Source organism: Deinococcus detaillensis (genome assembly GCF_007280555.1).
Classification (GTDB): Bacteria; Deinococcota; Deinococci; order Deinococcales; family Deinococcaceae; genus Deinococcus; species Deinococcus detaillensis.
Map to the genome: position 1 here is coordinate 1 of NZ_VKDB01000018.1, position 57671 is coordinate 57671.

Consider the following 57671-nt stretch of genomic DNA (forward strand, 5'->3'; position numbering starts at 1 on the left):
AGCCGGATGGGTTCGACTTGCCTCATCAATGTTCGCTGCATCGTCATCAATCGGTGCTTTGCCAAACCGTAAAAGTTGCCCTCCTGCCCCCTGGCAACGGCGTGATACGCCCGGGCTGCTAGGTTGGAGATGTCCACCGCCAAGAAGACCGGCGGGGTCATACGCTGTGGAGCGCCCGCCACGCTTTGAAGGTTACCGGGAACAGCGGCTCGGCCAGTTGGTCCATTGCCCGTGAAAAATGCGGACTCTCGTGCTGGGCAAAAAGACGTGGTACTGAGCTCAAAAGTAGATTGGGCTGTCCCGGCCGGGACAGCCCTCAAGCACGATCCGCCGCAGCCCAGTAGAGCCATGGATGTGCGGCCTGAAAATCAAGCTGCATGACGCTCTGGCAGCAGATCAAAGCATCTGAAGGACTGTGAGCTTCATGCTCAAGATTTGGTTGCACAGTATGTATTCCCGGCAATGCGCCATCCGCGCGTAAGAACGGAATACGTAGTTAAGATCCTGCGGGCACCGGTACCATCAGTAACTGACCCGCTTCATTGCCGCACAGCAGCAAGTCTTCGTCCATCCAACAGACGACCCGCAGCGGGGCTGAAGAGCGGTACAAGAGTCGGGGCTGAGGGTCTTGCAAGACCGTGAGGTACAGTCCCCCGGAGCGTCCGGCCGCCACAAGTGCAGTGCCGCCGGGTGAGAATGCCAGCGCGCTTACTTCCTCCCGAAATGCCAGCGTGAGGACGGCGCGGCCCTTATCGACCAGTGTGACACTCCCTCCAGTTGCCGCCGCGACGAGCCCGAATCCAGACGGCGCTGAGTCGACAGCGTTGATGGTTCGGCGCTCAGGGTGCTGCCAGAGAACAGTGGCGTGCAGGGCCGCCTCATTGAACAGCTGCAGTTGGCCGTCACCGGTGCCCAGAATCAAGGTGTCGTCGTGACTGACATGCAGTGTGACAAGGCGGCCGGGTTGTCCAGGAACCTGGCCGAGCTGCCGGGGACCGAGGACATTCCAGACGCCGAGCGCACCGTCGTCTTGAATCGTGACCGCTTGGTGCTTCCCCCGGACCACCAGATGCGTGATTCGGTGTAGGCCACGCTCAGAGCGCAAGGAGTTTCCAGACCATACGCTCAGGGTTCCGGAGTCGTCTCCCGCCACAAGGCCTTCATCCGTGATCCACACCCCTACCGGATTGCCTTGTAGACCATCAAGCTGTTGCAGCGGCTGGCCTTCTCGGTCAAACACCCGCAACCGGAGATCGGCACCAGCCGTCACAATACGCTGACCGTCACTGTGAAGATGGGTCAGCCAGCTACGGTGGGCCGGGATGATCCTGACCGCAGTAGCTGGCGCTGACCCTGGCTGGCTGAGAGACCCTGCACTTGGACCCACACTGAGCAGCCTGAGCAACGCCGCAGCGTCCGGCAAGCGCTCGGCACTGTTCAGAATGAGGCTCTGCTCGATGGCCTGACGCAGCAACGCCGGCACGCCCGTCGGCAACACCGGCAGTGGCTGCCCTAGGCCGCGTTGCCCGGCGGTGGGGGGCACCTCCCCGGTTAAGGCAAACAGCGTCAGGGCCGCCAGCGCATAAACATCACTGGCCGGCCCGGTACGCGGCGGAGAGAGCAGCTGTTCAGGTGCCCAGTAGGGCGCAGCAGCTTCTTCAGCCCAGCCCAGGTCAAGCCGAGCGCCAGACGGCAAGAGGCTGACGCGGTGTGGTCCCAGTTGGCCGTCAATTCGGCCGTGGCGCTGCAAGTCCTGCAGTCCCTGGGCGAGTGCGGTCAGGACGTTGAGCGCTTCCCCAGCGTCCAAGCGCTTGCCGCTTTGCACCCGTTCTTGCAGCGACTCGCCAAGCGGCAAGGCCGTAACTGCGTAGTGGGTGCCGTGCTGCTCGAAGACCTGGTGTGGCCGTTGCAGATGAGCGTCAGTCCGGTCAGTGCGCTGCTGCAGCAGCGCGGTCCAGGCTGTGCGCCGAACGTCCGATCCCTCAGGCAAGATGGCCAACGTCCCCAAGCGCCGGGAGCCCACAGGAAAGAACTCCAAGAGCAGCACCTGCCGCTGATGCGTTTCGTCCTCAGCGAGGTAGCTGAGGCCCCCCTCGGTTCTACGCAGCGCCCGGAGCGTGCGGTAACGGTGGTAGAGGCGCGTCTCAACAGGAAGGGCGAGCTGCACCTCACCGCAGATGGGGCAATGCAGCTCGCTCACCCCTGTGGGGCGGGCACAGTTCGGGCAAGGGTTCATGGCCCGACCTTGGATTTGAGATCCGCCGCACTCTTGGCGTATTCCAGAACGATTTCGATTCGGGCATGCGCTGGATTGTTGAGGGCCAGATTTTTGAGCGGATCCTGGCCGCCGCGCCCAGCGGTGGCGATGAAATACGGAGGAATACCGCCGCTGTTGACCAAAAAGCGCGCCACGGCGGCGGCGCGATTGGTGGCGTCTTCCCAGCGATCGGCTTTTGCCGCCAGGGTGGGCTGGGTATGACCCTCCACCCGGATGCGTCTCCAGGTGTTGGCATTTTTCCGCAGTGCCAGCGCGAAGCGGTCCAGGGTGGCTTGGCCAGCCGAACTGAGAGCTGCTGTTCCAGGCGTAAACAGTACGCTGTTGGCAAAGACCCAGCGCTGCGTTCCCGGCGGATCGTTTTTGCTGACGTTGGGTACTGGCCGCTGATCCACGGCGATCAGCTGCTTAACCGCCTTGGCAAATTCTTTTTGAGCGTCCTTGTAGCGGATATCGTCCCAGCTCACCCGCCCCACGGCGGTGAGGGCCGCCACGAAGAACACCATCACCAAAACGAGGTTTAAGGTGGTGTCCGTCAAGGCGACATAAGGATTGAGCTCCTCGCGTCCATGACGCAGCCGCCGCGTCATGCGGGTTGGCCTTCCTGAGGAAGGTGCGCCGGCAGATCATGAAGACTAGCCAGCAGACGGTCTAACGTGCTGGTCAGCTGACCCTGAACGTGAACCAAATCGGCCGTCTGCAGCTGTCCAGGCAGCGCCTCGAGCAGATGGATCACCCGCAACGCTGATTCACGGTGGTGCTCAAGGACGCCTTGGAGGGCCTCGCGTTCTGGATCTGTTTGAGTCCGGCGCTGCTCGGCAACCTCGCTTTGATATTGAAGCTGCTGACTGATGCCTCGCATGGCCTTATTGGTCTCGGTCAGTTGATCGAGCTGGCCCGTAGCCAACAGCACCAGTTCTTTAACCCGGGCCTGATCCTCGTGTTCTGTAGCCTGCTTCTGAGCTGCTTGCTCAACCCTCGTGCCAAGGGCACCAAGCAGATGCTCCAAGTGTTCGTGTGTCTCGAGGGTAGCCCTCAAAAGGAGGGCCTGGGCGTGCTCCTGCTGATTACGCCAGCTCTCGGCCAATTGTTCTTGTCGGGCGCTGAGGGCTTCTACCAGTTGGTTCGGGCTGTCTTGTAGCCTGGTCATCACGGGGCTGAGCTGTTCGAGTGTCGTGGTCAGGCGGGCGGTGGCCACCATCAGCGTCTGTTCGCTTTGCAACTGGTCTTTCATACGGGTGCGCTCCGCATCGTCTTTGGCCCGCAGAGTCCGTTCAAGTGACGTCGTGGACGTCTGGGACGCGCCGAGCGTTTCTTGCAGACCCTCTAATTTGGAGCTGACCACATTGACCTCTCTGGTATAGGTACTCAGTGTGTCCCCGATCTGGGTCCCGAGGTGATCGAACCCTGCCTTGATACTGGTGGTGACGCCCTGCGTTCCCAGAAGGTAGGCGGCCTCGCCCCTGGCCAGATCCTGGCTGACCTGGTTCATCTTCTCGGTTGACTTGAAGATCTCCTGCACGATTTGAGCGCCTGAATTGCCGAAGGCGGCCTGCAACTCACGGATTTCTTTGAGTTCTCCGTCCGAGTGCAGCTTGAGGGCCTGCATCGATTTGTCGAACATCTCGCTGAAGGCGCTGTAGATGTTGCGGAAATCCTGCTGATGGTCCTTGATGGCGTTCACGGCGTGGGTCAGGTGCTCACTGCTTTGCCGAACGTCACTGCTGGCCCGCTGCAGAGCTTCGGAGATCCCTTTTGATGTGACTTCCAGCGTCTCCAGACTCTTTTGAATGACGCCGCCAGCATCCTTGAGCACTTGAGCGAACTGTTCGCTGGTGGCCGCGATCTTCGATTGCGTGTCGGCCAGGAAGACTTCACTTCGCCGAACGAGGTCGCTCAGGCTGGCGACCTGCTTCTCGCTGCTGGCGGGGTAGATCATCGGCGCGAATTGTAAGGAGACCCGGTCCAAGTCACCGGCGAGCTGCTCGGCCTGAAGACCCGCAACAGCATTGATGGCCTGCAAGATAAAGGCGGTGGTGACGCCCCAGAGGGTCCCGGCGAACGCCCCGCCCATCTGCTTGAGGGTCACCCCCAGACTCTGGGCAACCGTTTTAGGATCGCCAGCATTGATCGCGTCTTGAATCTGCGGCCCAAGACTGCTGAGCGTATAGGCCAGCCCTACGACGGTGCCGATCAAGCCGAAAAGCAGCAGCAGGTTGGGAACGGTGCGGGCCGGAGCGATAAGGCGTGCGGCGGTGTCCAGCACAGGCTCAAGCACATCAGCTGGCCGGGCAAAGGCCAGTCCCTGTTGGTCAAGCATTGAGCGCAGCAACTGTCCGGCAAGTCGGTCCTGGTTTTTCCCGAGTTGAAGAACAAGGCTGCCAGGGTCAAGCATCAATCCTGGCAGTTTGACGATCTCCTGAGCGGCCTGTCGCTCGGCCTTTACGGTTCTCAGCGCCTGCAAAGACAGCCAGAGACCGTAGAGAAAAAGTGCGGCGATCAAAAGCAGCAACACGTCGATCAGTGGATTGCTGGGCCAGAAGATAGAAGCATTCACTGCGACTTACCGCCTGTAGACGTGAGTCGAGTCGATAAAGCAGCGCCATCCGTTCTGTGCAGCGTCTTCAGGAGTGGTACCGATCTTGCCGCCACATTTGGTGCAGTAAAGCCCATCCTCGGGAACTTCGCCGTTCCATGGGCCAGTCTGGCCTTGCCTGAAGGTCAGTGAATTGATGATTGCCGCTGGGGGCCAGTACACTTTGCTGGCAGCGCCTTGCAGCGGCGCGTGCTTGGCGGTGTATTTCAAGAGATGCTCGCCTGTCCAGAGTTCGTCACCCCAGCCCTGGATCTGACCAGCACGGCCCTGGCGATAGAACTCTTTGAGCTTCATTTCGAGGTGCCCGATAAACGCTTGGCTGCTCTCGTCCATCGGAATGTCGTAGCGTTTCCAGTGTTGCTCAATTTTGGCTTGAATGGTCGGTAGGGCTCCAATCATGCTGTAACCGTCTTTGTCCTGTTCACCCCTTGCCAGGATTCGCGCTGCTTCCGGCAAGTTGGTGGGAAGGAGGCGGAAGTCCCGGTCGCCGAAGCCGGTGATGGTCCAGGGAATGCGCAGACCGTCCTGAACTGTGATCTCACCGAGAATGACGCCGAGGATCAGCACCTCCTGCGCCTGGGCCAGCAACTGTCCTTCGCGCTTGGAGAGACCGTACCAGTTGACGTCGCGGCGGGTGTGGAACGTGGGGAAGTCGTTGCACTCCGCGCTTTGTAATCCCCCGTCGCCGAGGACCTGATCAAGTCCGCGCAGCGGGAAACGGAAGTACTCTTCCAGGAAAAGCGCCCGGGTCGGATCTGGCGACGTCAAATAGACCGTGTTTGAAGAGGAAAATACTCCGCCCACCAGCTGTGTGAATTCCGATTCCATGGTCGGATTGGTCCGGGTCGGCGTCAGTAGGGCTTGCCGATGCATCACTGGGCTGCGGTTGCCCTCCTCGGCCCGGCTACGGTTCAAGGTTAAGAACGGTTGGGCCTGTTCAGCGGCGGCGCGGATCTTGCTCTCCATCGCCGGGTTAGTTTGGCGGTCACGCATGACCCGTTCGATCACGTTCTCCTGCGCGAGAATCGTGACGAATGGCTGTATGGCGATTCGGAGTAGCTTCTGGTAATCGCTCTCGGGAATCAAGTGCTCGCCCCGAATGTCAAAGGTCGCGCTGATCCAGCTATTCCCGATCTGGTTCAGCGGTGGCACGACGGCATTGGGCAGGTCGGTCCAGCTCGAGATGATCTCGTGGTAGAAGCGGGCCTCGATATTGTCGAGATGCTCGACGCTGCTCTGCTTGTTGGCTTCCAGCGCCCGGCGGTATTCCTCCAACACGGTGGTGCGCGGTTCAAGCAAGACCAGGCCATTGATGGGAGGCAGATCGGAGGCCCGTGCCTGACTGTCGGCGTAGAGTTTGTTCTTCTGGGCGGTGATCCGGGCGTCGAGCCCCTTGAGGTTGGCGAGCACCCGTTGCAGGAGACGCTGCAGCTTTTCGGCGACTCCCAGATCAATGGTGCCGTAGGCTTGGTGGGTCTGGATGCTGGCGTGGACGCTGGACTCCACCTGAATTTTGGCAAACTCACGGATAGCACGGCGAAGCTCAGCTTGAGCCTTGTCGATACTGGCGCGGTTCGGGTTGAGCAAGCTTTTACGCTTCAGCGCGGCCTTGAGCTGGGCCACACCGTCGTCTACATCCTTCCAGGCGTCCCCGGCTTCTGCCTGAGCCACACCGGCATATTCCCGGGCAGCGTCATGGAGTTGCTGCAAGTAGGCCAGCAGGCCTTCGACTTCCGTGGTCAGCACCTGCGGCCCGTAAGTCCGGTCGAGCAAGGCCTGCTGGGCGTGCTGCTGGAATTTCAGATAGATGGTCTCGACCACCTGATCTCGGTGGGCCCGTAACCGGTCGGACAGGCCGCCACCCGGGCCCACCTGCTGACGGACCTCACCCAGGGCGCGGTCCAGTTTTGAAAAGTCGGGTTTGCCTTCCCCAATCTGATCCACGGCGTCTTTGACCACCTCGGACTGCCATTCTTCCGTGGGGCGCTGCAAGAGGCTACCGACCAGCGCCGTCCAGTCGAGCCCCAGGCCAGTGGTGAGGTCTTGGGCTCGACCTGATTTCATGGCTTGCCAGCTGTCCAACGCACCGTGGAGGAGCTTTTTGGAGGCCGCTTCCGTAATTTGCGGAGCAGGAAACTCCACTACTGAAAGGCCAAAGGTGTTAAAGACGTGTGCTTGATGATCTCGATCTGGAAGTGGCGCATCTGCCGCAATACTGATTGGGTCCGCATCTGGACTAACGATGTTCATAAAGATACGATCTGAGACCAGTTCGTTGAGTTCTTTCTCGCCAAGTTTGGTGGGGGATGAAGGTGAGACCAGATAAGGCAGATCATAAGGCTCGGTACGAAGATCAGCGGACTTATCATCAGGATATTTGATCGGCGGTAGTGTATCGGCGTCAGCCTGATGATAGTGGTTAAGTTCGAGCAGAGCATGGTAAGCATTGCGCTTGAGTCGGCTAGCATTTGAGGCCGTAACGGACGTCAGGTTTTCGTGCGGCAGGGTGAAAATACCGATGATCTTTTCATCTTTTCTAACCAGACCAGTGCGCAGAAAGTAGCCGAAGTCTGGTGCCAGACCGCTGCATGTGCCACCGCACAAAGTGCCTACCACGAAGACCCGAATTTGACCGCCTGAACCCCACTGGATCTGAGGATTAGAGCCATCGACTAGGGGCCCGCGCGTCTGAAAGGCCTCCGCTGCAGACAGATCGCGCAAAGTACCAAGTCGGTCGAGCAGGCCTCGTTTCACTTTGCTGAAATTCGGGTCTGTCAGGAAGGTCAGCCGACCTACCATACGGATATTTCCTGCTCCACCGATAGTATTTTTCAGTTTCCGCAAAGTAGGCATGTCTGCCCAACTGCCGAGGTTGATCTTGCTGTTTTGGGGATCTTCGAGAAGCTGTCCGTAGGCTTGGGTATCCAGGCCGATAGACAAGAAATCGCCACGTTGTCTCAAAGCTGTGGGCTCGTTGTTATTAGTCTCGATCGCCATGAACTGCACCCAGGGAGCATGATTGGCCGAACCGAATTCCCACTCCAGGCGGCGCAGGATGCCGTTGCAGACCTGAGTGCCGGTACTTCCCAGGCCGATAACAAGCGTTTTGGTTAGGTCGACAGGTTTGGTGTTGGACATGGTCATGGTCAGCTCTCCAGCGTGAGGACGATTTCAGATTGATATGGCTTAGGCGGAAGGTTTTGTCTTGACGCGCGGCCACTCAGGCGGGCACGGTACTCTGCGTTGCGCAGCGGCAGCACTGCCGGCAGGTCCCCACCGAGCGCCGCGTCACTCTCCGGCGTCAGCTTCAGGCCCTGCTTCTCCCGGGTCACGGTCAGCAGTTTCAAGGAGGGAAGTTCCGGCGCGTTCAAGACGACATACTGACCGGCCGACGATCCTACCGGGTAACCGGGACCGCACAGCACGCAGAGGACTTCGCCGGGTTTGACGTCGTTCACCTGAAAGCTGCGGTCACCAACCTTGAGTTTCCAGGCGCTGCCGCCCTTTGGCGTGCGAACGGGAGGTCCCATGGATTGACTGTCTGCACTGCCAGTGACAGCCGGGCGATTGTTGCGCATGCGGATCAGGAGCAGGGCCAGTGCCGTGAGCACGGCCGCAGCGACCACCCAGAGCCACCAGGGCAGCCCTGAGCGCACAGGTGCTTGTACCTGCTCGCTGAGCAGAGCCGTCCGGTTGCTGCCGAGCGCTGCGCCATTAAACGCTTTGGGCACCACGATCACTGCGTCGAAGGTGCGCTCTGGCCGGTCTGGCATCACCCCCAACTGCACGGAAGCGCCAGTGGTGTTGCTGGTCCGCACCCGGGTCCAGTTGGCGAGGGCGGCCCGGTATGGGGCGCTGTTCTCGCCCAATGTCCGCTGATCCCGAGTGCCAGCCACACTGGCGGCCGAGTTGGTCAGCAGCACGATGACTGCGTCCTGCTTCCCCTTGAGGCGGTCGGTGAGTTGGGAAATCACCGCTTCCGTGTCGTGGCCGCCGTTACTGCCGGCCTGAGGCGAGCGCGGCCACAGATCCTGAAACGAAGCGCGCATGGCGCTGCGGTCTACGCCAACCGTCAGCGGATTCAGGGCGCTGCCTTTGTGGGGCCACACGTTCATCTCCCAGGCATAGCCGCTGAGCTGGTCACCACTGACGAGGTGGGCGGCTGCGACATTCGAGGCGACTTCCCGCGCTGCTTCTGCCATCAGTGGATCTTTGGCAAAATGCCCAGTGCTAAACGCAAAGACCAGATGAAGGTGCTGTTGATTAAGGTCGCCGCCTGCGGACTTGACAGCTTGCTCGATAGCGCTATAGAGCTGATTGGACTGCTGCTGCAAGTACGCCTGATCGACAGGGGGAGCGGCGCTTTGAGCGCCGGCCAGGGAACCACTGAGCAAAAGCACCGCGCCGATTTCAAGGCCAATATTCCTACGTTTCAATGGAAGCCAGCCTTGTGGGTGAGAAGAATGTGGGCGAAAGGAGAGGTAGATACAGACATGAGCATAGCCAAAATCTCTTTCTCATATATTTCAAACCCTTTGATATGCCGATTTGTTGAGCAGCACCAGCCTTGTCTCCAACGGATGACTTGAAGCCGACTGAAGTCCAGTCTTCGGTTCAGTTCACCGCAAAAAAAGTTGAGACTGGAAGAGCGCTTCTCCCTTCAACCCAAGGCCATGCCAGTGATTCGCAGGCTTCCAGGCTGAACAGTTTCGCTGGCTTCTTGTGACAGACGGCGCTGAAGAGCAGCCACCAATGCTTCCATCGGCAGCGCCAGACTGGAGTGAGGGGCGTCCGCAGCCGGGTGAAGAAGAAAGTCGGCGAAAGCGGCAGGGTTGAGGGCCTCGGCCTGCACGGCCACGAAGCGCTGGTGAAGTCGCCGACCCAGATTGTCATTCCACGCCAACTCTGCGCAGAGCGTGGTCGGCAGATTCGCAGCGGCGACATGGCCTTTGAAAACGTAACTGTCAGAAACGTCGAACAGGTGCTGAAGCAGGGAAGACGAGCCGTCCAGCAACTGCACGCCGGGCAGCTTGCGGCTGAGGGCGCGGTCGAACGTCACGCGGAGGCTGGCCCGCTGATGGGCACTTTGCTGCACCTCCTCCGGTAACCGCAACGACCAGACCCGTCCTGCGTGTGTCTGCTCCCGCAGCTCAATATGCAGCTGTCGGCACATCCCTTCGACGAATGAGCGCAAGTGATGCGGGGTGAGCGGCAATTCCTGACCCATGCCCTGCGGATCAAAGCCGCTGGCGTAGCGGAGCAGGGCTTCTTGCTGCTTGGCTGCTTCACGCGCGCGGCTCAGGGCTTCCTCCAGCCGTTCCTGCGTGCGCTGCGCCGCATAAGTTCGGGCGTCTTCCAGAACCGCACTGACGTCGAGGGCGGCGGCCAATTGGCCGAGGATGTCCTCCTGAAGTCCCTCACGGTACTCACCGCTGACACTGGCGAGATCACGGGCCACCGCTTCGAGCCGGCGGTACATCTGCGTCAGGATGTCATCGTCGAGGCTGCCTTCCTGCGCCATGTTGAGGGTGACCACCGTCTGTGTCTGGCCGTAGCGGTAGAGCCGGCCGACGCGCTGCACCAGCCGCATCGGATTCCAGGGCAAGTCGTAATTCACCAGAATGTGGCAGCGGGCCTGCAAATTAAAGCCCTCACCGCCCGCTTCGGTAGAAACGAGAAACTGCCCAGCTGTTTCAAAATGTTCAATGGCGCTGCGGCGCTGCTCCATGGTCTGCCCGCCGTGGATCACGTCCACCGGGCCCAGAGCCGAGAGGGCAGCCACCAGATCATCCTGGGTGCTGCGGTACTCGGTGAAGATCAACACGCGCTCCTGGGGATTTTGAGCCAGAATTTGCGGAATGACGCTCTCCAGCAGGGCGCGGCGTTTGGCTTCTCCAGCCCGCAGGCCCGCGACTTGGTCAATCAGGTCTTGCAAGTCCTGGTGCTCACCTTGAAAGAATTCCGCGCCGCCAGTCACATTGGCGTCGTGTTCCGGAGTGTCCTCATGTTCGACTCCAGTTGTCGTCGGGGCCACCTCCTCAAGTCGGCCCTCGAGACGGGCTAGGCGGCGGCGTAGGGCCATTTCGATGGCCGCCAAACTCGATGCCGCGAGCTTGCGGTAGACGGTCATCACGAAGCCAATGGCCAGTGAGGTTTGACTGCCAGGCTGCCGGGCGTTTCGGCTGGCGGTATAGCCCCGCTGCAAGTACGCGCCAAGCGCCCGCTCAAACCTCCGTTCCGGCTCTCCCAGAACCGCGCTCACCGAACGCGTCACTTTGCCGCGAAACAGAAACTGACCGTCTGCGTCCGTGACATCCGCTTTTCGGTTGCGAATGATCATATCGGCCAGAATCTCCGGTTGGGCACGCAGATTTTGAATGCGTTCACGCCAGATCTTGCCAGGCCGCAACAGCTCGAGGAGCGCCTCGAAGCGGTCAAGCTTGCCCTGGTGGGGTGTACCAGTCAGAAGCAGCAGATCGTCGGCATGGCTCCGCAGCGTTTGAGCCAGGCGGTAGCGCTCCGAGGCGCTGAGTTTCAGACCGTACTGGGCGCGCGTCAGGCGGTGGGCCTCGTCAAAGACCACCAGATCCCAGCGTGGCGCTTGCTGCACCAACTCGAGGTGTCCCTCGGCCTTGAGGCGGTCCATGCTGGCGATCACGGTGTCGTAAAGCCGCCACTGGGCCGGATCACTGATGGTGAAATCTTCACCGTAGATCACCGCTTCGCGCATACCGAAGCGCTCACGCAGCTCCTGTTGCCATTGCCGCGTTAAGCCTGCCGGCACGCACAAAAGTACCCGCCGAACACCCCGGGCGCGCGCCGCAGCCAGCAGCAAACCGACTTCAATGGTTTTGCCCAGGCCGACGTCGTCAGCAATCATCCAGCTGAGGGTACCGGAGGTCAGAATGCGGTGGACCAGATGAATCTGGTGCGGCAACGGATCAATATCCACCTGGGCGAGTGTGCCCGTCAGTCCATGCCAATGTCTTAAGGCCCGGCCCAGCTGACGCAGTCGAAAGCGCTCCGCCGAACCGTTCGGGAGCGGCGCTGCAGCGGGACGCCGTTGTTTACGGGCCTGCTCTTCCGGGGCGGTCACTGCCTGCAGCGCTGTCCAGGGTAACCAGCGGCGTTCGGCACTGGTGTGGAACTCGACTAGGACCTGCTCGCGCTCGCCAAGGGTCCGGGTGGTGATGACCCGGCCCTCGCCCAGTCCGCTCAGGGCACCCTGCGGACCGTGCAGCACCAGTTGGCCCGGTTGCAGGCCGCACGACACTTCCCACAGCCATTTTTCCTGTACCCCTGAGGCGAAGCGTACCCGGAGCCGTTCTTCATTGATTCCCTTCCCTTGTACCTGTCCCGTTTGCTGGGTGGCGCGGCAGTACACCAGAGCGCCTGTGACGGGCAGATTTGAAAAAGCCACGGTTATTCCTCCTCCAGCACGGTCAGCCAGTAATCGCTGTCGACACCCTGAGGAAAACCTTCGAGCAGCAAGGTGATCCGTTCGGACCAACAGACGTACCGGTGCTCTGGGTAATTGCGACAAACCTCTACCACCCGGGTCAGCAGCAAGTCGACGTCATGACCAGGAAACCGCCGTGCCAGATCGAGGGCGGTGGCCCAACGTAGCAGGGGAGTGTCGTACACCGAGCGGTAGAGCTCCCGGCACGGCGTGACATTGAGTTCAGGATGGTCGCGAAACAGCGCGCGCAGCGTGAACGCCATCTCGAACTCCTCAGGGGTCATGCCACTTTGAATGAGACGCTCGATGGTGGTATGCAGCTGACCCCAGCGGGGCCGCGCTAGCACGTCGGTCAAGCACTCGACACCAGCAAACCAGTCGTAGCGGACAGCAATGGTGAGGGCGAAGGTACGGGCCCGGTCACGCCAGCTGAGCTGCTGCGGCGCGGTCCAGGGCTCCCGGAGATCCGTGCCGTCGTCCACGTCGTCGAGATCAAAGTCAGCACCGAACCCAGCTTCGGGGTGGTCCAGAACGTTCACAGGAAGTTCCTGGAGATCGCCAATCAGATCATCCTGGGGGTCGGCGTCCTCGTCATGGGCCAGCACCCGCGTCAGACAGATGTATGCTTCCTGCGCAGTTTGCGCGGCGTACTGGGCCGCACGGAGCGCTGCCGGCATGACCAGACGACGCGCGTCAGCCTGTAGTTGGGCTTGTAACTCTGCCCGCTCCGCTTGCTGCCACACTGCGGCGGCGTGGCCTTGTAGCGTGAACGGTGACGGCACCGGCAGGAAGGAGGGGGTCATGTCTGGAAGTATGGAGAACAGCTGCGTCACTGCCTGACCACTTGATGACCCGCTGGACGCGTCAATAGATGACGTCGAGGAGCGGCATACTGGGTGAAAAGTCGAGCCGTAGCCTCGGTAGTGGACTGGCATCAGACCCTAGATGACGGTCTCCCAGAGCAGCGTGTTTCGTGACTGGGTCACCAGAGTTGACTGAAGTCAAGCCAACACAACGCATGCGGCAGGTGTAACCTGCCGAGATGCTGGGAATCACTTTTGGAGAATCCCGGTCGCGCTGAGTGGCAAGACGCTCAGAACAAGGCCGGGGCCGTTTCTCGCAGAACGTCCGCCCGCTCCAGAGACTGCCGAACCTTGGGTGTCAACCGTTGACCTTCGTAAGCTGCCAGCACGGTTCGGAAGATCGGTTCGGGGGCCAGTGGCTCATCTGGCGCATGATCGCCCCGGTCCAGAAGGCTCTGGATCAGGGCCGCCAGTTCCATGGGTGGCACCTCGTCGAAGTCTCTCGGACCGCGTTCACGCAGCCGCACTGGCGGGGTATCCCTGACCCTAATAACCTTGTCGATCTGTCCTGCTCTGTTCCACTCGTCCACCTGCTGGAACGCCTGCTGCCGGAGGCCATACGCGACCACCTTGTTGAGGGCCGACTGGATGTCCTTGCCCACCCGACTGAGGCCCGCGGCCCGGGCATACAGCTTGTACGCCCGGTGACAGGGCATCGGCCCTTCGGCAGCCACGATCTCCTTGAGGCCGTGCAGCACCTCCTCGTGGGTCGCCAAACGCGGGTCCGGTAGGGTCCGCATGGGCCACTCCCGGTACGGGGCCAGCAGTCCCCGGTCCGCCCTGAGTGTGTAGGTGAGATACACGGGCGGCTGAGCAGTTCCTTCGGGTTCAGGCTCGACTGGAACGGACTCGAGGTCTGGTGTGGCGGACGTTGTCAGGACTTTGAGCGCAGAGACGGCACCCTGCTCATCCGGAAGCGGGGCTGGCTCGACCTCGGCCACAGCTTCCCGGTTGCGTTCGTCCCCGTCGGGAAACACCCGTTGGCGCTCCAGGGTCTGCCACAGGTCTTCGAGCGCCGAGTGCCGGTCCCGGAAATAGGTGCTGCCGCGCACCCGCCAGAAGGTCCACCCTGCCCGTTCCAGGGTCTGCTGGCGTTGCAGGTCGGCGTCATAGGCGTCCGGGCCGTGCCAGTAGTCACCGTCGCATTCGACCGCCAGTTTACCTTTCATGCCCTCGACCACCAGATCGATGTGGTATCCGTTGACCTCATACTGCGGCAGCACCCGGTAGCCGCGTCCGGCGATGTCGAGGTAAACGTCCAGCTCGAACCAGCTGTCGAAGGGTTTCGGCGGTTTGTAGCTTCCCCGGTTCGGACGCTTGGCCTCTTCGGTCAGCCTCTGAATATGCGCCGGATCAAGCGGCTTGCTCACGCCCAGATCAGGATTCTGACAGTGCGAGATAAGCTGAGCACGCAGGTCGTCCGGCTTGAGATCGGACAGCTCAACGGAGTGAAACAGCCACATTTGATCGCGTGCTCGGCTGGCTGCGACGTTCAGGCGGGCCTGGAACTTCGCGTCAGTCTTCAGAATCTCCAATTTGCCTTCCGTAGGGCTGGTGACCATACTCAGGAACATCACGTCGCGTTCGTCACCCTGGAAGCTGTACGCATCGCCACTGTCCAGGCGGCGGCGCTCGATCTCTGTCTCTGGCAATTCTGAGCGCAGCAGCGTGGCGATCCGATCGGCCTGTCTGCTGCCCAGCAGACTGATCACCCCGAAGGTCTTGTCCTTGTACCTGGGGTCGGCGATGCAGGCCTTGATCTGATCGACGATGGCGCGGGCTTCAGGTTCGTTGACCTTGTCGCCAGTCCGGCCGTCGGTGAAGCCGTCTGCCACATGCCGAGCCAGCACCGGAGACAGGCGGTCGGCCCCGAACTGACGCAGGGCGATCAACGGCTGGAACTGATAACTCAGGCGACTGGAGAAGGCGATGATCTCCGGCATGCAGCGGAAGTGCTCGCGCAGGGACAGCTTAGGCGGGTAAGCGATCTCCCCAATGCCAAAGAGGCTGGCGTCGGCGGCCCCGATCATGTTTTTGGTAGGGAAGTCGTGTAGAAAATGCTCCACAAGAGCATCCACTTTGCTCCGTTCAATCATCACGGCATCCGGCTCGATCTGCTTGTCGTCACCGACGATGATGATCTGCTTGCCGATGTACGCCAGGAACATTGCCTCAAGTCCAGCCTGACTGGCTTCGTCGACGATCACCACATCGAACATGCCGCGCGTCATTGTGAAGCTCTCGGCTACCAGATGCAGTGGCATGATCCAGGCCGGGATGGCACTGCGGGCCTGTTCCAGCGCGGCACGGGCGTCCCGGCGGTGCCGCTCGGCGTGCTTGCCCGTTCCCTTCCCGAGCTTCTTCATGGCGCTCTCCCAGAGGGTGAGGCCCATCTGCTCTCGCTGGGTCAACCGGTTCAGGGTGCTGCTCCAGGCGAGTGAGGAGGCCAGATTGCCCAGGGTGTCGCGGATCTCGCGCCGGCACTCGGCCAGCTGCTCTCTCATCTCGACTTCCGTATCGGGGTTGGCCAGTTCGGTGAGCCTGTCATCAGCCCGCAACCAGTGCCAGGCAGGGACCAGTTGGGCCAGCTGTCCGTCCCACGCCGGGCCCGCCGCCGTGCGGACGAGTTCTCCGGCCAGCTTCGGGGCCGTGGCGCTGAGCTGGGCCAGCAGGCGCTGCCGGTCCTGAAGGCGGGCCTGCCGCTGGTAGAAGTCCTGCACGCGGAGATACATCAGCCCATAGCTTTCCAGATCCCGTCCGGCAACGGCGGACTGAAGCAGCCGGACACTGTCGTGGGCCCTGGGCTGGGCTGCCAGGGCGTCGAGGACCGGGCGCATCATCTCGATGACCTGCGCGCTGGCCTCTCTGGTCAGTTCCGCGTCCACGGCGAGGGCGGCGGCGATTACGGCGGTGACCTCTTCCGGCCTCCACCACTGCGGCTCAGGTAAACCCACCACGCCACCCACGGCCCGCTGCGCTTCCTTCAATGCGTCCTTGAGTTTCAGAACCTGGGCCAGGGCGTCTTGCTGCTCCTGAAGCTGGGTCAGTCTGAGTGGCAGTGTTCCTACCGGCATGAACCCCACCGCCGCCCAGTTACTTTCGAGCTGTCTGGCGCGGGCCGTCAGGTCCAGAAAATCCAGCAGCTCTTGGAGAGCCTCGGGGGTATCTGCCGCCCGGCCACGCACCCTGGCGGTGTCTTTGAGGTACAGGCGCTGCCGAACAGCGGCAGGGCGCATCGGTCCCCAGCCCCAGCTGCCGCCGCCCCTCAAGTGTTCCAACAGCGCCTGGGCATCTGCCTTCAGTGTCGCCGGATCGTGGTCACCGACGCCGCCGAGGGTGGTCTCCTCCAGCCAGGTCGCCCGTGCAGTCAGGTCCGTGAGCTGCTGCTGGGAGAAGGTGAGCAGGCTATCCCAGACACCTGCCTGGCCTTTGAGGGTTGCCTCGACCGCCTGTTGCGCCCAGCTGACCGGACGACGCCGGGCCGTCTCCACGCCCCCTGTTAGGGCCCGCAGTGCCGCGACCAATCCAGCTCTGGTCTCAGGACTGACGTCCCGGACCGCGTTGTAATGCGGATACTGTCGGGCCTCCTGCATCTCGCCGAACTTCTGGGTCGCCCCCCGCTCGGCGTAGACCACGCGGGCGAACTCCTCTGGAAGCACCAGCGACTCCAGGGGGGGCACCGTCATCGAGAGTTCATCCATCTCCGTCTCGCTCATGCTGCGGAGCAGACCCAACAAGCGCCCAGCCTCTTCACCACTCAGCGGTGCGTCCCGTCCCGGGTTGCCGAGATCTTCCAGCCAGCTGTAACTGTCCTCCTCGGACTGGAGCTGCTCGGCGATACGCTGGGCCTTGCCGGTGTAGCCGAACAGATTGAGATCCTCAGTTTCTGCCAGCCGGATCTCGCGCAGCTTACCGAGGAGTGCGTCCTCCTTCTGGCGGGCCTGCTCCAGACCACCCTTCAGGGCGGCGAGTTGTTTGACTTCGGCGTCAGGGTTCCGGTAGGCCGAACGCTGGAGCAGCTCCTGTACCGACCGCTCCAGGGTGGCCCGTGACCCCTCCTCACCGCGCAGGTGGGTCACGCACAGGGCAGCCAGTTCCGCTGGGAACTTCTCCCGCAGCACCTTCAGCGCCCTGGCAGTGTGGCTGGTGACGAGCACCCGTTTTTCGGTGGCGAGCAGATGGCTGACCAGGTTGACGATAGTGTGCGACTTGCCCGTACCCGGCGGTCCCTGCACGAGCACGCCCGGCTGTACCCTCAGGTGTTGGATGATGCGCCGCTGCTCGGTGTTGGCAGGGAGAGGAAAATAGATCTCGTTCGCGCCGCCCCGGATTCCGAATTCGCTCTCAGTGATGCTGATCACTGGGGCGTTCGACTCGGTCGTGAAGCGCTCGAAGCCCTCGGAAAACTCAGGGTGATCCTTCAGCTGGGACACGATGCTCTGGTAGGCAGCGGTGATGCTGCGCTCAATGCGCTTGCGGAGCACCAAGGCCGGGGCCCAGTGGATGGTCGGAGCGGTACTACTATTGCGCGACGGTTCCAGAGCCGGCATGAACTCGCCGCGTTCTCCTGACGCATTCGCCCAGGTCTTCAGCAAGGCGGGCAGCGTCTGATGGTCCCAGACCGCTTCCCCGTTCTCGGCGAGTTCGTCGGCGATGTGGGTGCGGACCGAGGTCGCTGGGCGGTGGTCCGGGTCGAGCATGTCCTGTTCCAGCACGGTGCGCGCTCCGTCGCCGCCTGCTGTTATGCGGATGACGCCCTGCAGAGCATCGAAGGTGAGAGAAGCTCGCGCTGTCATCAAATGCCGCTTAACTTCGTATCCTCCTGGGGTGCGCCACATCAGGTAGCCGAGGCCCAGCACCAACTCGAAGGTTTCGCCGGATGTCACTAGCTTCTGATGCACGGCGAAAAGCTTCGAGTAAGCGGCCTGTACGGTCTTGACCCGGTGGTCCTCAGTGGCCCAGGCCAGCCAGGTCTTCAGGTAGGCCTCCCAGGTTTTCAGCACGTCGGGTTGCTGATCCAGAAAGAGGGTGTCCTTGATGAGTTTGGGCAGCAGGTCATCGTCCAGCACCTCGCTCTCGACCACCCGCTGATCGAGGATGGTCGGAGCCAGTCTGCTGTCGTCCAGTACCCCGCGCACCCATAGCACCAGCCCCTCTGGGAGCAGAGGAGCTCCCACGAACCTGGGTTTCTTGATCTCGACCCACACTTCACCTACGCTGTTTTGTTCGTCTGCGCGGGCAGCGTTGAAGATCTCAGGTTGTTGGGGCAGGTCATAGAGCCACTGCACCTCGTCCTGCTCGCTGGTACGCCTGGGCTTCGACTTGAGCTGGGTGAACTCCTCGAGAAATTTGAACAACCGCAGGCTGCGGTCCTGGGCCAATGTCGCGTCAGTCATGGATCTCCTCATCCAGCCGCACCATGCAGCCTGTAGTCGCCGTCAGTTTAACGAGTCGGGCCACCCTACAAGAACTGCTCTTCCCTCTCTGTCACAATTAAGTAGAGGAGAAGCTGATTTACGCGAAGCGGCGTTTTCTATACCCTACACTGAATTATATGGGTTCTGTCAAGTTAAGTCTTTAGTAATTCATATTATTTCATTTTATTAAGTTTCTGACAAACGCGTACTAATTAATTTAATACTGGGCGTAAGATCCAGAATGCAGAGGGGCGAATAGAATCCGGTTGGTAGTCAAGTCAGCGAGAGCTACGTTTATATTTCACATGGTGCTCGGTTAACTTGACACAACCTCTTCTTCAGCAATTTGTGGATGAAAGCTGCATTTCCGGAAGGTCGAACAGCCCATTAGAATGAAGATCTAGGGTAAGTAGATGTAGGAACCGTTTCTCGCCGAATTCGACTCGAGTTCGGAGCGGGGGAAGACCGGCCATCTGCGGATAAAGTAGCCAGACCTCCACATGGCCCAACGCACTGGGATGCTGGAAGACGTGGCTGTAGGCGAACATCTGGTAAGCGTCCGCGCTCGAGACATCGTATGTCGGGGCCTTCTCCGGCTTGAGGCGCTTCCATTTGGTGTCGGCCACGATAATCCGCTGGTCGGGCAGCGTGATCAGCAGATCTGGACGTAAGCCGAACGCTCCGGCTCTTTGATTGCCTTGGGTGACGGTCCCCAGCCAGCGTCCCTGCACCTGGGTCTCGATGCGCCAGTCGGGATACTCGGTTCTGAGGCGCTGCGCCACGTACGCCTCGTAGACGCGGTTCATATCAAACAGCAGCGCCTGGGCCTGCGCCCGGTGACCCGAGACGAGCGGGTTCAGCTCGTACAGCACCAGACGGCACAACCCCTCCAGCGGCGTGAAATGAAGATGCCCGCGCCCCAGGTTCCAGGCGGCGAAATCCTGGGCAATCTGATGGCTCGGTGGCACGTCGTCCAGCACCCGCAGCAGTTCCCGCGCCAAGCGGCGGTTGCTAGTATCACGGGTCAGGCTGGCCACCCTTTCCACAGTCAGACGGGTCAGCCGCGTCTCCGGGCGGTCTGGCAGAAACTCGTCGTAAGTAACGTGCAGCAGGTGGGCGCGATGGCGGGGCTGCCGCATCTGCCGTGGCAAATCGAGGCGACCCCGCAGGCCGGGCCGCTCCTCCTGCACTGGGACGTAGGCGTGCGGGACGCCCCGCCTGAGCGCCGCCCTGACGCCTTCCAGCACATACCGCAACACCACCTCATAGAGCGGCATCTTCGCCGGTTCCAGGTCCGCAGGTGGGGCCACCCGGAAGCGCTCGTCGGTGGCACTCAACATTCGGAGCAGTAGTGCCCGGCTGCGCTCCAGCGAGTCTGGGGCCGCCCGCGCACCGGGCCGCTCGTGCGTCTTGGGCAAAATCTCGATGGTGGTGCCGTCCGGGGCCCGTAGTACGCCCACCCACTGCGTCAGCTTCAGGGCACTCTGCCCACCCACCTTCGCCGCAATGGCCACCGGGTTCAGATCGTACTGGGGGCCCAGCAACAGCGCCTCGATGGCGTCGAAGGCCTGGGGCGGCAGGGCCGTCAGGTTCGGTGACCAGGTGGGATGGTGGGCACCGCGCACCAGCGTGTCATGCTCGCGGACCTGGAGCTGAACCGGCACCGTCACGCGCCGAAGGGGAAGTCTTTTTCAGCCACTCCGGCGTACACACCGCTGAACGCTTCCACGGCCCCAAAGGCCGCCTCGTTCAAGCGGTAGCGGACCTCGCCGCCGGATTCGGAGCGGTGGATGAACTGATGTTCCAGCTCCTTACTCTCGTCAGCCAGCACCTCACGGATCTTGCTCCAGTCCTCGAAGAAATACTCTTCCAGCAGCGGCAGGATGCGCTCGCGCACGGCGCTGGCGACGCCTGCCAGGGTGGCGGGCAGACCCAGCAGGTAGGCGTGCCCGATCACCTGCTCGCGGGAGAGCAGGCGCTCGATGCGCTCGTTGATGGCGTAGAGGAACTTGCGCAGATCAAGTGCCTCGTTGTCCGCGAAGGTCAGGGTCGGCAGCACCTGCGGCTCCGGCCAGACCGGACGGAAGGAGAAGCGCCGCCGCAGGGCCGCGTCCAGCAGGGTCAGGCTGCGGTCGGCGGTATTCATGGTGCCCAGGACATACAGGCTTTGTGGCACGCTCAGCGGCCTGCGGCTCAGCGGCAGGGTGGCCGTCAGTGCCTCGGCCATTCCGGCTCGCTTACCGCTCTCCAGCAGCGTGATCAGCTCGCCGAAGATCTTAGCGATGTTGCCCCGGTTAATCTCGTCGATGATCAGCACATGCGCCTGAAGCACCTGCCCAGTGGCTCCGGACAGGGCGTGGGGCAGAAGGGCCAGGATCTGCGCGGGCGTGACTCCCTTGACCCGCTGAATCGTCTGCTGTGAGAACGTTTTGCCCGTAACATCCTGCGCCGACAAGGACAGGTCTGTAGCCAGCCAGCGTACTGAGCGGGCGTGGGCGTAATCGGTGGCGAAAAGAGGTTCGGAGGGGTTAAAGGAGTACTCGCCCGAAACCACACCAATCCCGCCGATCCGGTTGGCTCCAGTGGCCAGCAAGATAAGATCACCGATGCGAATGCCGTCCCGAAACAGGATTTTTTGCTCACTGAGACTGTCGTAAGGCTTCCCAGTCAAGTCCTGGACCGCGCCGCCCCAACTGCCCACTCGAATTTCACCGCGCATGATGCTGCGGTCCCTAAGCTGACTGATCGGTGTAGTCCCGTCGATATAAATACGCCATACCTGTGCGTCCGGACGCACTTGCACCGTTGGCTCCTGTAAGGTTGGTGCACTCTTGAGCGTAGACAGGTCGCCCCCTGCCGCCCGCACCGCCGCCAGAAACACGCCGTCCTGCAACTCATACGAGAGCTGCCCGTTCTGCATGACTGGCTTGATGCCCTCGATGAAGTCCTCGTAGCCGAAGGACTGGTGGAAGGTCACGAACGAGATGCGGCCCTCCTGTACGAGTTGGTCGTAGCGTTCCTTGCGGGCCGCGCGGCCCGTGGGGCCAGGGTAATCCTTCAAGGTGGCTGGGTCGAGGATGACCAGCGCATCATCGATGGCCCGGTAGGTCTTGCCGGTGCCGGGCGGGCCGTACAGGATCTGGTTGAGCGGCACACCGGGAGCGGGCGTAAATCCGGCCAGCGGTCTGGCCTCCACCTGACCAGGCACCTGGATCGTGTCCTGATCGTCCGGCACAACGTCCGGTGTCCGCTCCAAACGTTCAAGTACGCCCGTCAGGTCATCGAGGTAGCTTAGGACGGCCTCCAGCAGCGCCGGGAAGTTTTCGCCCTCCAGTTCCTGTGGCGCGAGGGAAACGCCCACCCGCAGCCGCCGACTCTTGCTGAACCCCTGCGCGTAGCGGTCCAGGGTGCCTTCTACTTCCTCAGCCTGGTCCTCCTGAAGTGGCAGCAACTTGAGTGCCCCGAAGTCGGTGTTGAGGGTCAGCGTGGCGGGTGAGCTGGTCGGCAGGGGCACCGTCAGCGCCGAGAGCAGCACAGACCGCAACTGAGCGTCGGCCAGCGCCCGCCGGGGGCCATCGCCTTTGCCGTCCGGCAGACCAACTTCCAACGTCAGACCCGCCGGAAAAGACACGTATTCGAAGCCGCCCAATTCCCCGAACAGCAGCGCCCGCCCGAAGCTTGCGCCGTCTGCTTTCACGCCGCCGCCCAGCGCTACCTTGACGGCCACTTGCTCGCGCCCGCTGTACGGCGAGCGGGCCGGACTTAGTGCCTTCCAGTCCCCGCCCATGATCTCCAGCAGCAGCGGGGCGTACTTCTTGTCGAGCACCAGATTGCCCTTTACTTTGTCGGTACTGTAGCGCAGCGCCTCCTCACGAAACTGGGCGAAGGGGAACGCGCCGTTCTCGGATAACCGGGCTGTTTGCGCGCCCTGCTGGCTAATCAGCCAGGCTGAATTTGACAGGGCGGCGAAGTCCGGATTGATCTGGGCTGCCGCTTGCATCACACTTTCGTACTCGGCCAGGGTCTGCACCTGCCCTGCCCGCCGTATGCCGCGCTCCTGGAGGTACGGCACGTTTACGCCGTTGAGGGTCAAAAACCGCTCTGGGTTCAGCCAAAACAGCCCCTGGGTCAGCTTGGGCAGTGCGACCTGGCGAATAGCGAGCGCTTCAGCGAAGGTCTGGGCATCCAGTTCGCCTGCCACGGCCTGCTGCGCCAGCCGCCATAGGGTCGGCCCGTCCTCCGGTTGCCGAACACTGCGGTACGCAAAAAACCAGGCGTTCATGGGATTGCTCCAGGGCACACCAACGAGGTTTGTTGGTGCAGGCGACGTCAGCCCCAGACTCGCACCCACCTTCGCGAAGAGAGGCAGCGCGGTGACATCCGAGGTGTGCTTGAGAATCAGCGAGAAGAAAGTAAAGGGGTCTATTTGGTCCAGCGGCTCACCCTCATCGTGGTTGATAGCGATGCCCGCCGCCCGCAGCACCTCGATCAGCTCCGGCTGGCTCGTCTCGAAGTCCAGCAGCTTCACGGCCAGCTCGTGAAAGAAAGGCTTCCAGGTGGCTTCCAGCGGCTCTACATCTGTGAACGCAGGCTTGGGCACACTGGGATGGCCGTCCGCCCACTCGCCATAGTCGGTGTCCGACCCCGCGACCTTCCAGGTGGTCCGGCCATTGGCCGAGCGGCCCAACACTGCCACCGCTGCCGCGCTGGGCGAGTTGAACGCGGTATCACGCGTGAAGACCAACTCGCCCTGAGCATTGGGTGCGATATCGCCTCGGTCAATCAAGTTGGGACGCAGATTGGAGTAAGAGTGATTTGCCAGCGATGGGGACGATTCTGCTCGCACAGTGCTGCCCGCCAGCATCACGAACTGCCCGTTTCTCAGTTGCGCCCTAGCCTGCACGCCCGATGAGTTCAGTTCGAAGGTTGGAGCAATCGGACTCATGTCTGTATCGGTCATGTCATTTCTCCACGAAGTAAGGGCGAGCAAATTCGATGAATTCATCCTTGACAGCTTGATCCCGCAGGGTTCGCAGGCCGAAGCCGAAGTTCCCGTTGTCTTCCCTGAACGCAGAGAACCAGTCGTGACCGTCCAATCGCAAGTCTCGCCCAAAGCTCACGCCCACGCCACCCAGCCGCCAGTTGAACTTCTTCCTTGCGCCCGGAGCGTCACCGGGATTCGCCGGGGCAATTGAGGTGGGGTGGAACACTTCCCGCAGGTAATACTCCGTTCCGCCAGGGACATGCAGTCCCGATGGCCGCCTCCATGCCCGTGCCGCGCTTTAGGAGTTCCTGCGCCTCCTTGACTTCCCCGGCGTTGCTCGTCACCAGGGAAAAGTCCTGCGCCTGATCGAAGTGATATGACATGGCGGGTTGGGTGTGATAGCCGAGATAATGCGCGCTGCGAAGTAACTTGTACCAGTCTTCTTTCATGCGTTCACCCCCTCTGGTTCCGGCTCCCAGCCCCCCGCCACCGCTTCCCCGCTCATCCGGCTGCGGTACTCGCCCAGCCGCTCCAGCCCCAGCGTTTGCAGCTCGTCGTACACGCTCAGAATAGCCTCTTTGGTGCGGTAGCTGCCGTGCGCCGCAATGTCCTTGCGCTTCACGATGGGGAAAGTGTCCATGATGTAGTCCACATCACCCCGCTCGATGCCGTACAGGATGAAGTACAGCGCGTCCAGCTCGGCCCGCAGCCAGAAGCGGCGGTTACCGTTCCAGGTAAATACCCAGGTTTTGTGGGCGTCGTCCCAGGCGTCCAAGATCGCTTCCTCCAGCGATACATTGGGCAGCAGGTTGTAGCTGACGGGTGTGGTTCTGTCCACCTTGGCGGTTTGGGCGCGGTCGCTGAGATTCAGCAAGAAATCGTCCGTGAGGCCCAAGCGGTGCACGCGCACGTTCGCGAGCTGTATGTTGGTCTGCATAATCATCTGTCGCCTTTGCGGTCTTGAGTCAAGCTTACACTGGTAGCATGGCGGCCCAGATCGTAATTGACCCGAATATCTGCAATGGGCGACCCACCGTGAGCGGAACGCGTATCACTGCGCAGACGGTGCTGGAGTTCCTCGCGGCGGGCGACTCGGTTGAAGACATGCTGAAAGAATATCCGGTCCTGAACCGTGAGGACGTCCTGGCGTGTCTGGAGTTCGGCGCGCGGGCTGTGGCGGTGCGTATTCTGGTGTGATCAGCACCCTCTGGCGTGATGATTCAACCAGTCCCGTAACGGGGATTTTTGTTAGAGGAGAACCTGTCTCCGAGGCTGCTTGCTGGTCTGGTGAGCATGTCGTGCACGCGAGGGAACTGGGTGAGCATCCCAGTCCCTCGCCCTGTGGATGTACGCGCGGGAATAAACCATGGTGATCATGACGAAAGACGGCGATTACCTGGATCAACTGTTTTTGTCAGGTACACCGCCGCCCTGGATCGTGCAACTCCGCTGCGGGAACCTGAGAGCGTCAGCACTGCGGACCCTCTTGGAGCGTTGCTGGCCGGACATGCTGGCCCTACTGCTCGAGTCCCGCGCGGTGCTGCTATACGCCGACCAGATGGAAGCACTGACCTGAAGCGCGTCATACGCTGCTCCTGAGACATGGGGCGGGCAGGAACACGTATCTACGGAAATCGACAATACGCCACTCCCTGTCGTTGTGAAGATCAATGGCTGGCGTCAGTGATTGACGCCTAGCGTCAGCACACTTGAGGAAGAAGTTCTGCGTGTGCCGGTAGTTCAATACTTCCTGCTCGTCTTGCCCCAGGAGGCCTGATGACCGTTCCTACTGCCCTTGATTTGCCTCAGACTGTCGGTTGGACCGAAGTGGCTGCCCTCGAATTCCCCGCACGGGCGGCCCGCACCGTGCCGCTTCACGCCCTCCCCAGCGGCCAACCGGTCATGCGCTACCTCCAGCGAGCCTTCCCCCGAGGGATTTACCAGCACCAAGCGGACGCTGCCGCCTGCGCGGCGAATTTCGAGAACTTTGCCGTCACCACCGGCACGGCCAGCGGCAAGACGCTGTGCTTTCACCTGGCGGCCATGGAATCGCTGACGACCTTGCCGGACGGCAAAGTGATCGTGCTCTACCCGCAAAAAGCCCTGGGCCCTGAGCAGGAAGAGCGTTGGTGCACCGCCCTTCAGACCGCTGGCATCGACGCTGAAGTGGGCCGGATTGACGGCCACGTCGCCGTCTCGCAGCGCGAGGCTATCCTGGAGCGCTGCCGGGTGGTGATCATGACGCCGGACGTCATGCATGCCTGGCTCCTGAGTAACCTCGGCAAGAAAGCAGTCACGCGCTTTATCCGGGCCGTGCGCCTGATCATCGTCGATGAAGTGCATACCTTCAGCGGGGTATTCGGCAGTAATGCTGCTTATCTCTTTCGCCGCTTTGAGCACGCTTCCAAACTGCTGAGCCGAAAGCGGTTGCAGTATGTTTGCTCTTCGGCCACCATCAGTGACCCGCAGCGTCACCTTCAGTTGCTCTTTGGCCGTGAGTTCAGTTTAATTGGTCCAGGCCGTGACGGCTCACCTAAGCAGCCGGTCAGCTTGCACTTCCTGAGCTTGCAGAACGGAAGCAAGGATTTCCTCACGGGCGCGTCTCACTTGCTACAGCACCTGGCGCAGGAGCGCTTGAAGTTCCTGTGTTTCAGCGATTCGCGCAAACAAACTGAGAATCTGGCGGCCATCGTGGCGCGCCGAGACCACGACCAGCCTGAGGACGAGCTGCTCGGCGACGCTGAGGAAGACCATCCGGTGGACGCGTCTGCGTTGGCCCGGCTCAGCATTTTGCCGTACCGCAGCGGATACGAAGCGCGCGACCGCAGTGAGATTCAAACCCGCCTGGCCCGCGGCCAACTCGACGGTGTCATCTCGACCAGTGCCTTGGAGCTCGGAATGGACATTCCTTATCTGGACGCGGTCGTGCTGCTGGGCATTCCAGCGTCGAGTACCAGCTTTCAGCAGCGTGTCGGCCGGGTGGGACGCAGCAAGCCGGGACGGGTCTTCATTCTCAGCAGCGGCCTTCCCAGTGAACGCATTCTGTTTGAAGACCCGCAACAGATCCTGCGTCGCCCGCCAGCGGCCAGCACGCTCTATCTGGAAAACCCCAACATCCAGTGCATTCACGCGCTGTGCCTGGGACACCTGGGTGGTGAGCACAACACCTTGCTGGGGGTTCTCGGCCGCACGACCGAGGGCGATTTCGAGAGCCCTGTGACGTGGCCGGACGGCTTTGTCGACCTCGTTGAGAAGGAACGTTCTGGAACCTTGCCAGCGGCCATGCAGCCGCTGCGGACCCAGGCCGGTGAGCATCCCAACCGCGCCTTTCCTCTGCGGGACGTCGAGACCAGCTTCAAAGTGGAGGTGCGCAGCGCAAACGGCACCCATGACCTGGGGACCCTCTCGCACTCGCAGATGATGCGGGAAGCCTACCCCGGTGCGGTGTACTTGTACGCCACCCGCGCCTACCGGGTTACGCGCATCAATGCGCTGGCCAGGACGATCCAGGTTCGGCCGGAGCGGCGCTACTCCACCAAACCGATCAGCTTGCCCACCCTGGCCTACCCGAATCTGGACCAGGAAAGCGTACATCATGCGGAAGTCCGGGCTGGCCTGACGGCGGTCGACTGTGATGTGATGATTTCCGAGAGCGTGATTGGGTTCAGTGAGCGGCGTGGCGGCAATGCGTTCAACAGCCCGTACCCTTTGGATGCCCACCGAACGGGCATCTGCTTTCAGCAGCCGCGCTTCTCCCGTAATTTTTATAGTACGGGCGTCATCCTTCATCACGCTGCCCTTCAGGGTGAGGTACCGCGGGCTCGCCTGGCAGAACTGGTGCTCGAAGCGTTCGCGCTGGTCGTTCCGTTCGAGAGCCGGGATATCGGCATCACCACCGACAAACTGCGTGTCAGTCAACCGGGCCTCGAGAAAGGGCAGAGCATTCTCGTCGTCTACGATCAGACTTACGGCAGTTTGCGGCTGTCGTCGAAACTGCTCGAACGAGGCGTGCTGGAACGTGTCTTTGAGACGGCGGTGCAACTGACGGAGTACGCCGTAGAAGCTGAACCCGAAGCGCAGGAGCGCGGCAGCCTGCTCGAGATCCGTCGGGTGCTGCAGGCGCTGGCCGACGACGCGCGGCAGCCGTTCACGGTTCCCACCTGGCAGGCCGTTCCGCTCCCTGTCGCTGAGCCTGGCGAACGGGTCCGCGTGATCCTCGCAGGCTCACACGGGATCTGCCTGCTGCACGGCAACCGTGAGATGAGTGTCTCGCAGGTGTATTACAGCCCTCGTGGGGGTCTGCAGTACAAAGGCCGTCTCGCTACCGACCACGCCTGGGAAACGCACCTGACCGTAGTGCCGGTAGAAGGGCTTCAGGCCATTCCGGGCGTGAGTCAGCAAGGGTGGTACGACCTCGACTTGGGCGAAGTGGTTTCCGAAGACGTAGCTCAGTCCGCGCCATCTTGATCCTCGACATGCCCCCCGCCACCCTACCGCTGACAGCCGAAGTCCTGCTTCAGCGTTTACCGCTTTCCAATCTAAACTGACCCTTAAGAAATCGACGTCCTGATTCTGCAGACCGGGTTGCGTGACTTGATCACCTGGGCGTCGGTGTTCGAGTGGCCGTTACGTAGAAGCTTGCAGCGCCTCTGTCGGCGAGCGCAACGACAGCACGCCCAAGCCACTTCGACCAATTAAAGAACGCGAGCAAGCGGTTCTAATACCCTTCAGAGCCGTTCGCTAGAATCCTGCTCGCCTTCAAGACCGGGTCCATTGCTACGAAGCCTCTGTATCAGGGTCATGATGAGGCGTCGGCGTCAGTACTTCCTGCGTTTCAAATAGCGCACGCAGACTGGCTCGTAGGGCACCGGCGTGGAGAGGACGTGCTGAAATAGCTCCTAGACCCGGTGAATATGAACAGTCTGGACCCGGATAGAGAATGCCGGCGAAGCGCACCGCCTGCGCGCCCGCTGGACTGCGAATTGCGTCGCGGTAAGCGTGCATCTTGTCGATATCCGTCTTCTTCGGACGCCCAGCAGGGTCTGGCTGATGGGCCTCACCGCTGACAGGGTCGTTTTCACTATCGAGTTTATATTTCGGATCGAGAATCCAGAGTTCTGCCAATCCGTTCTCACGTTGTACTTCGATAACAAGGTCCGGGCGCTGCTCAAAACTCACAGACCGAAAGGCGCTGCCCTGGCGGCGAAAGGTGCGTTCAGACGTCATCGTTACTCGGCTACCATCCGCCGGACGTTCAAATCTAAGGAGAGGTTGCCCATTTGGCAACACCTTAAGCAGCACAGTTCCTGGATAGGTGGACGTGAGTCGCTCCTCCACGAGAGCGAAGCCGGCAGCTTTGCAGGCGTCCGTCAGGGCCAGAATGACGTGCAGTGAGCACCAGAGCTGGTAAAGAGCCGGCAGATTCTGCAGGGGATGAAGCAGACGCTCGTCATCCAGACGGATCTCAAGGGCACGCTGAAGATCCAGCAGCGTTTCGAGGGCTGCACGGTATTCGTCGCGTTTGACGAGCACCATGGTCAGGTGGACTGGAGGGCCACGCAGGGCCGATACCTCGGTCAGGAACGGAGCACTTGACACCGCCCATTCGAAGTCGGCTCGCAGATCAGCCACGGGTTGACCGAGCTCCTTGCGCTGGGTTGCGACGCGCGCCAGTGCCAGAAGACGCTGGCGCACCATCAGAACCGCAGCTTTTACCACATGGTTCTCGTAGATATCCACGTGAGCGGCCACCCGTTCGTCAGGCAGCTTCACCGCACGTTCATGGTCGGGATGGTTTGCACTCTGGGTGATCGCCCGCACCAGCGCTGCTGGCCGGGGACGCTTGAGCAGCTCACGGCGCACAGGCAAGCGGTAGGCCTCCAGCACTTGATGAGGACGCTGAGCAACCGCACGCAAGCTGTTGATCAGGCCGGGGCGGTCCGCCGTACCGTACAAGGCCCGCTTCAATCGCGCGAGTTCCTCCTCCGGCGTGGCAGGCTTGAGCGCTGCCGGCGCGATCCCGGCGAGTCCGCCAGCCTGCTGGAGGCTGAGGGCCACGTCGGCTGGCAGCTGCTCATAGAGATCAGCCAGCAGTGACTCGACTCCCCCTGGCAGCAGCTTGAGTGCCTCAACCAGACAGGACAGGGTTGCGACGTGACCGGCGCACGAAAAGGTTAGCCAGTACTGACCGGGGCCGGCGCGCGGCCATTCCACCACCACCTGGATCTGTCCCGCCAGGTGCCGCTGCGTGACTTGCAGCGCCGCGCCGTTGCGGCTGACCTGCAAGCTTTCCCAGGATCCGGGGAGCTCATCCAGGATCAGGGCAGCGACTTCCCATTCCCGCGGACCAGGCAGCGGCTGACCACTGGGCTTGACCCAGGTGACTCGGGGTTGCCACGCCACGCTGGCGAGATCAGTGGAAGGAAACAAAACCGTGCTGCATCCCGGCAGCGCGCATGCTCGCAGCCTTGGCATGACTTAGTGGAAGCCGCTCCTCAGCAAGGGTTAAAAACTCCGCCAGAACTCCAAGCAGCCGGCGGTCCGTACCGCGCAGTTTTGGCAAGACCTTTTGCAAGAGGGCGTCGTCTAGGGCTTCCAGAGCGTCGACGTTCAGTGTCAGGGCAGCTTGCTGATAGGCCAGGATGTCGTCCATGACCCGAAAAGCGAAGGGCGCGACAGGGGAGACAACGTCCCAGATTTCAAGCAGCAGCGAGGCGTGAACATGGCCGTTCAGATGCGCCTCAAGGTCTGACCGGGTGACCGGAATTTCGATCAGCTGGGCTCGGTCGTAGACCTTGTTGGCAAAGTCGTGGGTGGTTTCGTCGATGTTGACGGTGCCAATGACCGAGAGGTTGGGCGGCAGCATGACGGTGAGATCCGGACCTAGTTCGAGGTCGGTTTCCTGACCACGGGATCTAATTTCCATCTTCGACAGAAACTGCGCAAAGTAATACTCGACTCTGGCCAAGTTCATCTCGTCCAGGATGGCGTGGTAGGGCTGGGGGAGCTGCCCGGCTTCCTGAGCCTCCCGGTAGGCCTGACCCGCCGCCAACAGGAAACGGCTGAAGGCCGTGTGGTGATAGTGCCCGCCATCGAGCGGACTGTAGAAGCCGAGCAGGTCCTCATTGGTTGTCCAGTTCGGGGCGACAGGAAAGAGGCCGACTGCAGCGCCAGCAGCCCGGGCATACGCTTCAGCAAGCCAGGTCTTGCCTGTTCCGCTGACCCCCGAGAGGATCACGAAGCCGCGAGTTTGCAAGGCCAGATGGTAGCGGCGCAGGGTGCGGGCCTCTATCCGCAGGCCGCTGGCGGCCACCCGCTCACTCAGGGTTGGAAAGTCGGGTGGGAGATGGTGCTGCGCTGGGCTGCCGACTGGTTCCGGGCGGGGCGTGATGACCGCTTGGAAGACAGCCGGATCAAGCGGCCAGAGATACACCTGCCGGACCTTGCCGTTTTTGTCGAAGGGCCCCAGGTCGGCTCGGCGAACGTCGTCAGGCAGTTCAGCGATCGACAGGGGCGGCGTCAGGGGTTGGTACAACACGGCAGCCATGTAACCCGAACGCTTGGTGGGGATGACCTCGGAGGACAACTCGTCTGTGACGCTCACCGGAGGGGCGGTCACGGTGCCCACCGCCTGGATGGCCTGAGCGGCATAGTGAATGATCCGGTCCCCGGGCCGCAGCCGCATAACGTTCTCATGATGCTCAATGTTCACGCCGCTGTCCGCGCTGGCCCAGACATAGCCCTGCTGGCGCTCTTCAGCGTAGGTCTGGCCCTGGTTGACCCACCAGTACCGCTGCCTCGCTCCACGCATCGTCAAAAACCAGTCGAGCTCCAGGTAGTCCTCGCCTCCGACGCGCTCGAGCAGCTTAGCCGCTGCATTCTCGAACTCCAGGACCGTCTGCGTGCTCAGTCCCAGGGTCTGGATAGCCCGCTGTGACAGGTCGCTGACGACCGCGAATTCCTCCGGATGAAACACCATCACCAGGCCCGTCGCCGCCGTCTGCCCCAGACCTGGAAGGGCTTGCAGCTGAGCCGCCTTCTCCTGGGGGAACAGTTCCAGCGAGTTCAGGATCTGCGCAGCGGCGTGCAGGTGAGCCACCTTCTCCTCGTTGCTGATGCTCAAACTGGCACCGTAGTCGAGCAAGCTGGTACCCCAGAGATAATTGCCGTGCAGTTCGAGCGCTCCGTCTGTCAGGGCGCGGGCCAGCACCTGAACTTGGTTAGGCGTAAGGTCCACGCCGTCGAGCTGACCGGTGATGGTCCGCTCACCGAGCCGCGTCTCGCTCTCATAACGCCAGACCTCGCGGTTGAAGGTCCCCAAGGTCAGATCGGCGGGCTCAGACAGCAGGGTCCGCAACTCCCCAGCGCGGCGGCGGCGCAGGCTCAGCCGCAGCTGCTGGACCGGGTCACGTCTGAACGCCTCGAATTCGGCGCGCAGGGCGTCAACCGGCCCCTCGGCTACCCCCGGACCGACCGGCGCGGTGTCGAGACTGAGCACGAACAGCGCACTCTGGGTGTCCAGCAGATCGCGAAAGGGCAGCCCTGCGGCGAGAAAGGCCGCGTGAAGCTCCTGGCAGCGGTCCACGTATTCGGCCAGCAGCTCACCCGGCGACGTCCGGCGCTGCTGAGGCTCATCTTCGTAGAACCACGTCACCGCACGGGCCCCGAACTTACGGCGGTAAAACGGATGCCCGGTCGGGTCGGCAAGAAACAGGAAGTAGCTGGCAACGCTTGCTCGGGTGCCCAGCCCGTTGATGGGTCGGCGCTCATCAGGCGTGAGACTCTGGAGCGCGTCTTCGAGCTTCCCCCAGAACTCGTCCGTACGGCGGGCCTCCAGCGGCTGTGTCCAGAGGATCTGCAGGGCCTGGCGCAAGCTGTCTGGACGCTGTTTGAGTAACAGATCCAGGGACGCAGCGACCCGCCAATCAAGCTGGTTGAGACCACTTCGCTGTGGCTGGACCGTGACACCCTCCGCTGATCCACCATCCACGAACGCCTTCAGTGCCGGGTACACCATGGCGACCCCTTCAAGTTTGTACGCCCGTTCATCTCGGTCGAGGTTCTCCTGCTGTGTCAGCAGCCAGGGAACCACCTGCGCCACCCGCTCCTGGCGGCGGCTGAACTTGGACGTCGCCCGGTGCTGGTCGCGCCAGGTGCCGAAGGGCACGGTCCGCCCCGCATCGTCGCGGTACACCCACTTCGACGTCGAGGTGCCGCTGCCCACCAACATGATGGTGGCGTCGAAGGCCGTTTTGAAGAGAGTGTCCTCGTTGAAGATAAGCCGGTCCGGGTCACTGGTCGGGGCCACACTTCCGGAGCGCAGGAGTGCTTGCAGCGCGCTGTCGTCAGACACCCGCGCCTCGCTGCCCTTAAGGACGATAAACCCCTCAGGGGACCACTGGCCCAGGGCCTTGATGTTCGGCATGTTCAGGAAAAACGTTGGGCTCGGGGACTGCAGTTCGGTCATGCCCATAGTAAACGACATAGCCACGTCATTCGGTGACACCCGCACGACCGATTCGGTGAGCAGCGAGCGATGTCATTCGGTCAAAGCCTTATGGAGGGCGTCACGTGCGTCGGTGTAATACAGGATGGTCAGGCGAGCTGCTGTGTCGTCTGAAAGTTCATTGAGCTGTTTGCGGGCACTGATGGGCACCATCAGTGCGGCAGCACGTTTCTCGGCGGCAAGTTCTGCCAGGTCGATCGCGTTGTGCACAACATCCAGTCCCCCGCCCAGATTCAGGTGGCCTGCCGCCACCAGGCCACCCTTGAGAGGCTTGTCCAGCAGGGCGCTACACAGCGCGAGCAAGGCGGGCAGGCCCAGGCCGCTGCCACTGCGGGCCGAATCGAAGGCCCGCAACTGAACGCTGTACTCGTGCTGACGCGGATCTCGCTCGCCGACCAAGCTGCGGGCCTGAGCATAGAGGTTTTGCTCAGCAAAACGGATGCTCTCCTGAAACGGCCGGGGCACCGGATTGTTGAGAACACGCACGCCGCCACCTGGTCCCTGGTTGACGTCGATCCGGTAGAGCCCCGCGTGCTCATCTTGACCGCCGGAGCCCAGCGCCCAGACCTGCCCGGGTGGAAGCGGGTCCGTGCCGATGGCGTCGTCACTTTGCAATTCCGGAGTCGCCACAAATTGCTCGACGGCGTCTTGCCCCAGTTGGTAGCTGAAATGCGTGTTCCGAAACTCTGCGCTCCCGATGCGCTTTTGCTGCTCCTTGACGCGGCGGCGCATCTCCAGGGCCAGCCGCACCGCCCACTCGAGGTCCTGATCGCTGATCTCGGCGTCCTCAGCTGGACCGATGAGTTTCAGTAGACCGCTCACGGTCCGCTGCACCGCCGTGGTGTCGCGCCCGCTCAGGGCACCGCCCAGCCGGACGCGGTGCGCCACCTTGTTCCAGCGGCCCTCAAAGCGCAATTGATGCCAACATTCCGCGAGAAAGTCGCTCACCAGCCCGAAGTGATCCGTGAACAGCCCGGCATGCAACTTCGGCACGTCCCAACCCGGCAGGTAAGCGTGAATGCGGTCCATCAGAGCCGTGTCGTCCCTCATCTCGGGCGGAAGCGGGCTGAACAGGTGCCCGACGCGCTGCTGGTGCGCGACGTCCACGTCAAAATTCCCGACCATGATCACGCCGCCCTCGGCGCGGATACTCTCCCGGCCACGCGAGAATTCGCCGCTTTCCATGTAGCCCTTCATGATGTTGACGCCGTCCTTTTGATCGAAGGACACGCCAGAGACCTCATCGAAGCACACCACGTCGTACTGCGTGACTAGGCCACGCTGGCCACTGGCGTTGTTCACAAACATGCGGGCGACACTGGCTTTTCCTCCGGACACCAAATGGGAATACGGAGAAACCTGCTGGTACAGGTGGGACTTTCCCGTCCCGCGCGGGCCAAGCTCCACGGCGTTGTAATTGCGCTCAACGAAGGGCACCATTCGCAGCAACAGGACGTCTTTGGCCCGCTGAGTGAGGGCGTGGGGTTCGAATCCCACGGACCGGAGCAGCAGATCCTTCCATTCGGCGGTGGTGAAACCTGCCCGGCCATCCGCCATCTCCTGCAGGGCCGAGCGTTTCGAGAGCTGAATGGGGCGCAGCGACGCGATCCCGAAAGGGCGGCCGCTTCTCTCCCCGGCGATCACCGCGTCATACTCCAACTCGATTTCAGCGTAAAAGCCGCCTGTGAGCATCCGTTCGTTCTCAGAAACGAGTTCCGGGGTGATGCGCACGTCTTTAAGCTGCAAGCTGGGCAACTCGACCAGATAAGCGTCGGTCTTGGCGTCCAGGCGGGCCGTCACCAGATCGATGAGTTTGACGCTGCCACGCTCGCGGGCGCGTGCTTTGAACAGCTCCTGCGTCCCGGCACGCACCGTGCGCTCATTCATCATGCGCTGCACAATCTCCAGCCCCTCACGGATTTCCTCTTCATCAGTGCTAGCGCAGTAGCGGCCGAGCAGAAACTCTCCCACGTAGGTCGGCACCGGATACTGCCCCTTGAAGGCCTTCGCCAGGTCTTTGCGTACCGTATAGCCCTCGAAAGCAGAAGCGGTGAGTTGATCGAGTGCGTCCAAGGTCATGCGTTTTCTCCCACGGTGACCAGCTTCTGCCGAATCAGTTGATCCTGGTGCAGCGCCACCAGGACAGCGGCGGTACCAGTGAGGTCATCATCTTCAACGAGCAGCGACACACTGCCGTCCGCCGCGACAATTTTTGCCCCAGTCAAGAGGGAGCTCTGCGGATCTGCCGCGCGGCGGCGCAGATCCACCGTCAGGTCCACCCCGCCAGTCAGCTTCACCCGGCAGCGGTTGCCCGTCCAACGCACGGACACGAACTCTGCCTGCATGACCGAGTGCTGAGCCCGAACGGTCACGACAGGGATAATGCTCTCCTGCAAGCTTAGACCACCGTGGGTGTACACTTCGCCCGCCTCGAACGAGTGCACGCCGGGAGCCAGGGTGATCGGCACGTCCGCGTCCCACGTCCAAGGCACGGTCGGGTACGCACTCGCGTTCAGGCCTTTGAGCACGGCGCAGCGCCCCTTCTTGAACAGGGTCAGTGCGCCGGGGAGATCCACCTTGGGGAGGCCGCCCGGTAAAAGCAGCCAGCCGTGATCCGTGATGATCCTCACCTCCGTGAACCCAGCCGCCAGCAGTCCCTGGACACGCTCTCCCAGCTTGCGCACCTCGCCGGGCAGCAGGCCAGCGAGCCCTGCGCCCTGGCTGTGTCCCAGGCTGTCAAGGTTGCCGGTTTCCAGCCACACGGCCCCACCGGGATCGCCCTCGGCGGCGGTGCGGACCGCCCGGAAGCCGCGCTGCGTGAGCAGGTCGCGCAGCACCGCTGCATTCAGGCTGCGGCCCAGACAGGCCAGCGTGAGCTTCTCAGCGCTCAGGACGTCCATCTCAGCACCGATGGGAGCCACCGCCGGTTTCGCGCTGGGCGTGATGGACGGCAGCGCCGACATCTGCCAAGTCAGCTCTGCTGACAGGGGACTCAACTGCCGGGCCAGCATGGCGGCCACATCAAAGCGCAAACCATCCACGAACACCACTGCCAGACCGGGGGACGGTACCCAGGAGGCCGACCATGGCGTCGGCAGACTTGCAGCGGCCAGGGCAACCGAGGTGAACCGGTCATTGACGCGCGTGAGCCACTCCAGGTAAGGTCCCCGCAAGACGGCCCCAACGAGTTCCAGGTCGGCGTCCGATTGAACGGCACCCTGCGCCTGGAGCGCTGATAAGTCCGCGCGGTACCCGCCTGAGGCATAGGCCGCTCCCCACTCCGCGACGGTTTCCCCATCCAGCGTCCCGGCAGAATAAACGGCCAGCTCGGCCAGGTGTTCGAGGGCGCACGCTAGCGGCGTCTCGCCCAGCCGCCCCCAGACACTTGTGCGCCGGACCGCGTGCTCCTGCTCAAGCTGCAAGACCTGCTCGCGCACGGCCCCGGCGGGCTGGTCTACCAGGGCCTGCAAGCGGCTCCGCAGGGCGGCCTCGGCGGCCCGGTTAACCTGCGGCCAGACCTGCGCCTGCTCCGGCGTCCACGCCCCGCTGGGTGCAGGCCCTGCCGCTTCCAGGACGGACCGAATCCCCCCGTAAGTGTCGGGACTCGCGGCGTACCTCTCCCAGACGCCCGTCAAAGCTCCCGTTCGCGCCGCTAGTTTCAGGGCGGCTTCAGAAACGCCGCCAGACACGTCTACACCGAATTCCGATGCGAACGCCGATGCGAGCGCCTGGGAAACCGGGGGGCTGCCGTCTGAGAGCCACGCGAGCAATTGACCGGGAAGATCTGGGAAGGTCAGCCGACTCAGGGCGGCGAGGGTCAGCGGAGCGTACGAGCGCAGGTTCTGCACAGGTTGCTCCAGCAGAGCCTCCAGGTGGGCAACCAGGGCCGGACGGGCACTGTCAGCCACCTCGACCTTCAGCTCTTTGAACTCGCGGAGGAAAGAGGACACCGTCCAGGGGCGTTTGCGCGGCCCCAGAAACACTACCCCCCGGAACTGCAGATCGACCAGGGGTTTGACCACGTCCGCCGCCGTCTCACCGCGCAGCGCCTCCAGGCCCAGACCGGGCAGGTACACGATCACCGGCTCCTGACCGGCGGGCCGGGCATCGACCACCGAACGAATCCAAATGGCTGGCCCACTCAGCAGGTGCGGCGCGTAGGTGCCCAGCGTCAACAGGGACCGGCGCACACGCAGTTGCTCTGCCGCCGTCTGCCACTCCCCGGTAGGATCGGGCCACAGGATACACGCCGGGGCCACCACTTCGCCCCGCTGATGCCCGACGGAGGCCAGCAGGGCACTTTCAAGCATGTCTAAAACTGTGGTCATCGAAGGACAGGATAAAGGCTCGGCGCAGTATATTTTCTGTGCGGCAGATGCAGCTTCCCCTGAAACCAACAGGCATACTCAATTATGGCCTCACAACTCAATCCACTGGTGCTGGAACTGTACTTTGGCTCTCTCGCCGGCGAGCAGGCAACTCAATACTTCGCGACCTTATCAGCGTTCGGGGAGCGCGTCCAGCATGAGTGGCCAAGGTACGGTGTTTTTGATTACACGCTCAGTCTGGAAGAAGGCTCCGGAATCGAGTGGAAGGCCGAGCCCTTACCGGAAGAATCGGTGCGCGTCGTACAGGCAGTCAAGGACTATGCGAGCCAGTTTCCCACCTCATCCCCAGAACAAGTGGAAGCCCTACTCAAGGCGCTGGTGACCCAGGGGCAGGTGCAGCTATCAGATGAAGCCGATGATGTGTTGGATACCGCTTGGGCCATGGAAGATGTACAGCTCGTCAGTCTAGGATTGCACCTGGCCCACCCGGATACGTTTGTGCCGTACGGCTTCAAGACCATGGGCTTTCCCGGTCTGCATCAGGAACTTTTACAGATTGCCGCCGCCTTCGACATTCCCTTGCCGGTGGTAGCAGCCAAGAACGACACCCTGGGCCGCTGGCTTTACTTCGGCCAATTCAGCGCGGCGCTCCAAGCGTTCCGGCAGCGCCACGACCTGACGGTGCCGGGGTTGCTGGCGGTCTTGTACCACTTCGGCCCACTGTATGTCCAGAGCGAGGCAAGAGACGAACTGCCCGCGCCCCGGCACGCCTGGCTGCTGGTCGGGAATGGCAAACAGGACAACGATTACGGCGCGCTGGAAGCCATGACGCCGGAAGACGTCACCCACTGGCAAGGCAGTCTGGACATGCAGCGCGGCGACGTGTGCGTGATGTATGTTCGCTCACCCGTCAAGGAGGTGCATTCCCTGCTCCGGGTCATGGAGGACGCTTACGTTGATCCATTCTTTCATTACAAACACGCAGTACAGATTGGAGAGATTCAGCGCGTTCCCCGCATCCCGTTTCAGGCGCTCAAAGCAGATCCAGTGTTCGGAGCCAGCAGCCACATTGGCCGGAACTTACAAGGCACCAGCGGGCAAATGCTCAGCAGCGCCGAGTACAACGCTGTTCTGAACCTGCTGGCGACACGTGGCCTGGACCTTTCTAAAGTGCCCCGCCTTGCTGAACATGCCGAGACAGATCTGACGGACTTGAGCAACGAACGCGACGTCGAAGTCAAACTGGTGGAGCCGCTGCTGCGCCGCCTCGGTCTCACGGAAAAGGACTGGATCAGGCAACTGCCGGTACGGATGGGCCGGGGAGAACGCAATTACCCGGATTACGCCATTGGCGTGACCGGTACCCACCCGGAGCAGCGCGTACACGCCCTGGTGGAAGTGAAGTACCGGGCCTCAGGAGAATTGGCCTGGAAAGACGCCTTCCAGCAGGCCATGTCGTACGGCATGCGCCTGGGAGCGCAGACCCTGCTGTTGGCGGCGGCCGATGGCGTGCGGTTTTACCAACGGCGACACGATCAGTTCACGTTCGAATCCGGAGAGGAACGGGCCTGGTCAGAGCTGCGCGACGACGTTCTGTTGCGCTTGGGGCGCATGGTCATCCCCGGACGCTGACCACAGTGACGTGGACGCGCTCAAGGGGCCGTCCCTGTAAAGGAGCCGCCCGAATTCAATCCGTCGCTGCTTGTCAAGTCGCTGCTTGTCAATCGGTCAACAATTCGGCTGGAAAAGCCAACGCATCTCCCGCCCTGACGAAGGCCTGAGCATCCGTAGGCTGGCCCAGGGCCGCCCTTTCCTTGACGTGGCGCAGCCACTCCCCGTAAAAGTGCAGGTGGGTCTTGCCCGGAAATCTGCCGAGCAGAGAAGCGCGGTACTCCTCCAGCGTCCTGTTTCCCTTGCCGCCGTTCGCCGGGTTGTTACAGGTGCGGCAACTCGTCACCGTCTGACCGCCACCGCGTGATTTGGGCGTGAGGTGCTCCAGCTCGGCGTCATTCGGCTGCGGGTAGGCGTCACGGTTCATGTTCAGCACCTGCCCGCAGTACCAGCAGCGCCCGCCTTGTGCCCTTGCGTGACGTTCGCGCTCAGGGCCGTCAAGACCATAGGCCCGGTGGCTATTGTCGCGCACCCATTTCAGCGCTTCTGGCTCGGTCCCGGCTTTCTTCGCCGCCGCGTACGAGATGCGTCTCAGGTCAAGTTCTGGCTTCAAGTCCAGTTCCCAATCGAGAAGGTGCGCTCCTGCCGCGTAACTCTGGGTTGCCACCAGCAGGCCATACCACTTCTTGCTCACCCCTGGCCTCCCTGACTGCCCGCTGTACCCTTCTCGGCCAGCTTGAAGTGCAAGTCATTGTGCCGCTCGTTGCTGAGGTGCTTTTCCAGGTCGGTTTGCGGGCCACGCTCGCCGAAGTCTTTCTTGCCAGGGTCATTGCCCCGGTCCTTGCCCCACTTCACGTTCACCTTCCCGCGTAGCACGCCCGCTTCCACGAATGGGCGGATGTTCAGGCGCACGCCATCGTTCAGGTCGGGATTCCAGCCGCGTGGCTGCTCGCTCAGTTCTTTCCAGCGCACGTAAATGTCGTAGGGCGGCTCGCCGGTCAGGACCGCTTCCAGCTTGCGCTGCAACTCCAGCGCCGCCGCCAGCCGCACGTCCGCGCCTTTCTCGTCGCTGCCGCGCTGACGGTCAATCCACGCGCCCAGGTACGAGTAGGTCAACTTCTCCAGCCGCGCCCGGTCGAGCGTGTGGTAATTGACGATGGCGCTAAAGCCGTCCTTGCGCCCGTCCCAGATGTGCCACAGGAACGGGCGGTGGTGAAATAGCTTGGCGTGCTGCTCAAAGAACTTACCCGCCAGCCAGCCCTCCAGCGAGTCCGCGCCCACCTGCGCCAGCAGTTCGGTCAGCTTGGCAGGCTTCCACTCCACGCCGTATACGCTCGCCAGCACGTCCAGCAGCCGCTCGTGCGCTGCGCGTTCGCCCAGCAGAGCTACCAGCGGCACGATGCCGTCGGTGTCCGGCACGATGCCGTCGTCTAGCTGTTCGGGCCAGCGGTAGCCCAGCAGCCGCGCCAGGGCCACCTGCAACGGCTCTGTGGTGTCGGTGACGGTGCCTTTGAACAGCCACTGCGTCGGGTCGTTGGAATACGGTTCGGGTAGGCCATCTGGGTATTTCTCGGCGGCGACTTGCTGCCAATAAGGGAGGTCAAAGGGGACTTTGAGGAGCGTCTTATTTGTGACGATTAACTTTTGATCTACTTTTCTGACAGCTTTGAGGAATTCATCACTTGTTAAGAAACACCATAACGGATCTAAATATTCTTTCTTCTTAGGTATTACTGCCGCCACTGTTTTATCAAATTTCTGACTCATATAACGTTTTGGAGCAAGAGAACCAACCACCGAGATAGCTACTCCATCCTTTCCCCATGCATCACGACCTACTATTACATTGTAACCTACATATGGGCTTTCGCCGTTTTTAGTTTGCATTTCCACTATCAGTTCATTGCCGCCAATATCGGCCTTGCTACTATCAGAGGTCTGGCATTTTTGCCAATATGGCTCTGAAATACTCTTTTGTTCCCAAAAAAGTTGTAAATGTCTTGGAGTATCACCTGTCATGAGGCCAACCGGAGCTATAGCGTACTCTGATAATAATTCGCCTTTGGACACCTCACCTGAGATAATTATCCTCTTATCAGGGTTAGCTAGCTGTGCCTGCTGATTTATAATCGTCGCTTCACCAAGCCTAAGCGATGATTCCTTAACTTCAAAGTTTCCCATAGAAGCGTCAATTCCTATGAAGTACTCATCCTGACCGGGAGATTGATTTGTAAAGCAGTCAAGCGAGATGTTTAGATCCCACATTGGTGTTGAAAAGGATTTAAAACCTAATCTAGCTATCCAATCTATCCTACATTTATTTAGAAGGCTAATTCGCATTCCTTCATATCTTCCGAGGAATTGCCATGATTGAGGCACAACTAAACAAGCAGACCCTCCTATCTGGCACATCTCCAAAGCTCTTTCAACGAACATAGTAGCTAGATCAGCTTTTGAATGGGGATAACGTGCGTCCCCCAAATCTCGGATAGTATCAGCTTGTTTGGGTCTCCCTAAATACGGGACATTTGTTATGACGAGATTGTATTTGAGTTGCAGAATAGCGGCAGACTTAACCACGCCCTGCACGTTCTCACCGTAGATGGCGGCGGCGGGGTCGCTGGTCTGCTCGCGCTCCAGCAAGGTGTCAATCAGTTCGGGCAGGCCATCCAGCGCTTCGTCGCCGAAGATACCCAGGCGCTGGCGGATGCCCTCACGGGGGTTGATCAGGCTGCCCAGGTCGGGCGCGTCCCTGAACTCCTCGTGCAGCACGCGGAACACGTTTCTGGTGTTGTTGTCGTCCGCAAACTGCAACCAGTCCTCAACGCTCGCGCCGATGCTCAGGCCGCTGCACGCGATATGAGGGGTGGGCAGAGCGCGGTAGCCGCCCACTTTCCAGGCTTCCAGGGTCAGGTTGAAGGCGGCCAGCTGGGTGCAGCGCGGGTCAAGCTCCAGGCCGTACAAATTGTCGCGCAGCACGGCGTCAGCGGCCTCGGTTTCACTCAAGCCCTCTTCAAGCACCCGCAGGCGGCGCAGCAGGGCAAAGGCGGCCACCAGAAAATGCCCGCTGCCGCAACTGGGGTCAATGACTTTCAGTTCCTTGACGGTGGCGGGCCAGCCGGGAAAGGCTCCGGCGGCGGGCGTGCCGTCGTCGTTCAGACGCAGGTAGCTCTTCTCGGTGGGCAGCGGCGTATCGGGGTGCCGGGCCGTCCACCACGCGCCCACCGTGTTGTGCAGCATGAACTGCACCATGTAGTGCTCGGTGAACAGTTGCGTCACCGGGGAGATGTCGGCCCCGGCGATCTTGCGCCCACTGTCGTTGACCCGTTTCTTCTGCTCGGTCTGCCAGAACTGGTACACCCAGCCCAGTCCGTCGTCAGCGGTGTAGGCGGGTTTGGGAATCTCGTCCAGCAGGCGTTCGAGCGTCTGCCTGGCTTCGGGGGCCAGCGTCACGCGCAGCAACGGGTCGGACGGGCGGAAGATACCGGGGAGCATGTGTGCGGCGTAGCGGGCGGCGGCGGCGTAAGCGCCCGCGTCGCCTTCCTCCTGTGCCAGTTCGCCCAGGTCGTCCATGCTCACGCTGACACCGTGTTCGGGGTGCATCAGCAAGTCGCTGGCCTCCAGAAAGCGGGCGAACAACATGGCATGCCACTGCTCGTAGGCGCACTCGCGAATCAGCGCCTCGCGGCTGCCGAGCTGCTTTTGCTTGGCGAGCAATGCCTCGCGCAGCGTGACCTCGTCGGCACTCAGGTATCTGGGCGCGGCCGCTCCATCTCCGATCAAGCGGGCTAGGGCCGCTTCGGCAGCGACTTCGGCAGTGTCACGCGCCGCAATGACTTTCTTTTCCAGAATTTTACGCAGGGGGGTTTCAAGGGCAGACATGGAGGCTCCAGGAGGTGTGAAAGGAGGGCAAGGAGATCATTCGCCCTGCACGATGACGGGCTGATTGTGATCAACAACAATGGTCAGGAGTTGCTGACGCAGGGCGCTGACGTAGGCTTCCACGTCCTCGGCCGTTTTGAGGGTCGCGCCGGGCGGGCGCAGCCACTTTGCGGCAGGTTCCAGGCTCTTCAAGAAGGCCTGCCGTACCCGGTCGAATCGGCTGGGCACGAGTTCGGTGGCGTCCTGCCAGGCCTTGAGGCTTTGCTGTTCCAGGGCACTGATGATCTCGTTGATGCCCCCCAGCTTCTCCTCACTCGGGGCACTCAGGCCCTCGCGGGTCAGCCAGGACGCCTGCTCGGCTAGCGGAAGGGTTTGCCACTGCGGCAAGGCACCCAGGGCGCTCAGGTGGCTGGTATACGTCTCGGCGTAGGCTGTGCGGGCTCCTTGCAGGTGGCTGCGCAGACTGTTCATCAGGGCGTTGCGCAGCGGCTCCATCGGATCAGGATCACTCAGCAGCAGTCGGCCTTCCTTGATGGCGTTTGCCTGAGCTTTCAAGTCAGCGTCGGCGGTGTGGCGCAGCAGAATCTGGAGTTTCTGCCAGTGGTCGAGCCGCTTGTTGATGAGTTCGGCCCGCTCGTCGGCCGCCCGGCGCAGCTCCAGCAAGGCAGGCTGCGACTCCGCCAGCCCAAGCAGCAGTTCCGGACCGCTCAGACCGTGCAGGGCCAGCAGCGGCCCGTTCCCGAGCCGTTCCGGCAGCGGCGCGTCGCCCCCCGAAGCGGTGAGCTTCTCGCTCAGGCTCTTGACATAGGCGGGAGCCACCGACGCTTCTTGCCCGCCTTCGGCTTTCAGGCCGATGTCCTGGTACAGCTTACGCACGCTCAGCAGTTGCCCTTTGGTCAGCGTGACATTTTCCAGTCTAAAGTCCGCCTTACCGATCGTGGAGGCGTCAAGTTGTTTGGCCTGCACGGGTGAGCCGTTTAGAGCAGCGCGGAGGTGTCCCGTCAGGGTCAGGAGGGTCAGGGCCGTGTCCACCGCGTCCTGCGGCCAGCCGTACGGCACGGCCATGAAGGTGCGGCGCAGATCGCTTCCCTTTTTCCCGGCCCCGATCTCCCCTTGCACGGCCTTGACGACTGGGTGCTTGATCAGCTCGTCATGAAACTCGACGGCACTGAGGGCGCTGTGGTTTTCCTGCCGGGCTTGCCGGTAAGCACTTTCCCAGCGAGCATGGTCCCCTTCGCCAAAGCGCGGGTAAAGCCGCGAAACGGACGCCTGAAGCGCGGTAGGCAGCACAGCGCGGAGGTTGCCCTCCAGTTCCTGACCGCCTGCCTGGAAGACTTGTGCGCCGTCGACAGCCTGGGCAATCAGGCGGTCAATGTCCAGCTGCGCGATTCTCCGGCGCGTCTGCATGGCGGCCTGGGCTTCGTGCGCTTCCGGTGTGCTGGCCAGGGGCCGCGCGGAGAGGACTTCCCCGGCGGCGAGCCAGGTCGTCAGTTGCTCTTTGAGTTCGGCGCGTTTGGGTTCTGGAACGTACACGAAGATGGTGGGCGAGCTGGTTCCGGCTGCCAGCGCATCGTTTCGCACCTCCTGGACCGAATCATTCCAGCCGGGCCGCACCCAGACCGGTACATGGCCTGAGTTGCCGGTGGGCGCAGCGTACACGACCTCCGCCTTGCGGGCCGTCTTGCTGACACCCTGGCTGATCATCAGCTGCTTTCTGGTGTTCTCGTCGATGGCCTTGCGCAGCAAGCTCTCGCGTTCCTGAACTTGCCTGACCTCATCGTCTTGCAGGGCGTTAAAAGCACTTCGGTAAGTACTTTCCCACTCACCGCCCTCCTTGGTCTGCAAGCGGTACTCCTGCCCGGTTTGCATCACCGTACCGGCGTCAATCATCTCTTTGAGCACTTCAGGCAGCCGGGCCCGCAGATGTCCGCTTCCTGCCTCCAGATCCTCGATCAATAAATCGGCCAGGGTTGCCTCCGTGGCGCGTACCCCCAGACGGCCGTCAAGCTTGGAGAGGATAAACAGCAGCTGCGCCACCCGCTGGCGGAGTCGCCCCGCCTCGGTTCCGTCGTCAAGCCGCTCAATCAGGGTGTAGGTGTCGTCGAGCAGCACCGATGTGCTGCGCAGCTGTCCGGCCAGCGGACGGTACACGAAGTCCGCACCGACCACGTTCCCGATGGCCCTCTGAGCCACCGCCTGTGCCGCCTCATGCGTAATTCGCAACTGACTGCGCAGCTGCCCGGTACTGCCGGCCCGGTCAATGGCCCGCAGGAACTCCTCCCATAGGCGGCGGCGCGTGGGCAGAATCGGGTAGTCCTGCGTCAGCACGCCCTGATCGCTGGCCTGCGGAGCCAGTTTGGTTCCTGGCAAATGCCGCGCGATCTCGCCACTGGCCCGTTCGAGCGCGTGAACCAGCTCAGGCAGGTGGGCGGGATTCTTGCGCAAAACGACCTTGCGCACCACCTGATCCACGTCCGTGCTGCTCAGCTCGATGCCCAGCGGGAACCGGTCCTTGATCTTGGCCAGCTGCGGCGTTGCGCCCATGGCCGATTGCCCCGTGGTCACCAGCAAGAGGCGACCTCCAAAGCGTTTCGTGATGGCCTCAGCCAGGCGGGCAACTTGATCGACCCGGTCACGACTGTCGCCGATATACTGCTGCACCTCATCCAACACGACCAGCGTACACGGCAATTTACCCGGCTTCTGGCTCTGGAAGGCCATCAGGTCTTCCGTGACGCTGATCAGTTCATCCTCGCTGAGATCATTGGGTTTCGGAAATTGCAAGCGCAGCAGCTCCCGGACCGTCGCTTCGTCCTGGTAACCGGGCACGTGCAGCTGGATGGCCGCTGCCAGCGGCTGTGAGAGGTACATATTCCCCAGCGCAAACTTCCAGGTTTCACTTGAAGCTTCGACCTCGGCTCTGACCGCTTCGTAAGCACCCTTGTGCCTGAGCCACATGACCAGCCGTCCTTGCTGATACTCGGCAGGCAGACCTGCGGCACGCAGCAAAATCCGCGCGAAGGCCAGGCGCACCGCTCCTTCGGCTTCAGCCCCCAGGGTCCCGGACGCTGACCATAGACCACCCTCCCGGCGACCCACCGTCGTCAGTTCGCGCAGCAGCACGCTGACGTCTTCCGGCACGCTCACCAGCTCCCTGGCGGTGCTGCCGTCGGGGAAGCGGGTATCGGCCCACAGGTGCTCCAGCACCCGCACGAAGTGTGATTTTCCAGAGCCGTAAAACCCGCTGACCCACCACCCAGGCTGCTCGGCTTCATCGATACGGTTCAAGTAGGTCTGCAGCAAGCGCCTCAGGCCCTCGGCATACTGGCCTTCACAAACGAAGCTCTCCAGTTCCCAGCGCAGCACGCTCCATTTCTTCTCGTCGTCCGGAGTGCTCAGGGTCGTGACGCCGTTGTTGGGAATGATGAACGTTTGGGGATTGCGGTAAAATACTTCGGCGTTGGTGACGGCGGTGTCGGGCATGGGCACTCCTTGGAGATGGTGTGGGCGTCAGGGCACCAGCGGGACGGAGTGGTAATTCCAGCCGTCACGGGCATTGAGCAGGCGGTAATTGTGACCATCAAGCGATCCTGGAAAGAAGAGCAGCATGCGCCCTTGAAGGGCAGGTGCGGCGCGCTCGATCACCTTAGAGATGCGGGTGAGCCCAAACAGAGCGCTGGCTCCGGTCACGCAAGCCACGCTCCGCTGAGGCAATGGAGCCAGCGCGGCTTGAAGGTCTTCAAAGAGGTGATCTTCAAAGTCCGTTAAAGTCGCAGACAGAAGGTCGGGCTCCCGAAAGTACTCTTCCCGGTACGGATGAGCATTCATCCACTGCGCAAAGGCGTGCGTCAGGTCTATTTGCGCCCACTGAACGCCGACTTCCTCGGTGACCAGGCCGAACTCCGGCACGGCCGCCCGCATGCGCCGCTCCTCTTCCGGATCGTAGACGGCGATCCACACCCGCTCAGTGGCCGACAAATACTGCGGCCAGCGCAACTCCAGGTGCGTGCGGTACTTTTGCAGGAGCTGCTTGGAGACGTTCAAGCCAAACCTGCAGGTGAAGAGGTTTCCCAGTTGGGGAAGGTGATTTCAATCACTTCGGCCAAGCGGCGGTAGGACAGCAGCCGGTCCTGTGAGGCGGCAAAAGCCAGCGTGTCGAGCTGATCTGCGTCCAGGTTTAGTAACCGGGCCAGCGGCGCAGCAAAGAGTTCAGCTCCGCGCTTTCCTTGAAGGTAAGGGCCGTAAAGAAGGTAAGTCGCTGCCGCTGGCTGCCACTCAACATCGACCCGCCGCTTCGCGACCTTCCCCTTAAGCCAACCCGCCTGGGTCCACGAGGATAAAAGATTTCGAGAGATGCTTTTTAGCGTTTTCTCGCTGTATACCGCTCCCAACCGCTTCAGTTCGGCAGCCAGATCGGCGGGTTTGGCGACTTGGCCTGGCTGGAGCGCAACGAGCCAGGGGGCACTGAGCTGGAGAAGCGAATCGCGCTCCAAGGCTCTGAGCAGGGCCAATTGAGGTTGAGCGGCCAATGCTGACTGCCACAAGGCCAAAAATGTGGTCATCAGGGGCGTTGAGTCACTTAATCCATAGAGCCGGTTGAGGAGATTCCAGCTTGCTTTGCGCGTACGGACCGTCTTCTTGCCCAGGACGTTCCCCTCTACGACGGCGCTTTGCAGGAGCTGAGCTGATGCCCCCTGGTCCAGGACCGTGACCAGGTCACCAAACATCATGGTGCGTCCTGTATGTACCGATTGATAGCCTCCACGCCGCTGGCGGGAAGTTTCGTCTACGACACTGTTCATTCCACTGAGGATAGCGGAGGCGTTCAAGCGTAGACAGCCTGCCCCTGCTGATGTCCTTCAGCTACGGCACGGCGCAGCTCAGGCGGGCCGATCACTTCAACCTGCCCGCCCCAGCCGAGGAGCCACGGCACCAGTTCCTTAACGCCGCCCACATTGAGGATGACGCGGGTATGCCCGCTCGCCAGCGTCACCGCTTCCGCACCCTGGCCTAGGTGCGTTTCCAGCACCCGTTCCTTGACGGCGGGCGAGAAGAACAATTCCACTTTGACCGTCTCACCGGTCATGATGCCCCAGGCGTTCGAGAGGTACTCCAGCGGACGGAAGTCCTCAGGAATCTGGCATTCGTCACTCAGCAGCGTCATGTTCCGCATCCGCGAGAGCCGGTAGACGTAGGGCCGCCCGCCTTCTTTGAGGCGGTTGACTCCGATGGCGTAGGCCTCACGGTTCCTGGCGTTGACCTCAATGAAGTAGATGATCAGTTCCATTGGCGAGACTTTCTGCGGCGAGTGGTAGTCGCACTTCATCACCCGCCCGTCGAGCCAGGCCTGCGCCGCCAGTTCGAAGGTCCGAGAGCCACCCTCGTTCGGGCGCTGCCGGTAAGCTTCGTTGGCCAGCAGCGCCACCCGGCGGGCCGGGGCGGGCAGCTGCGCCGTGAGCTTTTCCAGCGCTGTCAGGTAATGCTCGTTGTACTCGGCGGCGTGGTGGTAAAGCATCCGCGCCGCCGAGTAGACGGCCAGTGCCTCCACCGGATTGAGCGGCGTGGCACGGACCGGGCGGCGGTATTTGCCATCGGAGGTGCGCTCGATCTCGCCGCTCTGCTGCAGCTCCTCAAGGTCACGTTGCACGCTGCGGAGCTTGGCGTCCGGCAGTTCCAGGCGGCGAGTCAGGTCGCGGGCGCTGTACTCGGCGCGGCCCAGGTGATCGAGCACCGCCCGGATCCGGTGCGCTTTGGTGGTGGGGGCACTCACGTCAGTTCTCCAGCTGGGCGCGCATCTGCTCGCGGAAGGTATTGACGAGGTAACGCAGCCCCTGGAGGCTGCGCAGCATCACGGCCCTGAAGGCCTGATCGTCCGGCAGGTAGGCATCGACGGTGGCGGTCACGTCCTTGTCCATCACCGTGATTCGCCCGATGCGGACGTTCATCTGCGCGTACATGGCCGCCTCAAGGGCCCGCACGCGCTCGGCGGCGTCCTCCAGCGGCCAGAAATACGGCACCATCAAGCAAAACGCCGTGGCGTCGCCCTGCGCGGTCATGACCACGTTGGTGTAGCCCTCGTACTTGAAGAAGACATCACCGTCCTCGTCCAGTTTGGGCCGGAAGCCTTCCTCGGCCAGGAAGTCCAGCACGTCCTGCGCGTAGGCGTTGGGCAGCGGCACTTCGGGAGTGGTGGGCACTTCGTTAAGTTCGCTCATGCATTCTCCTGAGGAATTGACTCGGCCACGTCGCACACACCTCGGTACGGGCAGCGGTGGCAGCTTGAAACGGAAGGGTTCGGCGTGAAGTCGCGGGCCGTCATCCGCTCGATATCAGCCTCCACGTCCTTGAGACCACGCGCCAGATCTTCGGCATTGAAGACGTGCAGCTGTTCCTGACGCAAGTACGCCAGCGCTGCTGAACGGGCCCCCAGACGCTTGGCATACACCGAGAGCTGCGGCAAATGATGCTCAGGTTCGACGGACTTGTCCGTCTTGTAATCGAGGATGAAGCCTTCTGCTTCGTTCCAGGCGTCGACCACGCCCTCGAACATCACGCTGCCCAGCTGAAGCTGGATGGGCCGCTCACGGACGAACGGACCCGGTACCTCGGCAAAAACGGCACTCTTCGCCGCCGCGGTGAGGCGGGCCACGTCCTGCAGGTCAGCGGGTGACAGGTGTGGAAAGGCCGCCGCCAACTTGCCAGGCAACAGCCCTTCCTCGATGGCCTTGTGCACCGCGTCGCCGATGGTGCGCCCAGCCGAGCGGCGCTCAGGGTTGCTGGCCTCGCTCACCGCCTGCGCCGCCCACAGATCAGCCAGCGGCACGAAGCCGTTGACGTAACGGTGCGCAAACTGTCTGGGACAGGTGCGATAGGCAGCCAGTGCAGTGACCGGCAGCGTCTCGGGCAGGGCCGCGCCGGGCCCTTGCAGCACCGTCAAATCCGGTCGGCCCGTTCGGACATCCAAACGCAGGCGCGGCGCGGGAGTGACACTGTGCAGGTCCACCTGCACCCGCATCACGCCATCAGTTGGCAGGTGCGACTCGAACTTCGTCAAGCGCTTGAGTTCGGCGTCCTTGGCACTGCCTGAGAGAATCAGCAGGTCCGCCGCGCGGGTAAAGGCCACGTAGGCCACCCGCTCTGCTTCGGCGTCCTCGCGTTCGCGCTCCAGCCCAGCCAGGTGATCCCAGGCAGCCGAAGGGCTGTCCAGCTGAGGCAAGCGGATCGCCACGCCATGCTCGGCGTCAAAGCGTACGGCTGGGGCTGACCCGCCAGCGCCCCGCAGCACGTCGGCCACGATCACCACAGGAAACTCCAGGCCCTTGCTGCCATGAATAGTCATCAGCTGCACCGCGTCAGCGTGCGGGGCCGGCGCTTCCGGCTCCTCGTGCCCGAGACGCTCCAGACGCCGCAGGTGCTGCGCCACCGCCGTGACGCCCGGCTTGCCTTCACTCGCCCACTGGCGCAGCAGGCCGCTGAAACGCCGCAGATTCTCCAGGCGGCGCGGGCCGTCAGGTTGCAAGGCGTGCACGGCGCTGAGGTGGGTCAGGCGCTCAGCGTCCAGCAGCAATTGCGAGGCCGGTAAGGTGGCCGCCTTGTCGCGTAAAACAGAGAGCAGTGTCACGGCGCGCTGCATCTCCGGTTCAGATGAACGTTGAGCCGCTGCCCACAGGCTCTCTCCTTTCTGGCGCAAGCGGGCCAGCTTGAGCAGAGACGCGTCAGTGAGGTGGGCCACCGGACCGCGCAGAACTGCGGCCAGGGAGACGTCGGCGGTGGGATCAGCCACCGTCTGCAGCAGGTGAACGGCGTCGAGCACTTCCGGCCGGGTCAGCAGGCCGCGCCCGCCGTGCACCACGAACGGCAGCCCAGCCCGCGACAGAGCATCCTCGTAACGCTTCATATCGCCGCGAGCACGAAAAAGCACCGCGATGTCCGACAGCCGCACTGGACGCAGCCCTTGCGGGCCGTGCACCAGGCGTGCCGAGAGCAGCAGCCCCTGAATACGCGCCGCCAGGTAATGCCCTTCCGCCGAGCGCAGCGTACCCACATCGGCCTCACCCAGGACGGCGTGCCACTCCACCGCTGGATCACCCACAGGATTTTCCTGACGGTGGGCATTCAGGGACTCGAAGGTCGCGCGGGTGCTGCCTGCCGCCGTGGGCCCGGTCATCAGCGACGAGAAGTAAGCGTTCATCACCTCAACGAGCGGCGCGTGGGTACGGAACGAGGTGTGCATGGTGACCTGCTCGCCGCCCAGGTGCTGCACCTGCGTCCTGGCCTGATGAAACACCCGCACGTCGGCGCGGCGAAAAGCGTAGATGCTCTGCTTCTCGTCGCCCACCACCGTGAGGTTGCCTCCCGGCCCGGCCAGCGCCTTGAGGATGCGCCACTGCACTGGGTTGGTGTCCTGCGCCTCGTCGATCAGGAGGTGGGTGAAGCGCTGGGCGTAGTAGGCCTGCACCTCAGCGCTTCGGAGCGCCCGGTCGGCGTAGACTTCCAGATCCGCGAAGGTCGCCACTTCTTCCTGCATGCGCCAGGCTTGCAGCTCAGCGTTGACCGTATCGAACACCCGTGAGAGCGAGGCCAACGCCCGGTCATGCACGGCCAGGGCCGCCGTCTCGCCGCGCAGGTCCGGCCGCTGGCACAAGTTCTGTAGGGTCTTGAGCGCCTCATGCACCGCTGCCTTGGCCTCCACGCTCCACTGCTTCCCGCCCAGACGGCCGTTGTACCCTCCCAGAGCGGTTTCAAGCTTGCGCAGCCCGGCAGCGGAGCACGGCGCAGGTTCAGCGCAACCGAGGGCACTCAGGCGGTACGCTTCGAGCCTCTCCCCGGCCGGACCGGAAAAGAGCCTGAGCTGCGCGCGCGCCGCGTTCCACTCTGCCTCCACCTGTCGCCAGGCCAACAGTCGCCGCTCCTCATCAGGCAGCTCGGTTTGCTGCAGGGCCGCGTCCAGCGCGGCGCGGGCCGCCAGCGGATCAGCCAGCAGGGTGCGCGTCACCTCGGCGCGCAGCCGTCCTGGCAGGGCCAGCAGGTCGCCCGCCTCACAGGCGGAGAGGGCCAGCGGCAGGCGTTCTTCGAGCCAAGCGCCAGCCTCGGTTTCGTCCTGAATCAAAAAACTCAGGCCCGCGCCGCTCTCCACAGGGTGCTCGCGGGCAATCCGCCCGCACAAGCTGTGGATGGTTCCAATAGCCATCAGTGGCAGTGCGGAGAGCACCTCCAGCCAGTGAGGATCACCGCTCTCAGCCCGTTCCTCGACGTAGCGCGTGACCCGGACGCGCAGTTCCTGAGCCGCCGCTTCAGTGAAGGTCACCGCGACGATCTGACGTGGCAGCGGTCCAGGGTCTGTACCGAGCAGACGCACGATGCGCTCGGCCAATACCCGGGTTTTACCGCTCCCAGCCCCGGCTGAAATGAAGACGCTGGCGGGTGCCTGGATCGCCCGCGTCTGGGCGGGCGTGGGCTGCAGAGAAGTGGCCACGCTCACGCTCGTCCGCCCGGATGACGACACACCGGTGCTACCGTGCAAAAGCCGCAGGCCTTGCCGTCTTGATCGGGCCGTGGCGTCACCTGACCCGCTTCAAAATCCTGATGTACGCCGAGCAAAAAGGTGTCGAGCGCTGCCTCATGCTTCGCAGCGTCGTACGCCTTTTTGGTATTGAGTTGACCTGCTGCTCCGATCACTTTGCTCCCCTCGATGCTGAAGTAGCGTCCGCCCACCGCGCCCAGCGCCCGCATGTACAGCGGAAGCTGAATCTCGAGATCGAGCTTGCCCGTTTCCTGAGCGTCCGGCTGCACCGTGCTGATGTAGGTGCCCACTTTGTAATCGGTCACCAGCTTTCCCACTGGCGAGTGGTCCAACCGGTCGACCACACCACGCAGCCGGAAGACCACCTCACCCACCGCGAGCGTCTTATCGAACGATCCTTCGAGTGCGCCCTGATCCGGAGTCCAGCCCTCCGGCAGGAAGTCTGGTGACTGCAAGGCCTGCTGCACGATCTGTCTCCATTCGCGGCGCTCGATTTCAAAGAGCGGCCCTGGATGAAAATTCCCGGCGCGGCGCTCGCGAATGATGGCCCGGTCGAGTGCCGCCTCCGCCCGTTCCAGCAGCAGCGCAGGATGGTCCTGAGGGGTCCAACCTTGCAACGCCCCTTCCAGGGCAGCGTGCAGCAGGGTGCCGGTCACCCGGCGGTCCTCACCGGCCTCAGGGTCGGCGTCTTCACGCAGGCCCAGCGCCTTGCGGCCAAACCAGCGGAAGCGGCAAGCGCCCACATCGTGAAGTTGCGAGGCGCTCCAGGTCCAGGCGGGGTCCCACAAGGACTCGCCGAGCAGGCCGTGGTGCGCTGAGGGCTGCCCGGCGTCGCGGCTCTGCTCGATCTGAGCGCCACTGCGCACTGCCTCTGGGACTTCACCGCCGTGCAGCGCCTGTTGGAGCAATTGCTCGCTGTCTGAGGCCAGTGGCACCTCGCTCGACCAGGCCGGAAGAGTGCCCAAGCGCGTCAGGAACACGCTCGGCGAGAGAGCGCGGCCCTGCGCTGTTCGGCGCGGCGAACTCAGCACCAGCTCATGGGCGCTGCTCAGCACCGCGCCGTGAAAGATGGTTTCCTCCACAGCTGTTGAAGTAGACGCGTCCGGTACGAAAACGCCCGCCTCACTCCAGCGTGCCCGAACGGCACTGTCGAGCAGCGGCGACTCGCTGACACGAGGCGGGTAACTTCCGTCCGCCAGGCCCAGCACCCACAGCTTGTGGAACTGGCGGCCCAACAAGCCCAGCGGATTGGTCACCCGGACACCGCCGCGCCCCAAGAGGAGCGGCGTGGTGTGGGTGCTGAGTGTATGGCGCAGCAGCGCAGTGACGTCTTGCCTGGGGCGCAGGGTGTGATCTTGCGCCGCGCCGCTCAAAGCTTCGACCAGAGAAGCGATATGGGCGTTGAGCTGCATGTCTGTGCGACGGCGATCCACCACGCCCGCTTCGCGCAGGAAACGCTCCAGGCGGCCCACTGCGCCGCTGAGCGATTCTTCCGGCGGCAACTCGAGCCAGACGATATCCGGATGCCAGGCTTCGAGGCCAGCGGGGAAGACGGGCGAGAGGCGGCGCGCGACTTCAAGGCTGTCGCCGAGCAGCCCGCACAACGGATGGGTGAGCAGCGCCCGGGTACGCGAGAAGGTCCAGTCACCCTCGAGGGCTTCCAGCCACAACCAGACGAGCGCTCCCACGGCGGTGCGGAGCAGCGGAAGTTGATGGTGGCCGGTCAGCGGCAGGTCGTATTCGCGAGCCACGTCGATCAACGCTGGCAAGTACGTCGCCTCGTCGCGCACCACCACACCGAGCTGATGCGGGGCCGAGCCAGCCGCCAGCCAGGCCCGCACCTGACGTAGCGCCGCGCGCACCTCGCTCTCGACGTCCGGCGCGGTGTGAGACAAGATGGTATCGCCTTCATGCGGGTGTGGGGCGGCAGGCAGATGCTCCGTGACAAAGCCCCTGGCCTGGAAAGCCTGGGCGGTGCGGCGCGTTTCATTCAAACGGCGCTCATCCGGATCCGGCAGGGTCAGTGCTGAGCCGGAAGCGAGCAGTGCGCCGAGAAACGAGATTTGTGAGGCGTCAAGGTGGGTAAAGCCGTGGACGAGGGCGCGTAGCGGCGTGCCGAGCGCGTAACGGCGGGCAAAGTACTCGTTGCCGCTCATGTCGAAGCGCCGCTCGTGGCGACAGGCGGTCACGTAAGCGTCGAACGCCCGCGCGACGTCCGCTTCCCGAGCACCCTGAGCCACGCTCAGGATCGCCTGCGGCTCCACATCGGCACGCAGCAGCTCACTGAGCGTCCGGGCCAGGCTGCTCCAGGTGCTGGGGCGATCAAGGAGCGGCGTCAGATACTGGAATTCAGTATCCGCCAAGGCGCGCCGCAGGAAAGCGTCCCGCTCACCGGGCTTCAGGGGCCGCCAGCCCCCGGCACGCAGGCGCTCGCGGGCCAGCTGGGTCAGGGATTGGGCCCGGAGGTGATCGCCGAGACGGGCGCGTACACTGCGGCCTGCTGGGACGTTCGGCACCACCAGCGCGAACGGTCCCTGGAGCTGAACCGTCTTTGCGGCGATCTCCAGGCGCAAAGGAGCGTCGCTGGACGTGACGAGTAACCGAACCGGAAGAGCACTCATGGACTCATCATAGAAGAGGCCATGTCACAAAATGACACCACGGCGGCGGTCAGGGGCACCTTCACGCGAGGCACCACAGATCGTCCTCTGCCGCGACTGTTTTGTAAGTGGGTCGGTAGACGGTGAGCAGCATGCCGCTGCACACCAGAAAGCGCATCTGACCGAGGCCGTACAGCCGCCCTCCACCCGGCTGCACCCTCAGGAAACGCGCCCGGCGCAGGAGTTTACGCAGTCTCACCTGCGCCGCATTCCAGGAGAGATTCCCGGCGAAGCGCTCTAGGAAACGGGTGATGGCGTGGGCGGTGATCAGCAAGTCTCGCATCGGTGGTTCCTCCTGAAGACACTCTCGCGGCTAAGCGCGTCAAGGGCTGACAAGCTGAAATGAAGCGGGGCACGTCAATCAATGACGTGCCCCACACTCTCCAGCTTTAGCGCTGAGATTTGCTGTTGCGGCGATCGTAGCTCTGGCTGGTGGCCCGTTTGCGGGCCAGACCCGCATCGCTTATGAACCCCACGCTCAGCGCCGAGAGTGCGTGCATTTCAGCGGCCAGTTCCGGCGTCTGCGGCAGACTGGCCAGCTTGCGTCGGTGCTCCATTAACACCTCTGTGGAGCGGCTGACCTGACCCGCGTCGGCGTAAGTCACCGCTTCCTGACGAACCCGGGCGGCCTCGAGCAATTCCAGCGCCAGGCGGACCCGCGCGTCTTCCGGCAAAGCGTCGTACCGTTGCGGCGAAACCACCGGCAGATTGAGCTGGGCTCGCAGGTGATGCCGCACACCGCTGCGATCCGTCCAGGCCAGTCTCAGGCGGGTGATCCCCAGGTCGCTGGTTTCCTGCAACACCGTTAGCGGCAGGGTAAGCACAACCTCAATCGGACGTCCCGAGATCAGGTTGGGCAGTTGCGAGCGACCCAGGGCATTGACTGGAAAGGCGTTGAGGACTTGCACCCTCACGTGCCCTAGTTCGGCATTGGGTTCAACGCCCAGGCTGACGGTATGGCCGGTGGTGCGGGTCAGCCCCTGCAATTCCGCCTCGAAGTAAGCGGGCAGCGCTTCGGCATTCTCGATATGTTCGTAGTTGCCGTCGCCCGCGTCGGCCATCCCTTTCAGGAGATCCTCGTCGTAGCTGCGGCCCAGCCCGATGGTGCTGGTGCCGACCCCACGCGCGGTCAGCCCCTTGACGTGCTCGGCGATCACGTCGGGCCGCCGCTCGCCTTGATTGGCCCCGCCGTCACTGAGCAGCAAGACCCGGTTGAGGGTCTGGGCTTGCTGGTGCTCGGCGGTGAGCATGGCTCCCTCCAGCCATCCGGCGTGCAGGGCCGTGTTGCCCCTGGAGCGCACCTGCGCCACCTGCCGGCACAGCGCTTCAGGATCAGTGACCAGTTGCGAGGGAATCAAGACCTCGACCTCACTGTCAAAGGTCACCACGCTGACGCGGTCCTGCGGCTGCAAAGCGCGAATGGCGATCTGGGTGGCTTCTTTGGCCATCTCCAGCGGCGTGCCGCCCATACTGCCGCTGCGGTCGATCACCAGCGAGAGATTGAGCGGTGATCTCGGCTCACTGCTCTGCGGCGCGGCAGCCGGATGAATGCGGGCCAGCAGAGTGAGTTCATTGGAACCACCCGCACTGAGCGCGGCCTTGAGTGGAAGAAGTTCAATGCGGGGCTGACCAGCAACAGGAGTGTGAGCCATAGAGAACCTCCAGCCGTGACGAATTCAGCACGGCGGTCATGGGCCAGCCAGAGGGCTGGGAAGAGTGGACGGGAATCGGAGGAGCGACGCCCTCAGTCTAATCTCTTGCAGTTTGAGTTGTCAACAATTCAAATAGGAGATGAGTCGATTCATTGACTCACCCATCTTCTCCGGTCTAGGTGTCATCCTCTGACGCACTGGAGGAGGCCTGCCGTGCGTCAACCAACGACGCCCACAGGGCTTCGAGCAGTTCCAAGCGGGCTTGCTCACTCTTCGGCCAGCGGAACGTCTCCGAGAGTTCCACCACCAAGCCGCGTGTCACCTGCACCCGCACCACCGACTGGGAAGCGCTGCGCCGACGTGAACGATCCTCCGCTGCCTCCTCTCTCGGGAGTTCTGGCGCAGCCCGCAAGAGCGGAGCAAATGCCATGAGACGAGGCGACACTTGCTCCCGCAGGCTGGACAGGTAAGTCAGGGCCGGGTTGCCCGGCGGCGCGCCGCTGCGCAAGACGATCTCCAGCCCGATGTTGCCGTTCCTGGCCAGCCGTGCCAGGTCTTCTTCTGAGCGCTCAGTCAGCGCTGAGATCAGCGCCTTGCCGCTCAGCCCATCGGCCATCAACCGGCGCAGCGCCAGCAGACTCAACAGATGCAGGCGTCCATACCGGGCCTCGCGGCCCTCGCGCCGCGGCGCGGGCAGCAACCCCTCGGTGGTGTAATGCCGCACCAGCCGGGCGTTAACCTCGTCCTTGGGACGTGAAGCCCGGTCGAGCGGTAACACCTCAGCCAGCCGCTGATTGGCTTCCTCGACGAAGTCCTCGATGCCGCCTTCCCAATCCTGTGAAATCCCCAACATGCAGGCAGGGTAGCAGAGCGTTCGACATCCTGCTCGCTAAGATTCCGCTTCATGCAGGCCTAA

At 62.5% G+C, this 57671-nt stretch carries 33 protein-coding genes; 4 read left to right on the top strand and 29 right to left on the bottom strand.

Annotated features, from left to right (window positions below; genetic code table 11):
* The 13 genes from FNU79_RS19480 to FNU79_RS19485 all read right to left on the bottom strand — a co-directional run.
* Positions 1–182, bottom strand: a 182-nt coding sequence (locus FNU79_RS19480; RefSeq protein ID WP_225430077.1) for a hypothetical protein, incomplete at its 3' end; no start/stop codon positions are given.
* A gap of 314 nt (positions 183–496) precedes the next feature.
* Positions 497–2236: a protein kinase family protein gene (locus tag FNU79_RS14000; protein ID WP_143721430.1), complete on the bottom strand. Its 1740-nt coding sequence runs from the start codon at positions 2234–2236 to the stop codon at positions 497–499.
* Positions 2233–2865 (bottom strand): OmpA/MotB family protein, encoded by a 633-nt coding sequence (locus FNU79_RS14005; protein WP_143721431.1) that lies wholly within the window; start codon positions 2863–2865, stop codon positions 2233–2235. Before FNU79_RS14005 ends, FNU79_RS14000 begins: the two co-directional genes overlap by 4 nt.
* The gene (locus tag FNU79_RS14010) at positions 2862–4832 is read right to left on the bottom strand and encodes a coiled-coil domain-containing protein (protein ID WP_143721432.1); all 1971 of its coding nucleotides are present in this window, start codon (positions 4830–4832) and stop codon (positions 2862–2864) included. Before FNU79_RS14010 ends, FNU79_RS14005 begins: the two co-directional genes overlap by 4 nt.
* A gap of 6 nt (positions 4833–4838) precedes the next feature.
* Positions 4839–8015 (bottom strand): tubulin-like doman-containing protein, encoded by a 3177-nt coding sequence (locus tag FNU79_RS14015; RefSeq protein WP_143721433.1) that lies wholly within the window; start codon positions 8013–8015, stop codon positions 4839–4841.
* A 2-nt stretch (positions 8016–8017) separates the two neighbouring features.
* Positions 8018–9307: a hypothetical protein gene (locus FNU79_RS14020; RefSeq protein WP_143721434.1), complete on the bottom strand. Its 1290-nt coding sequence runs from the start codon at positions 9305–9307 to the stop codon at positions 8018–8020.
* Between the two features lie 224 nt (positions 9308–9531).
* On the bottom strand, positions 9532–12291 hold the full coding sequence (locus FNU79_RS14025) for a helicase-related protein (RefSeq protein ID WP_185974722.1): 2760 nt from the start codon (positions 12289–12291) through the stop codon (positions 9532–9534).
* Positions 12292–12293: 2 nt separating this feature from the next.
* Complete coding sequence (locus FNU79_RS19165; protein WP_185974723.1) at positions 12294–13133, bottom strand: hypothetical protein; 840 nt, start codon at positions 13131–13133, stop codon at positions 12294–12296.
* A 290-nt stretch (positions 13134–13423) separates the two neighbouring features.
* Positions 13424–18589, bottom strand: a complete 5166-nt coding sequence (locus tag FNU79_RS14030) for an AAA domain-containing protein (RefSeq protein WP_185974724.1) — start codon at positions 18587–18589, stop codon at positions 13424–13426.
* Positions 18590–18948: 359 nt separating this feature from the next.
* Complete coding sequence (locus FNU79_RS14035; protein ID WP_225430078.1) at positions 18949–20280, bottom strand: McrC family protein; 1332 nt, start codon at positions 20278–20280, stop codon at positions 18949–18951.
* Positions 20277–23570, bottom strand: a complete 3294-nt coding sequence (locus FNU79_RS14040) for a DUF4357 domain-containing protein (protein WP_225430079.1) — start codon at positions 23568–23570, stop codon at positions 20277–20279. Before FNU79_RS14040 ends, FNU79_RS14035 begins: the two co-directional genes overlap by 4 nt.
* A 1-nt stretch (position 23571) precedes the next feature.
* Positions 23572–23820: a hypothetical protein gene (locus tag FNU79_RS14045; protein WP_143721437.1), complete on the bottom strand. Its 249-nt coding sequence runs from the start codon at positions 23818–23820 to the stop codon at positions 23572–23574.
* 219 nt (positions 23821–24039) lie between these two features.
* On the bottom strand, positions 24040–24537 hold the full coding sequence (locus FNU79_RS19485; RefSeq protein ID WP_225430080.1) for a hypothetical protein: 498 nt from the start codon (positions 24535–24537) through the stop codon (positions 24040–24042).
* Positions 24538–24578: 41 nt separating this feature from the next.
* Here FNU79_RS19485 and FNU79_RS14060 point away from each other — a divergent pair, with 41 nt between their 5' ends.
* From FNU79_RS14060 to FNU79_RS14070, 3 genes are all read left to right on the top strand, one after another.
* Positions 24579–24791: a DUF433 domain-containing protein gene (locus tag FNU79_RS14060; protein WP_143721439.1), complete on the top strand. Its 213-nt coding sequence runs from the start codon at positions 24579–24581 to the stop codon at positions 24789–24791.
* A 178-nt stretch (positions 24792–24969) separates the two neighbouring features.
* Positions 24970–25170, top strand: a complete 201-nt coding sequence (locus FNU79_RS14065; protein ID WP_143721440.1) for a DUF5615 family PIN-like protein — start codon at positions 24970–24972, stop codon at positions 25168–25170.
* 200 nt (positions 25171–25370) lie between these two features.
* Positions 25371–28061 carry a DEAD/DEAH box helicase gene (locus FNU79_RS14070; RefSeq protein WP_143721441.1) on the top strand — a complete coding sequence of 897 codons (2691 nt, stop codon included), beginning with the start codon at positions 25371–25373 and terminating at the stop codon, positions 28059–28061.
* 309 nt (positions 28062–28370) lie between these two features.
* Here FNU79_RS14070 and FNU79_RS14075 read toward each other — a convergent pair whose 3' ends face one another.
* The 4 genes from FNU79_RS14075 to pglZ form a co-directional block, all read right to left on the bottom strand.
* Positions 28371–30023 (bottom strand): nuclease domain-containing protein, encoded by a 1653-nt coding sequence (locus tag FNU79_RS14075; RefSeq protein WP_185974725.1) that lies wholly within the window; start codon positions 30021–30023, stop codon positions 28371–28373.
* Positions 30007–33060 carry an AAA family ATPase gene (locus FNU79_RS14080; protein ID WP_185974726.1) on the bottom strand — a complete coding sequence of 1018 codons (3054 nt, stop codon included), beginning with the start codon at positions 33058–33060 and terminating at the stop codon, positions 30007–30009. The genes FNU79_RS14075 and FNU79_RS14080 overlap by 17 nt, the downstream gene beginning before the upstream one ends.
* A gap of 72 nt (positions 33061–33132) precedes the next feature.
* Complete coding sequence (gene brxL, locus FNU79_RS14085) at positions 33133–35178, bottom strand: BREX system Lon protease-like protein BrxL (RefSeq protein ID WP_143721444.1); 2046 nt, start codon at positions 35176–35178, stop codon at positions 33133–33135.
* Positions 35175–37427: a BREX-1 system phosphatase PglZ type B gene (gene pglZ, locus FNU79_RS14090; RefSeq protein WP_143721445.1), complete on the bottom strand. Its 2253-nt coding sequence runs from the start codon at positions 37425–37427 to the stop codon at positions 35175–35177. The genes brxL and pglZ overlap by 4 nt, the downstream gene beginning before the upstream one ends.
* Positions 37428–37511: 84 nt before the next feature.
* On the opposite strand from pglZ, the gene FNU79_RS14095 reads away from it, so the two are divergent.
* Positions 37512–39059 carry a type I restriction enzyme HsdR N-terminal domain-containing protein gene (locus FNU79_RS14095; protein WP_143721446.1) on the top strand — a complete coding sequence of 516 codons (1548 nt, stop codon included), beginning with the start codon at positions 37512–37514 and terminating at the stop codon, positions 39057–39059.
* 88 nt (positions 39060–39147) lie between these two features.
* On the opposite strand, the gene FNU79_RS14100 is transcribed toward FNU79_RS14095, so the two are convergent.
* The 12 genes from FNU79_RS14100 to FNU79_RS14155 form a co-directional block, all read right to left on the bottom strand.
* Entirely contained in the window at positions 39148–39732 is a 585-nt protein-coding gene (locus FNU79_RS14100) for an HNH endonuclease (protein WP_143721447.1), read from the bottom strand.
* A complete protein-coding gene (locus FNU79_RS14105) occupies positions 39729–42920 on the bottom strand; it encodes an Eco57I restriction-modification methylase domain-containing protein (RefSeq protein WP_143721448.1) in 3192 nt (1063 codons plus the stop codon). The genes FNU79_RS14100 and FNU79_RS14105 overlap by 4 nt, the downstream gene beginning before the upstream one ends.
* A gap of 36 nt (positions 42921–42956) precedes the next feature.
* Positions 42957–46403: a BREX system P-loop protein BrxC gene (brxC, locus tag FNU79_RS14110; protein ID WP_143721449.1), complete on the bottom strand. Its 3447-nt coding sequence runs from the start codon at positions 46401–46403 to the stop codon at positions 42957–42959.
* A gap of 27 nt (positions 46404–46430) precedes the next feature.
* On the bottom strand, positions 46431–46964 hold the full coding sequence (locus FNU79_RS14115) for a DUF1788 domain-containing protein (protein WP_143721450.1): 534 nt from the start codon (positions 46962–46964) through the stop codon (positions 46431–46433).
* On the bottom strand, positions 46961–47722 hold the full coding sequence (locus FNU79_RS14120; protein WP_143721451.1) for a hypothetical protein: 762 nt from the start codon (positions 47720–47722) through the stop codon (positions 46961–46963). Before FNU79_RS14120 ends, FNU79_RS14115 begins: the two co-directional genes overlap by 4 nt.
* Before the next feature lie 23 nt (positions 47723–47745).
* Positions 47746–48690: a helix-turn-helix transcriptional regulator gene (locus FNU79_RS14125; RefSeq protein ID WP_143721452.1), complete on the bottom strand. Its 945-nt coding sequence runs from the start codon at positions 48688–48690 to the stop codon at positions 47746–47748.
* Position 48691: 1 nt separating this feature from the next.
* Entirely contained in the window at positions 48692–49135 is a 444-nt protein-coding gene (locus FNU79_RS14130) for a hypothetical protein (protein ID WP_143721453.1), read from the bottom strand.
* On the bottom strand, positions 49132–52395 hold the full coding sequence (locus tag FNU79_RS14135) for a UvrD-helicase domain-containing protein (protein WP_225430081.1): 3264 nt from the start codon (positions 52393–52395) through the stop codon (positions 49132–49134). Before FNU79_RS14135 ends, FNU79_RS14130 begins: the two co-directional genes overlap by 4 nt.
* A 2-nt stretch (positions 52396–52397) precedes the next feature.
* Positions 52398–55064: a PD-(D/E)XK nuclease family protein gene (locus tag FNU79_RS14140; protein WP_143721455.1), complete on the bottom strand. Its 2667-nt coding sequence runs from the start codon at positions 55062–55064 to the stop codon at positions 52398–52400.
* Positions 55065–55125: 61 nt separating this feature from the next.
* Positions 55126–55386 (bottom strand): hypothetical protein, encoded by a 261-nt coding sequence (locus FNU79_RS14145; RefSeq protein ID WP_143721456.1) that lies wholly within the window; start codon positions 55384–55386, stop codon positions 55126–55128.
* A gap of 106 nt (positions 55387–55492) precedes the next feature.
* Positions 55493–56755, bottom strand: a complete 1263-nt coding sequence (locus FNU79_RS14150; RefSeq protein WP_143721457.1) for a vWA domain-containing protein — start codon at positions 56753–56755, stop codon at positions 55493–55495.
* A 175-nt stretch (positions 56756–56930) separates the two neighbouring features.
* On the bottom strand, positions 56931–57608 hold the full coding sequence (locus FNU79_RS14155) for a MerR family transcriptional regulator (protein WP_143721458.1): 678 nt from the start codon (positions 57606–57608) through the stop codon (positions 56931–56933).
* Positions 57609–57671: the final 63 nt, after the last annotated feature.

What these genes read in the sequence shown, in the direction of transcription:
- FNU79_RS14000 (WP_143721430.1), bottom strand. Translation starts at nt 2,236, where the DNA reads ATGAACCCTTGCCCGAACTGTGCCCGCCCCACAGGGGTGAGCGAGCTG.
- FNU79_RS14005 (WP_143721431.1), bottom strand. Translation starts at nt 2,865, where the DNA reads ATGACGCGGCGGCTGCGTCATGGACGCGAGGAGCTCAATCCTTATGTC.
- FNU79_RS14015 (WP_143721433.1), bottom strand. Translation starts at nt 8,015, where the DNA reads ATGACCATGTCCAACACCAAACCTGTCGACCTAACCAAAACGCTTGTT.
- FNU79_RS19165 (WP_185974723.1), bottom strand. Translation starts at nt 13,133, where the DNA reads ATGACCCCCTCCTTCCTGCCGGTGCCGTCACCGTTCACGCTACAAGGC.
- FNU79_RS14030 (WP_185974724.1), bottom strand. Translation starts at nt 18,589, where the DNA reads ATGACTGACGCGACATTGGCCCAGGACCGCAGCCTGCGGTTGTTCAAA.
- FNU79_RS14040 (WP_225430079.1), bottom strand. Translation starts at nt 23,570, where the DNA reads ATGACCGATACAGACATGAGTCCGATTGCTCCAACCTTCGAACTGAAC.
- FNU79_RS19485 (WP_225430080.1), bottom strand. Translation starts at nt 24,537, where the DNA reads ATGATTATGCAGACCAACATACAGCTCGCGAACGTGCGCGTGCACCGC.
- FNU79_RS14060 (WP_143721439.1), top strand. Translation starts at nt 24,579, where the DNA reads ATGGCGGCCCAGATCGTAATTGACCCGAATATCTGCAATGGGCGACCC.
- FNU79_RS14065 (WP_143721440.1), top strand. Translation starts at nt 24,970, where the DNA reads ATGACGAAAGACGGCGATTACCTGGATCAACTGTTTTTGTCAGGTACA.
- FNU79_RS14070 (WP_143721441.1), top strand. Translation starts at nt 25,371, where the DNA reads ATGACCGTTCCTACTGCCCTTGATTTGCCTCAGACTGTCGGTTGGACC.
- FNU79_RS14080 (WP_185974726.1), bottom strand. Translation starts at nt 33,060, where the DNA reads ATGACCGAACTGCAGTCCCCGAGCCCAACGTTTTTCCTGAACATGCCG.
- brxL (WP_143721444.1), bottom strand. Translation starts at nt 35,178, where the DNA reads ATGACCTTGGACGCACTCGATCAACTCACCGCTTCTGCTTTCGAGGGC.
- pglZ (WP_143721445.1), bottom strand. Translation starts at nt 37,427, where the DNA reads ATGACCACAGTTTTAGACATGCTTGAAAGTGCCCTGCTGGCCTCCGTC.
- FNU79_RS14095 (WP_143721446.1), top strand. Translation starts at nt 37,512, where the DNA reads ATGGCCTCACAACTCAATCCACTGGTGCTGGAACTGTACTTTGGCTCT.
- FNU79_RS14105 (WP_143721448.1), bottom strand. Translation starts at nt 42,920, where the DNA reads ATGTCTGCCCTTGAAACCCCCCTGCGTAAAATTCTGGAAAAGAAAGTC.
- brxC (WP_143721449.1), bottom strand. Translation starts at nt 46,403, where the DNA reads ATGCCCGACACCGCCGTCACCAACGCCGAAGTATTTTACCGCAATCCC.
- FNU79_RS14120 (WP_143721451.1), bottom strand. Translation starts at nt 47,722, where the DNA reads ATGAACAGTGTCGTAGACGAAACTTCCCGCCAGCGGCGTGGAGGCTAT.
- FNU79_RS14130 (WP_143721453.1), bottom strand. Translation starts at nt 49,135, where the DNA reads ATGAGCGAACTTAACGAAGTGCCCACCACTCCCGAAGTGCCGCTGCCC.
- FNU79_RS14140 (WP_143721455.1), bottom strand. Translation starts at nt 55,064, where the DNA reads ATGAGTGCTCTTCCGGTTCGGTTACTCGTCACGTCCAGCGACGCTCCT.
- FNU79_RS14145 (WP_143721456.1), bottom strand. Translation starts at nt 55,386, where the DNA reads ATGCGAGACTTGCTGATCACCGCCCACGCCATCACCCGTTTCCTAGAG.
- FNU79_RS14150 (WP_143721457.1), bottom strand. Translation starts at nt 56,755, where the DNA reads ATGGCTCACACTCCTGTTGCTGGTCAGCCCCGCATTGAACTTCTTCCA.
- FNU79_RS14155 (WP_143721458.1), bottom strand. Translation starts at nt 57,608, where the DNA reads ATGTTGGGGATTTCACAGGATTGGGAAGGCGGCATCGAGGACTTCGTC.